The sequence below is a fragment of the Streptomyces sp. NBC_01433 genome, from assembly GCF_026340105.1.
Taxonomy (GTDB): Bacteria; Actinomycetota; Actinomycetes; order Streptomycetales; family Streptomycetaceae; genus Streptomyces.
The window spans coordinates 1,088,262-1,145,932 of record NZ_JAPEPM010000002.1; the positions used below are offsets into that span (position 1 = coordinate 1,088,262).

Sequence of the window (57,671 nt, forward strand, 5' to 3'; positions counted from 1 at the left end):
ACGCCCTCAGCCCCGGCCGCGACGACCCCGATGGCGCGCCCGTCGCAGCCATCGTCCGCTGACGTTGCCGTCACCGTTGCCGTCAAGAGACATTTGGGCCCCTCCGAATTCTCCCGGAGGGGCCCAAGTGCTGCGCTGGGGGAATATCTCAGGAGCTAACCCCCTGAGGTCGCTCCATCGTTACTACTGAGATTGAACTCGTGAAGTCATAGGGGCTGACGAGGGGTGTCTGCCTGCGGTATCACGAGAGGATGAGGTATCCACAGGGTGGCGGGTTGACCGCTGAACGGCAGGGCAAGCGCGAGGAGTTACGGCTCCAGGCAGCTGAGCGGTTCGCTCGGGGCGAGGGCAGTACGGCGATCGCCAGGGATCTGCGGGTCAGTGTCCGATCGGTGCAGCGGTGGCGTCACACGTGGGCCGAGGGCGGCCCGCGATCCTTGAGGTCGCAGGGGCCCGCGTCGCTGCCGCTACTGAGTGAGAAGCAGTTCGCGCAGCTGGAGTCCGAGCTGGCCAAAGGGCCGGCCGCGCACGGCTGGGAGGACCAACGCTGGACTCTGAACCGTGTGAAGACGGTGATCGGACGGCGCTTCCACCTCACGTACACGATTCAGGGTGTCCGCAAGCTGTTGGTGCGCAACGGCTGGTCCTGCCAGGTCCCGGCCCGTCGTGCCATGGAACGGGACGACGACGCGGTGGCCGGGTGGGTCAAGGAGGTGTGGCCCCGCGCGGAAGGCCAGCGGCGGCCCGTGGGGCCTGGCTGGTCTTCGAGGACGAAGCCGGCTTCTCCATGACGTCGTCGCAAGCCAGGACCTGGTCCCAGCGCGGGCGGACCCCGGTGGTGCGGGTCCGCGGCCGCTCGCGCAGACGGATATCGATCGCCGCGCTGACTTGCTACAAACCCGGCCGCCGATCCCGGCTGATCTACCGGCCGCGACGGGACGACGGCAACCGTGACGGGCGCAAGAGCTTCTCCTGGCGCGACTACCGGGACCTGCTGACCGCAGCCCACCAGCAGCTCGGCGGCCCGATCGTCCTCATCCGGGACAACCTCAACGTCCACAAAGCCGCAGGTCTACGGGAGTTCGCCGACTCCCGTGACTGGCTGACCATCCTCTACCTGCCGCCCTACGCACCCGACCTCAACCCCGTCGAAGGCATCTGGTCCCTGCTACGTCGCGGCTGGCTCTCCAACGTCGCCTTCTCCACGCCAGACCATCTCATCCGCACGGTCCGGAGCGGTCTACGGCACATCCAGTACCGCAGCAACCTAATCGACGGCTGCCTAGCCGAGACCGGCCTGACCATCAGATCTACGTAACGACACCACGAGTTAAACCTCAGTAACCCCCTGAGGTCGCTCCATCGTTACTAGTTCGCCAGTCCCATGACGGATCTCGATGGAATCTCTCTAGGACCGCGTCATAGCTCAGAAGCTCGCCGTGATTCGTATCGAGAACTCCGCGAACCCCAGGAATTACCTCGATCAAAAGATCGCGGATGCACGCCATTCCGGGGTACTCGACGAGGACTGCGTTGAACTCACCGATTTCCTCACGAATCTCGGCAATCTCCTCCTCGTCAAACTCGTCGATAACGTCCCCGGAAACGTCCACCCCGAAGCGACACTCCCTCCAATCCAAATGATCGAAGATCGCACCTTCGTGATAAGAGCCGACTCCGCGCAGGCGAGCCACTAGCTCCTGGAGATCACTGGTCGGGCTGAGAAGCACGATGGTAGGACGCACTGCGGCTCCTTCCTGTCAGCAACGCTGAACCACGTAGAGACCGTCGGGAGCTAGGGAGCCAGGACATCAAGTAGCAGGTTCTTGTCCCGTGTCACCATGATGCCAGCCTGCTCCAGACTCTTAATCACACTTCCACGCCCCTGTGGAAGATAGACGATGACCGGATAGTCCGTCAGGCTTTGCGTATTTAGCGCCTGCTTGAGAGCACCCTTTCCTGAGCCACTCTTCACCTGCACCACCGCATTTCGGGTCACGATGTCGAAGTCCGTGAGCGTGCTGCCGTCCGGCCCATTTATTGTGACGCCTTCAGCTCGCACATGCCCGGGGTAGCGAGCATTGATGTCGTTGATGAGTTCCGGAACTAGCGGGTCATCGCCCTTGCCTGTGACATGAGTAGGGGCGCCTCCGCAATTGTGGACGAGTACCGATGTGGCCCCCGCCAGCACATAGTACGTGTGGAGGTCGGCGACGGTGAGGTTGTGGACCGTGGTGGTTGTGGTGTGGTGGGTGACTGCGGTGATCTGTACCCAGGTGCCGCTGCTTGTCTGGAGCCATTGGCCGGCGCGGAGTTGGTCGGCTTCGATCCAGCGGTTCAGGGCGGGGACCCAGAAGGGGTGGCCGTCCGTGGCGGTCAGGGTGTGGGATGCGCCTGTGTCGAGGGTGATGTCGACCAGTTGCTTGTCCCCTGTGCCCTTGATCAGGGCGGTGACGGGACGGGGGCCGCTTTCGCCTGTTTCGGGGTCGGTGGCCTGGACCTCGTCGCCGATCCGGATGTCCTTGATCGGTCTGCGGGTGCCGTCGGCCAGGAGGACCGGGGTGTCCGAGGTGAAGCTGTTGCCGAACCTGAAGCACTTGCCGAGGGACGCCCACTTGGCCGCGCCCACCGCACCGAGCATGCCGGTCGCGCAGCCCATGGCCGCGGAGGTGCCGACCTGGCCCCAGTTGACTTTGCGGCCTGACAGGCGTTGGCCGAGCCAGTCGAGGCCGGCTTCGGAGAGGCCGCCGATGACGCAGCCCGCGAGCATGGGGTTGTTGCCGGAGGGGTCGGTGTAGGTGGTGGGTGAACTGAGGGCGTACTGGTAGAGGTTGGTGCCGCCCGCGTGGCCGATCGGGTCCTGGGAGATGAAGCGGCCGGACTCCGGGTCGTAGTAGCGGTTGCGGTAGTGGAGGAGTCCTGTTCCGTCGGACTCGCGTCCGGTGAAGGTGTAGGGGTTGGAGGATGCGGCGCCCGAGGTGGTGGGCTGGCCGTTGGGGTCGTAGGTGTAGCGGGTGGCGACTGTGCCGTCGGTGTTGGCCAGGCCGACGACGGTGCCCAGCGCGTCGGTGAGGTAGACCTGCGTCGCACCGTTTTCGGTGCGGGTCAGGTACTCGTCCAGGCCGGCTGTCGCGACCGTGGCTGTCGTGGCTCCTGCGGCGTTCTGTTCCACGAGTGGGTTGGAGCCGTCGGTGAGGTACTTCTTCGTGGTGGTGCCGAGGGTCTTCGCGGTGCGGGTGCCCAGTGCGTCGTAGGTGAACAGGCTGGACGCTCCGCCGGTCGGGGTGAGTCCGGACAGCTGGCCGCGGGCGTTCCAGGTGTAGGTGCGTTTTCCGTCGTTCTTGAGTCGGCCGTCGGCGTCGTAGGTGAAGGAGCGGCCGTTGAAGGTGGTGACCCGGTTGTCCTTCCCGAACACCGATCCTGTCTCCGCCGCCGGCAGCGCGACCGAGGCGAGGCTGCCGGACAGGCCGGTCTGGAGTCCGCGTTCGTCCCTGGTGTAGGTGAGGTCGCCGATGCCTGCCGCGCCCTTGGAGTAGGCGATGTTCTTGACGGTGCCTGTCCTGTCCAGGGCGGTGGTACGGGTGATGCCGCCCGGCAGTGCGGCGGTTTTCTCGCGGCCCACCGCGTCGAGGCCGAAGGTGACCGCTTGGTCGCCGGAGGTGACGGAGGTGAGGATGCTGGAGGTGTCGTAGCCGTAGAGTGTGGTCTTCCCGGCCGCGGTCATCTCCGTGCGCCGGTCCGCCGCGTCGTAGACGTAGGCGACCGTTCCGGTCGGCCCGGTGACGGTCTTCGGCCGGTCGTACGCGTCGTATCCGAAGGTCTGCGTCCCCGCCTGGGTGTCCGTGATCGTCTTCGGCAGGTCGACCGCGTCGTAGACGTAGGTGGCGGTGGACTCGGCCGTGCCGGCCACGTTCACGCCGTATTTGCGGTTCTTCGCCCGTCCCAGCAGGTCGTACTCGGCTGTGGCGATCTGGCCCGAGCGGTTGGTGACCTGCGCCAGGTTGCCCGCGGGGTCGTAGGCGAACAGCGCCTGTGCTCCCAGCGGGTCCTTCGCCGACTTGGCCCGGTCCGCGTTGTCGTACACCCAAGAGGTGGGGTTGTTGCGGGCGTCGGTGAGGGTGGTCAGGTTGCCGTTCTCGTCATAGTCCAGGCTCGTGCTCTGGCCGAGCGGATCGGTGACCTTGCGGGTCTGGTTGAGAGCGTCGTAGGTGAGAGTCGTGAGGGATCCTGCCGCGTCGGTCAGAGCGGACGGCCGCCCTGCCGCGTCCAGGAACTGGCTGCTGGTGCGGCCCTCCGCGTCCTTGACCGACACCACCTCACCGTTCAGGTAGGTGTATTCGGTCAGAGCTTGGGAGGCGTCGGTCACCGTCTTCACCTGCCCGTCGGGGGTGTAGGTGAGAGCGGTCTTCCGGTTTGCGGGGTCGGTGACGGTCCGCAGGTCTCCGTCGGCGTCGTAGCCGAGGACGGTGGTGTTGTCCAATGGGTCGGTGAGGGTGGTGGGCTGGTCGTACGGACCGTCGTAGACCGCGGTGCCGGACTGGCGGGCCTGTGGCGTTCCCGCGAGCTCGGTAGTGCGGGTGATGTATCCGTTGGTGTCGTAGGTGAGTTCGGTACGGCGGCCGTACGGGTCGGTGACCGCGTCCACGCGGTGGCGCGGCCCCCGGTGGTATTGGGTGATGCGGGCGAGCGTGCTGCCGTGGGCCTGGGTGTCCTTGACCCCGTAGCCGTCCGCGTCGAACTCCACCTTTCTCACGGACCCGCCGGGCTGAGTGACCGTTGTGGAGGTGACCTTGCCCGCACCGGTCAGCGTGTACGCGAAGGAGTATTTCGCTCCCTCGGTGAGAACCTGCTCCTTGACCTTCCCGTCCGGGTAGAACGTGTTGGTCATGTAGATAATGCTGCGGGCATCCGCTGCCGTCTTGATGCGGTTGGAGGTGCCGTCGTAGGTGTAGCGGCTGATCTTGCCTGCGGGGTCCTTGACGGTTTCCAGGCGTCCGGTGGTGTCGTAGGTGTACCAGGTGGTGCGGCCCGCGTTGTCCCGGACTGACGAGACGCGCTTCTTGGTGTCGTAGGCGAGTGAGATCCAGCGGCCACCAGGGGTGGAGATCTGCGTGATCTCGCCCTTGTTGCCGGCGCGCGTCAGCTGTACGGCGTTGCCGTGGCGGTCCCGGATTTCCTTGAGTGGCGCGTACTGGGGGAAGATCCAGGTGGTGCCGTCACGGAACTTCAGGTGCCACGTTCCGTCGTGGCCCCACACGATCTTCGATCCGTGGTATCCGGACGGGGTTCCGGAGGGTTCGAAGACCGCGTCGGAGTAGCCCGTGCCGGCTGAGGTGCGTACGAAGGGGACCGACTGGCCGCCGGGCAGGTACAGGTCGACCTGTTCGTACTGTTTCTTCGAGTGCAGGAAGACGTTGTAGGAGAGATCGCGTCCAATACCGAAGGCCCGGGTTCGCGTGTCGCCCTGCCAGTAGGTCCGGGTGACTTCGGCCGGGCCGCGGGAGTCGGACACCGCGAGGTCGGTACGCGAGTCGGTCAGCATTCCGGTGGACAGGTCGACAGGGTCGCCGGACAGCCAGTCGACGACGTCCTTCACCCACGGGAGGTCCCAGGGCAGCCAGTCGGGGATGTTGAACATCGCGCCGTGAAAGGCCCAGACTCGTGTCTTGGCATCGGGCACGACCTGGCGGCCGTCGGCAGACACCTTCCCGTGGCCGTAGACGTACCAGCCCTTCTTCTTCGGGTCGTAGTCCATGAACTCCACACGGGTGCCGGGGGCTTCGCGTGTGTAGTTCGGATAGATGACCTGCGCACCCTCGGGGAAGACGTATGTACCGCCCGGCTGCACGGTGAAGTACACCGGCACGACACTGTTCTCGGGCAGTGGGAACGGCGGCCGGTCGATGGGTATGGCGGTGATCCCCAGCTCCGTGACCGGCTTGCCCTTCTCGTCCCGTACCACCGAGCCCTTGGGGATACGGACTTCGAGCCCGGGAATCTTCGGGGTCTTCAGAACGACGTCGGTCTTCGCCGGGGCGGCGAAACTCACCGTGTTCCTGGTGTCGAGGGGCGTCATCCAGACCGGAAACCCGAGGTCGACGCTCTGACCGCGCTTCGGGCTGATGTGGATGTCGAAGCGGCCGTACTGCCGCTTCCTGGTGTCGGCCGTCGAGCCGTCGACCACCAGGGTCTTCGCGTCAGAGCTGATGCCGGCCAGCAGGAAGCGGCCGCGGGAGTCGGTTCTGGCCGTCTTGTCGCCGACGGAGACGGTGACCCTCGCCAGGGGTTTCCCGTCCAGCTTCAGCACGTGACCGGTCAACGCCGTTCTGCCCGGAGGCGAACGAAGCTTCTGGGGAGCTTTCGGCCCGTCGCCGCGGCCTGTCACCCAGTCCCGGCCGGCCTTCTGCTGCTTGCCCGGCTGCCAGGCGTCCGCCCCCTTGGGAACGATCCGTGCCGCACCGCTCGTGTCGTCACCGCTGCTCGCCCCGGTGACGGTTCGGGCCTTGAGGCCGAGAGTGACCTGACCGGTCGACGGACCTATCGGCGCGACCACCAAGGTGTACGTGCCCGGGGTGAGGGAAGCGAAGGGCGCCGAGACGGTCGTCTTGGATATGTACGTGGAGCCTCGGACCTCCCCTGCTGAACCGATCAGCGTCGCGAACCAGTCGAACGGCGACGGAGCCTCGATCTCGAGATCGGGTTTGGCCCCGTTCTGCGCCTCGACCGTGAAGGTGAAATAGGAGTGCACGTACGGCTGGGAGATCACCGCCGTCCGCTTGGCACCGCCCAGCGTCAGCATTCCGGCATTCACCCCGGGCACCCTCGATGCGGTCACCGTGCCCGCGGTCATACGCGTGGGCTGGACCAGAAGCAGATGTGTTCCCTCGGCCAGGGGCGTGGGAAGAGCCACTCCGCCATCCCCCAATGCCGCACCGATGTATCCGGCGCCGTTCACGACCTGGCCGGCGGGGGTGACTCGTGCGACGGTGCCGCCCCGCATCACGTTCGGTCCGGACAGGACGACCGAGATCCCGCTGCTGTCCGCGGCATGGACGGGAACGATGAGCTGCTGACCCGGCCGTGTCAGTTCCGCTTGTGTGCTGGGGCTGCTGGCGGTGAGGGGCGCGGCTGTTACGGGAGTCGAGAGCCAGAACTTCATCGACCCGGCGGCGGCCGAAGCCGGCTGGAGCACCACTGCGTAGTTGCTTCCAGCAATCAGGTCGTTCAAGTGCAGACTGCCGTCGCTGTTCGCGATGACGGCTCCGTATCCTCCGACGTGTTTTCCGTCGGCGTCCCATGCGTTGAGGGAGGAATTCGTCGGGATGGTCACGTCGGTGACGCCGATTCCCACGATTCTGCCGGGCGGGGCGGTGAACTCCGCTTGCACCCGTTGCCCACGTCGCGCCACCACCGATACGGATGCCGCGTCCGGCGAAAGGGAGACCTTGATGTCCGCCGACAGCAGAAGTCCCAGTGTTCCTGTGTCCCCCGGGTCGGGATTGACGGTGACGACGTAGGTTCCCGTCTCTGGCAGGTTCCCCAACTCGATTGTCGCGGAAGCTCCGGGAGCGTGGGGCCCTCCTACGCCGACTGTCTGACCGGACGGCGCCTGCACTCTGACCGTGGCCGCGCCGGTGAAGGTGTTGTCGAGCGCACCGATCGAGAGGTCGTCGCCTTTCTGGGCCTCGAAGGTGGCTCGCGCCAGCTGCCCCGGCCTGTTGAGGCTGACCTGGGCAGGCGTCGCGTCGGTCGGTGCGAGCCGGTCGGCCTCCAGGGGCAGAGACGCGGTGACCGTGACTGTCCCCGGCCCCGTGCTTGAGTCGGCCGGCTCGATGACAAGGGAGTACGTTCCGGAGACCGGCAGGTCGGTGAGATCCCAGTCGAAGAGTTTGCCGGGACTCACCCGGACGTCATCGAGCTCGACATCCTGGGGAGAGACCATCCGCAACCGCAGGTCGCCCTGGAACGTCGAGCCGGAGAGGTGGAAGCTCAGCAAGTCGCCCGCGTCGGCGTCGATCAGCACTCGGGCTCTCTTGTCGGAGGCCGAGATCGAGACCGAGGGCGGAGTCTCATCGGTCGGCGACGTACCGACAGTTGTCTCGAACTCGTTTCCCTCCAGAGGAACGTCGAAGTAGTCGGGAGCCACCTCCTGACCGTCAGGGGTCTCGACCGTGATCCGCCCTGCCTTGGCGCCTGCGGGGACCTTCACCGTCAGAGCCGTGTCAGTGCGTTCGACGACCTCTGCGATCCTGCCGCCGTTGAAACGCACGACGTTGTCCGTCTTCGCAGACGCGAAACCAGACCCGGAGAGCACCACTACTGTCCCTGGCGGCCCGCTGGTCGGCGCATACGAGATGACGCTGGGCTTTCCGAGGGCGGGGGTGAAGGTCTCTACCGACGCTGCGTTGGCACCGCCAACTGCTACTGACACTGGGCCCTTGACCGCGCCTGAGGGAACGGTCACCACCAGTCGGGTGGCCGAAGCCGACGTAACCGTGGCCGTCTTCGTTCCGAACGAGACCGTGTTGGAGGCCGCTGTTGTCGAGAACCCCGTGCCGGAAAGAGTAACGCTCGCACCGGCCGCAGCTCGGACAGGAACCAGGGAGACAACCGACAGGACACTCGACGCGAAACGGTCCACACCGAGACGGTTGCCCGCCGCGTCGTAGCGGTAGCGAGCGGTCTGGCCTCCCGGATCCGTAACACCTACGAGGCGGGATGCCGCATCGTAGGCATACACCGCGTTATTCGTGGTCGGCTCGGCGGCTGCGGGTGCAGTCGGCCCCGCCGGGCTGCCCACCGGCGTCGACTTGCCGAGGGCGCTGCCCTCCGTCCGCGAGGACACTCCTGACGAGGGGGCGGATGGGGCCGCCTCGGCGGACACCAGCCCTACCGACAAAGCCAGCCCCAGCACCCCGACCGTAAGTGCCCGCCAGCGTGCGGACACACCTGTTCCGAACCGTTCGCCGCGCATGCGCACGCCACCCCTCCCCAGAACCCCCTCATGAGCCACGAATGGCCCACGACACCCACACTCCCCAGGCGAGCGGTCACAAGGTACACACAAACTGTCGCCATCGAGCCGAAGAAAACAAGATCACGCCAACGCGACACACTCACAGCAGTGTTGACCATCAGGTCAGGATGGAGATCAACCAGCCAGAAACCTCAGCTCAGAGTGCTCGATCAGACGTCGCCGATTCACCACGCCCCATAGACAGCCTCCGCACACCTACGCCATCTCCAGGTCAGATTCGTCCGAATTGGGGCAGGCGCGAAGTGTGTAAAAGGCCTCTGCGTCCATCCGTGGGGTTCGTCGTCGTGTCGATAAGCGTGCCCGATACGCGGTGGCAATTGGCGGCCACGACAATCTGGCTGAAGACCAGTGCGGGCCAGCACGTCGTTGGCGGCATGTTCGGGGCCAATGGGTACGTCATCTCGGGGTTCCCCGCTCCTACCCGCCCATCACGATCACCGTCGTCGTCCCGCTCACCGTGACTTCCAAGACGCTGCGGCACTCCACTCCGTCGACCACCGCCCGCCTCTGCAGCCACCTCACCCAACAGGCCGCACACCAGACCGTCGACGCGGTCGCCCACACCCTCACCACGACGGCAGGAGTTACTGGCCGCCCACCCAGGCCAGCGTGGCTGCAAACACATGACCACATCCACCGCCTCCGCGAAGCCCTCCACGAGCTCCGCTCCCCCGCACCGCACACCGCCAGTGTTGCGGCAGACCGGCCCAGGGTCGGGCCCGCGACCACACTGCGACCACCACGCCCCCGGACGCACGAAAGGCCGCCCTCCCATGGATGAGAGAACGGCCTCCGACCTGCGTGTCCGCACAGTCGGGACGACAGGATTTGAACCTGCGACCCCTTGACCCCCAGAGTGAGGGTCAAGGACATTTTCTGGATATAGCAGACTTAATCCGGGCACAAGTTGTGCATGGAAGCAGGCATCGTGCACCACCGCGCGTACCGTGTGGTCCCCAACTGGTCCCCAGGATCACCGTCCTGGCGGTGAGGATCGCTCTGGCATCTCTGGTCACTGCAGGGTGGAGAGGGCAGATTGACCGGCGGACTGTCAGTGCCCGCGCATAGCCTGCCGACATGTCCTCGACTCGCGATGAGCTTCGCCATGTCATGCTCGGTTCCCTCTTTACACCTGAGGTTCCCCTGGGGTCGACCCGGGACATCCTCATCACCTGCCACGTCTCGGCGACAGGCAAGGGCAAGCTCCACGGAAGCCCCGAGTGCCGCACCCTGCGGTCAGCCGCCTCCGTGAACCAGATCGACGTCCCCTTCGGCGAAGCCGTGGCGCGGCTCTGCCTGAGCTGTCGGTGGCCTCTGCCCACAGACAGCCTCATCCTGCCGCTCGGCGCCGCTGTGAGCGAGGTGGATTCACTCGCCATCTGGCTCGACCGGGAGTCCAAGGACGAGGAGGACCTCGAGGCCGAGCGTGACGCCGCCATCGCCCTCGCCGCCGGCGAGTACCCGCCCCGCGCCACCGAATCCGGCGACGAGGAGGAGAAAGACGACGACGAGGCCGGGCGCGACGAGGAATGGGAGCGATACGACCGCGCCCGCAACTTCCGCTCCCGACGTCACGAGCACTGGCGTCGGCTGCACTCCTACCTGACACGGAGCAACGAGGCCGTGTCCGAGTACCCCTTCCTCGCCCCCTGGGCCGATGGTCTGCAGAGTCGCCTCGCCACGGTCCTCGTCGAGGAGCGTCGGGCCTTCGCGGCCCTCGTGCAGCCGATCCGCCTGCTGGAGGCGGCTGCCGTGCGTATCCTGCCCGAGCCGAAGTTCTCCGCAGACCCCGGCTTCGCCGGGTTGGGAGCGGAGGCGGAGAAGACCTTCCAGCGAGCGTGGTACGAGTGGAGTCGGCGAGCCATCTGGTCCTGGCGCCGCCTGGAAGATCAGGACTTCTCGGTCTACACCGTCGTCAGCGACGCCTTCGGACGTCGCCGTAAGGGAAAGCCCGAGGCCCACGCCGCCTTCCGCCGACTCACTGCCGACTGGATCCGCCAGGCACGCGAAGAAGCCGGCCGCCCCGTCAGTACGCCATGGCAGCTGGTGGCGGTGAAGGCGCCCGCCCTCGTCCGGACCCACCACAGCGAGCCGGAACGCGACCCCCTCACCTTGTGGGAAACAGCGGTCATCGCCACCTACCAGGTGGCCTTCAGCCGGAAGGCCGGCACCACAGCGCTGCTCGTTCCCCACCTCGTCGCCGAGCAACTGCTCGCATGCACCTCCGACGACATGCCGGTCCAGCGCCTGGCTCCCGACGGCAGCGCGCTACCCGCAGAGGTGCTGCTCGATCAGTGGGACCACGCGGGGCTCAACCTCTCATGACCGCCTCTCACGTACTCAGGGGAGCCGAGCAGACGGCCAACCGTGCGGGCCGGACCGCACGGCTGCGACCACCACGCCCCGGGACGCGCGAAAGGCCGCCCTCCCACGTATGAGAGAACGGCCTCCGACCTGCGAAAAGCATGGTCGAGATGGCAGGATTTAACCTGCGCCCCCTTGACCTCCAGCGGGCCCTCTCGGCCCTGAGGCGGTCGCGCATCACGTCTGCCCGCCCCGATCGTGGGTCGGCGGCTGCTCCACCGCGCACAGAAGATCGGGGCTCACGACGTTCCCTCCGATAGCACGCCGGTTGTCAGCGGTGTGGGAGAGAATCCTAGCGTGGCCACTTTCCCTGAGACCGAACGCTATATCCAGTTTCTGCTTGAGCAGTTGGCGGGCCGCAACGAGCACCATGTGTTCGAGCAGATCGTATTTCAGATTGCGCTGCGCCGGCTGAGCAGCAACATCGTGCCCGCTACCGGTCCGGTAAGTGCTGGCGGGGACCAGGGACGTGATGCCGAGTCGTACTACACAAACCTGCCACACGAGCTGCCTGGGGCGGGCGGGTTCGTCGGGCGTGCCACCACGGAACCATGGGTCCTGGCGGCATCCGTGCAGAAGCCGCCGTTGGACGGGAAAATCCGCGACGACCTGAAGTCGATCTGCAGCCGAGGCGAACCCGTGCGCAGGGTGGCCTTCTTCGCGGTGCACGAAATCCCGGTGGCGGCACGGCACCGGTTGCAGCAACATGCGCGGGATACCTACGACGTCGCCCTGGACGTGTTCGACGGGCAGGCTGTGGCCGGCATGCTCGCCCAGGGCGACCTGGTCTGGATCGCCCAGCGGTTTCTGGATCTGCCCTCGGCGATGATCCCGGACGAGCCGGCCGAGGCACATCCGGACTGGTACCGCTCCACCTTGACCGCTTTGCGGGAGCGGCCGGGCAAGCGTCTGACGCCGGGAGCCCTGTCCGAGGTCCGGGACGGTTTGCGGCATTCGACCTTCGACGACGAGGCGCGGGTGGACCTGGCCGAGTGGCTCGGCTACGTCGGGGAATTCATCGACGCTGGGGACGGAGAGCTCGCTCTGCGGGCGCGCTACGAACGAGTGTTGGCCGTGCTGCGCGGGAAGAACAGCTTGGACGGTGCCGAAGCGGACATCCGGGCAGTTATCGACGCCGCCCTGTCCTCGGAGCGTGTCGCGCTCCTGGATGACGCGGGCCAACTGCTGCTGTACTGGGGCGGCGCCTGGCTGCGTCACCTGGGTACGGCGAACGCCGAGGAACTACGCAATCTGGACCTGCGCCTGCGGCAGCGTGTAGCCGTCTTGATCGAGGCCACCGACGCCGCTGTCTACCCCGTACGCAAGGCGTCGCTCCTCGACGTGGCCGCCCGCCTGTGTCTGCACCCGCGCTGGCAGCAGGTCACACGCCCGGCCGAAGGGGCGCTACCCACCCCGCAGGAGACGACACGGCTGCGGCGGGCGGGTGAGATCGTGCCCACTGTCAGCCCGGCCAACCCCCTGGTGGACGTCACCGAGGCGATGGACTGTCTGGAACAACTGGTCGACCTGCTGCCGCAGGCCCCTGTCTTCCCGGTCGGCGGTGTGAGCGAGACGTTCCAGATCTTCGCACCCGCCCTTACCGAAGACCCTCGCTACGAGAAGATCCGCGACGCGCTGGACGCCGCGCAGGCGGACCTCGCAGGTGACAGCAGTGTCGCTGCACGCTGCCGGGACCGTGCGATGGCATTCCTGCGCGCGGGCAGACCGCTGGACGCGCTGCAAGAACTGCACGAGGTCAAAATCAACTGGTGGCACGGCGACACCCTGCGCGGCGCGCTGCTCACTATGCGCATGATCGGGAAGATCTACGGCGACCTGGACCTGCAGCAAGCCGCCCGGCAGTACGCAATGACCGCCGCCGCCGTCGCCGCCTCAGCCGCAGGCCAAGAACATCAAGACCTGCTACCCGCCACATTGACCCAAGCCATGGCCCATACCCACGCGGCTGGCCACTGGGGCGACGCCCTCGCTCTCGGCGGACTCGCCTTCATGGCCCACCACCTGTTCGCCGAGACCCCCGAGGACTACCCCTCTCACGGCTACATCCAGCAACTCGACTTCCACTCCAGCATGGTCATGCTCAGCGCAGAGCGGTTCCGCCCCGCGCTCATGCCGGCCCTGCGTGAGCTCACCGATGCGGACTACCTGGCCGACCTGAACGAACACCTCCCGCTGATCCGGCCCAGCTTCACACAGACCGAGCAGCAGTTCATCCAGAACGCAGACGACCAGCTCACCGGAAGACCGTTCTCGGACGTGGGAGCGCACCGGGACATGAACTTCGCAGCCCTAGGCACAACATGGCGTATCCGGTGCGACAACACCCGCGCCACCGTCCTGGCAGCCGAGCGTTTCACCGCCGCGGTGCAGATCTCGCTTGCCGAACTCGCCCCGCACGAACCTCTGTTCTTCCCTCAGGACATCCTGGTCCGGGTGATCACGGGCACACCACTGGGCGGAGGGGACAGAGTCACCTTCCGGCCCAACAATCACGCCATCGACTGCACCGTCATCCTCAGCCCCTACAGCGCCTCGACCGACCACACAGCCTTCGAACGTGAACTGTCCACCACGGTGGTACACCTACTGGCCCACCTCAGCGCCAGGCCCACCGAGGCGTTCATGTCCCTGGTGAAGACGACATTCGCCCGCGGACTCCTGCACAAACTGATCAGCGGTCGCCCCTACGACGAAGCCGCCGGTCTGCTGACCGAGGCCCACTACAACACCCTGCGGCAAGCCGCTATGCCACCGTGGTCGGACACGGCATTCCAGCCCCCCACCGCCCCGCAACTCGCCCAGCCCACGACACCGGGACCCGGCTACGACCGCACCAGAGCACTCGACATGATCCGCGACAACTACACCGACCTGCCCCAGGTACTCAGCGAGACACTGCCCAGGGTCCTGGCCGACCCCGACACTCGCTCAGTACTGCAGGAACTGCGCGAGGAAGGATGGCTCGACTGGCAGATCCTGCTGACCCTGGCCAACATCGCCGCTAACCTACGGCTGCAGCAGGCCAGCCCGGGCAGCATCACCCGCTTCTTCCAGACACCGGAAAGCCACTACGCAACCGCACTGCCCCTGAACGCCTTCACCGCTGACAGCCTGCGCGCACAGATGGACGTAACTCTGCTGGCCGTCGCCCAACGCCGCTGGAAATTGGGCTCCGCCATGACAACCCCCAACCTGCAGGCGTTCAAAGAGCTGTTGGCCTCTCGCTACGGCTATGCGACAGATGACGTTCCGCACCGCGACCTACTCAATGGCGCCCCGGACGAGCGCGGGGCCCTGATTCCTCCGGGCACCTGAGGAACAACTCAAATGTTCGTACTCCTCCGACGCGATGTAGCCGAGGGCGGAGTGAAGTCGTTCAGCGATGTGCCGGGCGACGCACTGGAAGACGGCCCGTTCGCCCAGGCCGAAACCCCGTCACGACCCGATCCAGCCGGCCTCCGTGTCGCTGTGAAAGTTGATCCACCCCGCGCAGGCCGAGGACCCTGAGTTTCAGGCCCCGCTTCTTCCGAAAAGTCCAGCTTTCCGCCCGCGTGCAGGGACCGTTCCTCAACAGCACAATGCGATATGAACGTAGACTTTCCGATGCTCGACCAGGGAGGTCACATGGGCAACAGCGGGGGCGCGGCCACTCACTCGGGCGTCGACTTTCAGCAGCGAATCGCCGCTTTGGCCATAGCCCACATGCTCTGCGGACTCGAATTCGGTTCCTTGGGACCCACCATAGCGACCAAGATCACGGAGTTGCGCTTCGAAACGGCCGACGAGATCGACGACCTGGTCGTCATCGGCCCGAATACACGGCTCTTCGTACAGGCCAAGAACACACTGAGCGTGTCCCCGGACCCAGCGTCGGAGTTCGGTTCCGTCCTGGCGCAGTTCGTCGCGCAATACGTGTCGGATTCCCGGCGCGGCGACGCCTATGTCCTCGCTACGTCGCTAGTGTCCTGAGTCGTTAGTTTGTTTGCGGTTGTAGGGTGGGGCGGTGCCAGGTCCGAAGCCGTTGCCGCTGGAGTTGTCCGATCACGAACGCAGGGTGCTGCGGGGCTGGTTGCGCAAGCAGACCGCCTCTCAGGCACTGGTGTTGCGGTCGCGGATCGTGCTGGCGTGCGCGGAGGGCCTGCCGAACGCGCAGGTCGCGGATGACCTGGGCGTCTCGCGGGAGACGGTGCGCAAGTGGCGGTCCCGGTTCGTCGCGGACCGCCTGGAGGGCCTGGTGGACCGCCCTCGTTCGGGAGCCCCGCGCAGGATCACGGACGAGCAGGTCGAGGCCCTGGTCGCCAGGACACTCGGCCAGACGCCGCCGAAGGGTGACTCGCACTGGTCGACGCGTTCGATGGCCGGGGCGGCGGGGATGTCGCAGTCGGCGGTCTCGCGGATCTGGCGGGCGTTCGGCCTCAAACCGCACATCGTGGAGACCTGGAAGCTGTCGACCGACCCGCAGTTCGTGACCAAGGTTCGTGACGTGGTGGGTATCTACCTGTCGCCGCCGGAGAACGCCCTGGTCCTGGCGGTGGACGAGAAGTCGCAGATACAAGCCCTGGACCGGACCCAGCCGGTGCTGCCGATGGCGCCGACCACGCCGGCGAAGATGACGCACGACTACGTCCGGCACGGCACGACCAGCCTGTTCGCCGCCCTGGACATCGCCTCCGGCTCGGTCATCGCCCAGCACTACCGCCGCCACCGCCACCAGGAGTTCCTCCGCTTCCTGAAGGTCATCGACGCAGCCGTCCCCAAGCACCTCGAACTCCACCTCGTCCTGGACAACTACGCCACCCACAAGACCGAGCCGGTCAAGAAATGGCTGCTGCGTCACCCCCGTTTCCACCTGCACTTCACCCCCACCTCCGCGTCCTGGCTCAACCTCGTCGAGCGATGGTTCGCCGAGCTGACCTGCCGCAAACTCCGCCGCTCGGCCCACCGCAGCGTCGTCGAACTCGAACGGGACATCCGCGGCTGGATCAATGAGTGGAACAAGAACCCCAAGCCGTTCGTCTGGACGAAACCCGCCGACGACATCCTCGACACCCTCGCCGCATACTGCACACGAACTAGCGACTCAGGACACTAGGGGCATCCGAGCGGATCCGCAAGCAACTGCGGAAGGTCACCAACGCCGCCCGACTTAACACGGCTGGGGGCCAGGATCTGCCGCTTTCCGAGCAGGAGCGGGATGTCCTGACGAAGACCGAGGACATCATCAGCTTCCACTACCGCGACCGTACGCAGAAAGACATCTCCGCGTTCGATCTACAGCGGATCATGGCGATGATTCACATCAGCGCGCTCGACCTGGGCGAGGGCGGGTCACAGGAGTCCGCAATCCTCCTCGTGCTCAGCGGCATGGTCTCGGCCCCCGCCAACCATCTCTGGTCCATGATGATCACCCTGGCCATCACACATGCCCGCGAGCGGCATTCCCTCGACAGAGGCGCTGTGCAGGACCGCTTCGGCACGTACCTGAACCCCCTGTCTCCGGCTCTGCCAACAGCCTCCCCCGGCCCAATCACCGCCGAGCTCGTGGCCGACCTGTCCTTCGGATGGGACGTAATCCTGGCCAAGTCTCCCTATGACGAGTGCGACTTCATCATCACCGATGTCAAGCGGTTCGACGAGACGGGCGCGAAGCGTCACACGTTCTCGTCGGGGCAGGTGAAGATAGGGGGAATCGAGCAGTGGGACATGGTCGGGCGCTGGGCCACCTGGGCTGGCTGTGGACGCCACATGGAAGCCCACACCGACGACTTCAAAGACAAGAAGATGGTGGTACTCGCCGCCAACCTCCCTTACGATCCCAACCAGTCGAGCACGACCCTGACCCACGCGGCCCACTGCGCCGGCCTCGCAGCGGTGCACGAGGACCAATATGCCTGCCGGCACTGCGGCGAGCCGGTCTCCGAGGACGGAGCACCGCTTGTCGAGATCGACGAGGAGGGGAAGGCAGAAGACCTGGGTCTGGTCCACCGAGCGTGCTGTACGCCGACCGACCGCGTACTCGGCGTGATCGACGCGGCGTTCTTCCGGGACCATCATCGCCTGCAGAACTTCGACTACGCCGGGTGGCTGTCAGCCCTTCAGGGAGGGCAGTGGCTGTTCGGCGGTCTCACGGAGTCCCAGCTCAAGCGCGGTCTCATCACCTGGCGTTCCGAATACGACGACTTCTCCCGCGCCAGCTGGTGCGTCCGGATGACCTTGGAGAATGGCGAGAACACCTACCTCTCTGCACGGGGCCAGGTGAAGCGCATGTCCGCCGACAGGGCCGCGCAAACCGCCCAGGAGATGAACCACATGCTGGTGAAGAAGCAAACGGAGGGGGATCCGTTCTGTTACACCGCGAGCAGGGCAGAGTGGGGTCCGTACTCAATCCTGCTGGAACAAGGACATGACCCGATCGCTTGCATGAGCCGAGCCCGCGCCATTCACCCGGGCCATCGGAGAGGCGTTCTCCGAGTGCCAGCACTACTACGCCCCTCTGGCGTACCTCGTGGACGTCAAGACCGGAGACCCGGTGGTCGTCGAGGGCGTGATCTCTCTGCTCACCGACCCGTTGATTCTCGACTCCTTCCTCAAGAATTGGGAGCGGGCCGGCCTTGAGCCCCCGGAGTTCACCGTGTCGGCGCTCCTGACGGACTCACAGTTCGACCGCTTCGTGCGGCTGGCCATGACCCGGGGCCAGGGTGTAGTAGTCGACCCCAAGTGGGCGCTCAACGGTTCGCTGGTCAGCGGCTTCCAGGTGACCAGCTTCGAGCAGATGGTGTACGCGGCGGAGCAGGAGCGAGCGGCGGCCGAGGGCGCTCCTCCACAGGAGGCGTGATCGTCCGCAGCAGTGCAGCTACCGCCCTTAGCGTGGCTATCAGAGCGAGCTCAACTGTCGGGCCCTGACACGCGGCCAACCAGTCGACCGGTGGGCACGGATGCGTAGCTCGCAAGGCATGTCGATGCCGGATGACAGGGCCTGAGTCCGAGTCACTTGAGTGTGGAGGTTGGGGCGGCACGAAACCCTCGCCGGGCTCTGCAGTCCAGCTCAGTGGACTCCATTCCGGCGCCGACAGCGACGTGCGTCGCTCCACTCACGTCGCCGGGGGCTGCGCGAGCGTGCCTCACACCGTCTAGTACTCCAGTCTGACTTCGTGATCTTGTTGCGGACCCGGCTGGGGACGCGTATGGCCACCGCGTGATCATCGGTTGGTGTGTGGACAAACGAAGATCGTGTGGTGGCCGCGGGCCATGGCGTAGATCCGGCCCGCTGGCGGATGATGTTCGACCAGGCCATGGCCCGGATTGCGGGCCGCTTCGGCCGGGTGGAGCCGCGGGCGACCGCCCGCGGCTATCTGCTGGGCCTGCTGTCGGGCGTCGAACGTAAGAACTGCTGGCAGTTGGCCGAACAGGTCGGCCATGTCCGGCCCGGACCGATGCAGCGCCTGCTGCGTTACGCCCGCTGGGACGCCGATGCCGTCCGTGACGACCTACGCGCCTATGTCGTCGACCACCTCGGCACCGACGGCGCGGTGCTGATCGTGGATGAGACCGGCTTCGTGAAGAAGGGCCACGCCTCGGCGGGCGTGCAACGGCAGTACACCGGCACCGCGGGACGCATCGAGAACTCACAGGTCGGCGTGTTCCTCGCCTACGCCACCGAGCGGGGACGGGCGTTGATCGACCGTCGGCTCTACCTGCCCGAACACTCCTGGTCCAACGACCCCGAGCGCCGCCGCGAGGCCGACATGCCCGAGGACGTGCAGTTCGCGACCAAGCCCCGCCTGGCCTGGGAGATGATTGAGACGGCGCTGGACGCCAGGATCACCGCATCCTGGGTGACCGGCGACGAAGCTTACGGACAGGACCCTCATCTACGGCTTGCCCTGGAGACACGCGAAGTCGGCTACGTTTTGGCCGTCGCCTGCTCGACGAGAATGCGGGTCAACCAGGGTCGCGCCCCTGCTCGCGCGGACACCGTCGCCGGCAGTCTGCCTGCCACGGCCTGGCAACGGCACAGTGCTGGCAACGGTGCGAAGGGCCCGCGCTACTATGACTGGGCCTGGGTCCACATCGGCACTGCAGCCACCGCCATCTGCTGATCCGCCGCAACCGGACCACCGGCGAACTCGCCTTCTACCGGTGCTGGTCACCCACCGAAGTGACCCTGGCCGAAAACTGGTCCGCGTCGCCGGTGCCCGCTGGAGCATCGAGGAGTGCTTCCAGGCAGCCAAGAGCCACGTCGGGCTCGACCACTACCAGGTCAGGCACTGGACCTCATGGCACCGAAACATCACCCTCGCCATGCTCGCCCTAGCCTTCCTCACCGCCGTCGCCGTCGCCGGCGCGGCACCCCACCGGCCAACAGAACCGCATCACCCCACCCGAAAACGTGAGCCGATACATCTGACCGTCCCGGAGATCCGCCGCCCTGCTCACTGCAGTCCTCACTCCGCCGGCCATCACCACGGCCACACCGCTGCACTGGTCCAGTTGGCGCCGACACCATCAGTCAGCGGCTCGACGCAGTCACTACCGGCGACGATCTCTCAAGGAACCCACCAGATGGACCAGGAAGCCGCACTGAGGTAAGGCCGCTTCCCGGACAGCCGGTTCTACGCTTACCTGCGAGGCATGTTTGCGGCCGACTCAGCGGATCGTTGGAGCTGGTGGCGCAACCACTTCGCACAGCTCGGCGGCGGCCTGAGCCATGAGCTGAGCGAGGGTGGTGTCCGGCTCGGCCAGCCAGCGGGGCATGGCGCGCCGGTGGATCGCCAGTACCACGTCGATGATGAAGCGTGCTTTTCCGGGCTCGACGCCGCGGCGCTCAAGCGCCGGTACCAGCGCGTCGGCGATGGCGGCGAGCTTGATCAGATCGCGCTCGGCCAGTGCCGGGTTGGCGGCGATCACTCTTCCCCGGCGCCGCAGGAACTCGCGTGGGCGGAAGATCTCCTCCGCGGTTCCCAGCGCGGCCAGCAGCGCCTCGATCGGGGTGAGGCCCGGGTCGGCTGCCTCGGCCTGGGCGACGAGGTGCGCCTCGAGTTCGTTGCCGGCGAAGAGGACTTCCCGCTTGTCGGGGAAGTAGCGATAGAAGGAGCGCTCCTTCAGCCCGGCGGCGCCTGCGATCTGTGCGACCGAGGTGCGCTCGAACCCCTGCGTCTCGAACAGCTCGAGCGCCGCTCGTTCGAGCCGGCCCTGTGCATCGGATTCCCATCGCGGCATACCCACCAGAGTACGACAACAGGAGCTGTTATCAACTGGTACGGTCGATGACAACAGATGCTGTCATCAGCGAGGAGATCGCCATGAAGGCTCTTCAGTTCGACCGGTTCGGTTCCCCGGACGTGATCGTGCTCCGCGACGTCCCACAGCCGGAGCCGGGACCCGGTCAGATCCGGATCGCCGTGCGGGCGTGCGGCCTGACACCGGCCGACTGGCACGTCGTCGACGGTCTCCTCGCCGACCATCTGCCGCCGCTGCCGCGCGGGCTCGGCCTCGAGGTCGCCGGCACCGTCGACGCGCTCGGCGAAGGCGTCACCGGCGTCCGGATCGGCGACCGGGTGTTCGGCCCTGCCGCCTTCGACGGCCCGACGGCCGGCGCCGCCGAGTACGCGCTGATGCCGGCCTGGGCACGCATTCCCGAAGGCGTAACCGCCGAGCAGGCCGCCGCGCTGCCGATGGCGGCCGAGACGGCGTGGCGCGCGCTCGACGACCTCGGCGTTCAGCCGGGCGAGCTGCTGCTCGTCCACGGCGCAGGCACCACCGTGGGTGAGGCGGCGGTGCGCTTCGCGCTGCACCGGGGTATTCGGGTGATCGCCACAGCCGGGCCGACTCGGGCCGCCGCCCTGGAAGAGATCGGCGCCCAGGTGACCGCCTACGGCGAGGGCATGACCGAACGCGTCAGCGCACTGACCCCAGGCCCCGTGGACCGCGCCCTGGACACCACGCCGACCGGGGGCCGGATCGACCGCGCCGACCAGCCCAGTCCGGCCGGCGGCTCGCTACCGACCTTGATCGAGCTGACCGGGGATCCCGACCGCGTCCTCACCGTCTCGGACTTCGCCGCCGCAGCCGAACTGGGCGTCCGGATCACTACCGAGATCCGCTACGACCAGATGAATGAGTTCGCCAGGCTCGCCGGCGAAGGCATCCTGGTCGTACCAGTCGCCCGCACCTACACCCTCGACCAGATCCAGGAAGCGGCCAAGCTCAGCCAATCCCGCCGCCCCGGCGGCAAGCTCATGCTCGTCCTGTGATCACCCTGCTGGCGTGGTCAGGCGAAAGGAGTCCACACACCCCGATGGTCACGCGGTGACCGCACCCGTTCCCGACCAGGGTCTCTACGAGATCGCGAAGTCACACTGGAGTACTAAGGGCCACACTCCGCAGGCTCTGCCGAGCGGCTACGGCTCCGCGAAGATCGCGTCGATGGCAGCGGCACCCCGTGCGCCCGCGCGGGGCAGGAAGTGGGAGTACTTCCGCAGCGTGAACCCCGGGAGTGACGCAGGACTTCCGGGCCGAGGGCGTTGAGCGGTTGGGCTCCGAGGTGGGGAATGATGTGCCGCCGTACCCTCTGTTCGATCCGCTCGATCGTAGAGGGGTCGCCGCTCTGCGTAGGCCACCAACGGGTAGCTACGTAGTCCTTGAGGGAGATGGCCCCATCGCGGGGATCGACGAACTCGCCTCGGCGTGCGTCGGTCTGGGCCTGGGCGAGCCAGGTCTTGGCGTCCTGGAGGGCGTCGAAGGAACGGTCCTTGACGCCGGGGATGCCCTTGACGCGGTAGCGGGTGCACTTGCCGTACATGGCGGTGCGGTCGCGTTTGGCGGTTTTCGGGTTGGGGCGCTTCTTCAGCCATCGGTCTTCTATGTAGCCGGCCAGTTTGAACTCCTTTGTAGTGGGGCGACGGCGGCGTTCTGCGGCTCAGGAGGCCGTGTCAGGCACCGGTAAAGCGGGCGGGACGCTCTTGAGGTTGGATGCTGAGCGGATTGAGGGCGGGATTAGAGCGGGAGTCGGCCTGCTCCTGTTCACGGACCCAGGCGTTCAGGGCTTCCACCCGGTACATGACGCGACCGCGGGGGCCCGTGCGGAAGCTCGGCGGTCCCTGACGGCGATGGCGCCAGACGTAGAGGGTGTGGGGTGAGAGGCCGAGGTAATCGGCGGCGTCCTTCACCGTCAGGAAGGCTGTGCGTACCGCCGTGGCGGAAGCAGTGGGGGCAGGCAAGGGTCGTGCAGGCATCTGGGGTTCTCTGTGAGGGACGGGAGAGGCGAGCCCGGCTGGGCGGAAACCGTTGTTCCGCCCAGCCGTTGCCTGTCGTGAGGCAGGGAAGAATCGCGGACAAGCCGCGACCCGGTGTGCCGCTACGGACGCCGTGCGGTCGAAGTCCGCTGACTCGGCAGGTCAGGAAGGGCCAAGGCGGCTTCGAGTCGGTCCCAAGGGATTTCGTCCCGTGTCGGCTTGCGAAGGCAGTTCGCGAAGCGATCGGCGAGGCGAGGAGCGCTCATTCCAGCGCATTCGGCCACTGCAAGAATGTGGCCCGCCGTCTGGTCACCGTTCTTCAGCCACGCCGCGATGCGCGCGTCACGGAGAGCCGATACGTGCCTACCGAGCGGCGAGTCGAGTTCATGCGCCGACAGAACCGCTGCCCGCGCCTGCTGCCAAACCTTCCGGTAGACCTCGGCGGTCAGCGGCCGTCCGTTGTCGAGGACAAATATCGTGCCGTCAGGGCGGAGATCGCGCCGAAGGGTCTCCTCCTTCAGGATCGCCGCCAACTCGCGGCAGACAGGAACACGCCGTACGGTGCCCGCGTGGTCCGAACCCTTCTCGCTGCGCTCTTGCGTCAGAGAGTGGACCACGAGCCAACCGGTGCCATCGTGCGCGAGTTCCACGTCTCGCACGCGCAGCAACCGGGCCTCCTCCGGGTGCAGTGAGCCTTTGCCAACCTCACGCTGAGGCGTGGTGGAGGAGGAGGGCTGCCTGGACCATGGTCGTGATGCGATGCCACCAGGAGTGAGCGCGACCCGGGCTGTTGCCGGACATCTCGCGCCCCTTGGCCGGGCAAGGCCACCACAGTCGCCCGGGGCTCGTGGTCACGCAGTCAGGCGCATGGTGCAGCCCGCAACACGCCTTGCAAGAATGCTTCCTGCACGCATGTTTCTACGGGGGTGGGTTCGTTGGTCTGGTTCGCGAAGAGGTTCCTCTGGGACGGGGAGCGTCCTGAATGGACATGGGATCCATTGAAGTCCGTGGGGCCCATGCGGTTCGGTCAGAGCAGGGAGGAAGTCTCAGCCGCTCTGGGCGAGCCGATTGATGCATGGGATGTCGAGAAGTACGCGCGTTGGTACCCCTTCTACGGGGTTGGCATCGATACCTACTACGACCCGGAGACTGGGATGCTGGCTGCAGTAGCTGCCGACGCCTGCCGGGGGCCGCAGGTAAGCATCGACGGCACTCCTCTGGTTGGTCGACTGCCCTCGGAGCTCGAACCCTGGCTTGAGGAGACCGCGTCGACACTTGAGGATCCGAACCTGCCCGAGTACGTGGACGGCCTGCGCTTCGGGCCCCGCGGGGAGCCGTATCTCCTCAGTTTGGGATTGGTCCTGCGTTGCCAGCAGAACGGTGACCACGCCCGCTGTCGCCCAGTGTTCCTTGCTCCTCAGTGGGCTATGCGAGGCCAGGAATGGATCGAGGACTTGATCCCCGACACGGAGTGGCTGACGTATTGAGCGATGTCCAACCTCATGTTGACGCGTGGTGGAGGACGAGTACGGCCTTCACGATATCGGTGATTCGGTTGGTGCTGCAGCGGAGCTTGCGTAGGAGGCGCCAGTTCTTGAGGGTGGCCATGGCTTGCTCGCCGAGACAGCGGATCTTGACGTGGGTGGTGTTGTGGCGATGCTTCCACCGCTTGAGGTGCCGCCCCCTAAACGGTACGCGGACGGGTCCGTCGGCGCCTTGATACGCCTTGTCCGCCCAGCACCGGAGTCCTGCTTCAGTAAGGGCTGCGAGGATCCCGTGGTGTCGCGCGGCGGTCAGGTCGTGGGTCGAGCCGGGCAGAGCCGGCGAGGCCCAGAGCAGCCGTCCGAACGGATCGGTGAGGACCTGGACGTTCATGCCGTGGCGTTTGTGTTTCCCGGAGTACCGGAGTAGTAGGTGGTGTCGGAGGCGATCCGGTCGATCGGCAGCACGGTGCCGTCCAGGATGACGAACGCCTTCTGCCGGATAGTCCGCATCGCCTCGGCCAGGGAAGGGGCGATGCCGGCCAGGGCCTGGACGGCTTCACGTATGTAGCGGTAGACAGTCGCGATCCCGATGCCGAACCCGGCGGCCAGTTGGGCATAGGTGTCACCGCACCGCAGGTGGGCCAGGGCGAGTAGTGCTTGTCGCGAGGCGGGAAGGCGTCGCCACCGCGTCCCGATGTCCTGCCGTCTGGCCGCCAGTCGTCCGGTCAGGAACCGCCAGGTGCGGCCGGACAGATCAATCGAGGATGGGTAAACAAGCACACGCAACTCCTGGCAGACAAGGGTGGTCATGATCGAGAACCCGTCTACCAGCAGATTCGTCGTTGTGCAGGACCGTCCAACGCGCGGACACCACCATCAGGTTGGAAAAGGCTCAGTGCCTCCGGGCCCGGTGATACCAACCCCCGGATCATGGTTAACAAGGGGGGAAGTCATGCCGGGCCCGGAGGCCGGTAGCCCCATTGCGGGGCCACCAAAAAGGAAATGGGGGGCCACCATTTCGAAATTTGATAACGTCGCGTGTCGTGTCCCATGTGATTACGAGACACGACACGAGCCGCTTTCAGCCGACTGCGTCCCGATCTGAGTAGAGCAGTCGGGCCTGGGGGCAGGGGGTCAGACGACGCTGCCGGTCCAGTTCCTGACCGGGGCCTTGACACCGGTTCCGGTGCTCGTGAACGAGAACAGAGAGTCGATGCGGCGACCGTCGACGGAGGTCCCGGACCGGTAGAGGACGCCGACGTCGGCCTTGCCGTCGTTGTTGAAGTCACCGGACACGGGCTGGCTCGCGGCCCAGGAGAAGGATCCGGTGCTGGCCCACACCTCGCGGGGTGCGGCGAAGTCCGTGCCGGTGCTCGCGAAGGTGAAGAGCGCGGACTGGTGCACGCCCGCCTCCGTGGCGCCGCGGTTGTAGAGGACGGCGATGTCGTCCCGGCCGTCGCCGCTGTAGTCGCCGGAAGTCAGCTTGGAGGCGTTCCAGTTGAAGGAGCCGCTGCTGGTCCAGGTCTTGCGCGGGTTGTCGAAGGCCGTTCCGTTGCTGCTGAAGGTGTAGAGCGACGAGGCGAACTTCCCGTCGTCCGACTTGCCGCCGTTGTAGAGGACGGCGATGTCGTCCTTGCCGTCCTTGTCGTAGTCGCCGGAGGTCACCTGGCCGGCCGACCAAGTGAAGCCGCCAGGGGTGGTCCAGGTCTTGCGCGGGTTGGCGAAGCCGGTCCCGGTGCTGTTGAACGTGTAGAGGGAGGAAACCTGGCCCGTGTCGGAGGAGCCGGAGTCGTAAAAGACGGCGACGTCGTCCTTGCCGTCCCCGTTGTAGTCGCCCGAGGTGACCTTGCTCTTGCTCCAGGTGAAGCCACCAGGGGTGGTCCAGGTCTGTTTGGGTGAGCTGAAGCTGGCGCCGGTGCTGGTGAAGGTGTATAGCGAGGTAACGGCGCCGGTGTCCGAGGAGCCGGAGTCGTAGAGGACCGCGAGGTCGTCCTTGCCGTCGCCGGTGAAGTCGCCGGCGGTCAGCTGGCTCTTGCTCCAGGTGAAGCCGCCCGGGGTGCTCCAGACCCTCTTGGGCTCGGCGAAGCCGGTGCCGTTGCTGTAGAAGGCGAAGAGCGAGGACCTGTTACTGCCCGCCGTGGAGGGGCCGTTGTCGTAGAACGCGGCGATGTCCTCTTTGCCGTCGCCGTTGAAGTCGCCGGAGGCGACCTGCGACTCGCCGGGCAGCCCGCGGACCTGGGTGACCCAATCGACGAGGTCGTCGGTACGGGTCTCCACCGCACCGTTGCGGGTTTCCCTGGAACCGAAGCAGCCGGCCTGCCAGGAGGCGCTGTGGACGGCGGCGAGCATGACCTTGCCGTCCTGCTCACGCAGGGCGGGACCGCCCGCGTCGCCCTTGCAGATCGCGCCGCCGTCACGGGTGACGGCCACCGTCGTCGCACCAGTCGCGCTCACGGCGAACGTGCCGGCGTGCAGCCGGTTCGGTACCCAGGACGTCGCGGTACGGCCGTAGCCAAGCGCCCGCAGGCTCTCGCCTGCCACCGGGGCGGAGTCCGCGAGCAGTAGCGGGGCGATGTCCGTGACCGGCTGAGCCAGCTTGGCCATCACCAGATCGCGGTCGGTGCGGGAGACCAGCTCGGTCACCTCGACGACCTTCCCGCCGGTCCCGGTCAGGTCCGTGCGCCCGATCGTCGCCGTGGTCTTCAGCGCCGGAGCCCCGGCGGGCAGCGGGAACGAGGGCTGCCCTGCGGCCGCGAAGCAACTGCTCGCGGTCAGGATCCACTGGGCGTCGACCAGCGAACCGGTGCAGGCACGCTTGGCGTCGCCCTCACCGATGTCGAGCTTCGCGGTGAAGGCATACGTGCCGTCCGCGACCGCATCACCGACCACGGCTTGGGCGGGAGATGAGAGGGCGAGGGCGCCCGCCGCTGTGGCGACGAGAGCAACTATGCCCCGCACACGGCGGGGAGGTTGGGTATTCACATGTTTCCTTGACAGGTTGATCGAAGAGACTGCGAAGAGCTTGTCGCGCAAGGCCGACGAGGTTGGCGTTGCGTTAAGGCAGTGCCGCTGTGCACGGCAAAGGTCCGGGACGCGCGGGGTGACCGGCCGGCCTGGGACCACTGCGCGCGTTGCTGGATCACAGGGTGCGAAAGCGCCCTGATGGTGCGCTTGGATTCCAGGCAAGTTCAGGTTGCGAAGCCGACTGCGCCCGACGAAGTCGACCGGCCGGGCGTGGCCTCTCCGGCCAGACGGGTGCACGTTCGGCGTCCGGAGGGCCCGTGAGCCGCCGCAAGGGCCCGCCGCCGGAGTGGACGGAGCTCGCAGGCCGCATCACCGCGCACCTTCCTGCGCTGTCTGCTGACGACGCGGCCCATCCGGACCCGGTCGCGGAACGCTTGCCTCTCCGCGGTCAGACCCCCACCCTGCGGGTACCTCATACCTCCGGCATACCGCGACGATCACTAACCGTCAGCCCCTACGACAAGACGACTTCAAGGTCAGTAACGGCCAGGCACGGTGGAGCGCGGTCCGGAGCCCCGGTAAGCGCTCCGGACGTGATGGTCGCCGTCAGCACGCTGCTCTCCAGAGCTACGGGGGCGAGCGTAGACACGTAGAACCCCCAGGGGTTCCGAGATGGGGTACGCGCAGCGGTCCCGGGTTGCCGTCGCTGAGCGGGGTCAAGATCGGATGAGGCGCCGGCGGTGGCGGTCGGTCAGCCGGTGACGCGGAGTTCGACGAGGACCGAGCGCAGTCCGGAGTCACCGGACTCGCCGACGGGCTGGTAGTGGTTGGCCGGCACGTTGACGACGGCCTCGTCACCCCCAGCGTTGAGAGTGGCCTTAACAGGATGTTCTTCGGTCCACACGCCGTAGGCGTCGGGCAGTTCGAGGGCGAGGTAGCCGCTCTTGGCGCTGGCCTGGAAGCAGTACCCGCTATTGTCCAGCCGAGACTCGATCTTGATGTTCCACGCCGCCGTGCAGGAGACGAGCATGATGTGGCCGTCGCCGCGCTTGAGGGTGATCTTGCGTTCCTGGAAGATCTGGTCAGCTCCCGGGTGGATGAAGTCCTCAACCGCAGACGGCATCTCGGTCGTCGTAGCCGGAGCCGAAGGAGCCTGCGGGGCGCCCTGAGCCATGGTGGGCACTGCGGTACCGAGCAGCGCAGCCGCTGCCGCTGCCGCTGCCGCACCGATCAGAAGTGGCCGTCGAGGGCGCATGATCGCCAATGTTCCTCCTCAAGTGACGGGGAACGGAGCGAAGCTCCTCCTCCCGAATGCGGAAAGTAAATCATATGTAAGAATCCTGTGACCATCACTCAACTAGGCATACACACGCTCGCCTGATGCTCTGTGATGCCTCGGCTGCATGCAAGCCAGAGGCAAGTTCTCCTGCACGGACCCCCACAGAAGACGTTGTCAATGCCGCGATTCATCGAGCTGACCACCTACTAACCTCTACCTGCCCTTCTCCTGAGACGCGCAAAGCCGCACCCGCCCACGTGGCGTCGAGCTGCCGCATGAGAACCCGGCACGAAGGAAACCAAGTGAAGATACGGGAACGCTCACTCGCAAGAATGTGGGGACGCCCCTCTCGACAACGCCGCCAAGCGCGTGGAGGCGGCTCCCGTGGCGCAATCGCCACTCTGCTCTCCGCCGCTCTGCTCACGGGACTGATAGGGACAGCACCGGCCTTCGCGGCCGACCCGGATCCGACTGTGGACCGGGCGCTCGTGCTGGCGTACTGGAAGACCGGCGGGGCCGGGATCAAGGAAGCCGCCGAACAGGCTCTCCTGGGCACCGATGCGGATATTCAAACCTTTCTTACCGGTAAAGACGAAATTGAGGTTGCCGACGACCGTGTCGATGTCAGCCGAGTCCTCAACGCCGGCGGTGCCGGTGTGCGCGACGCGGCCAAGACGGCGCTGCAAGGTACCCCGGAGGACGTGCGTGCGTTCCTGACTGGTGGCTGGGTCGACCCCGACCTGCAGGACCAGCGCGTGCAGGTTTCGCGCCTGATCAACCTCGGCGGGACAGGCGTCAAAGAGGCCGGAGGGACAGCCCTCCAGGGCACTCCGGAGGATGTGGAGAAGTTCCTGGCCTCGGGCCAGTACACCGCACGTGAGTCCGACGACCGAGTCCAGGTCTCCAAGATCATCGGCGCTGGCGGCGCGAACGTGAAAGCCGCGGGCAAGTTGGCACTGGGGGGGACCTACGACGACATCATCGAGTTCCTCTATGTAGGCCAGTTCGTGGCGCGCAACCGCGACCAGGAACACGCCACCATCGCCCAGCTGACCGAGCAGGCCAAGCAGGCGGGCAAGCAGGCCGAGGACGCCACGAAGTCCGCGAAGGAAGCCTCAGAGAAGGCCGACGCGGCGGCCGCCCTGGCCAAGCAGGCCGCCGAGAAGGCAGCCAGAGAAGCCGAGGCTGCCAAGAACGACTCCAAACGTGCCGCGGTCAAGGCCAAGCAAGCCGCCGACGCCGCGCGCGCCGCCGCCGACGCCGCACAGACAGCCATCAAGGCGGCGAATTCCGCCAACCAGTCGGCGCGGATCGCAGCGATGGCCGCCGCGCAGACCGCCAACGCGGCTGCCGCCGCGGCCGACGCCGCGAACCGTGCCTACAACGCCGCGATCGCAGCCGGCAAAGACAAGAACCAGGCAGCGAACGCGGCAACCCAGGCCAAGGCTGCCCGTGATGCCGCCAACCTGGCCCGCGAGTCCGGCGTGGCCGCCCAGCGGGCGGGAGAGGCTTCCCTGGCCGCGGCCAACGCGGCCGCCGCCTCCCGCAGCGCGGGCGCCAACGCCAACCTCGCCGCGGACGCAGCCGACGAAGCCGCCGGCCACGCCGCCGCTGCGGGCGCATCATCCGCCGAGGCCAAGGCCGCAGCCGCGGAGACTCGCCGGCACGCCAACGCGGCCAATCAGGCCGCCACCAAGGCCGAGTCCCTGGCCCGCAGGTCGGCCACCGCTGCGCTGGGTGCGCGGGATGCGGCCAACTCCGCCGCCAAGCACGCCGACAACGCCGCTGCCGCAGCCGAGGAGGCGGCAGCACACGCCGGCGAGGCCGCCGACGCTGCGGCCGACGCCACCAAGTACGCCAACGCCGCCAAGGTGGCATCCGAAGCAGCCGACAAGGCAGTTGCCACCGCCAAGGAAACTTTCGCCATCGCGCGGGAGACCGAGGAAGAGGAGCTCGACACCCGCACCGCCGCTGGCATCGAGCGGGCACGGACCTACGAGAGCGTCACCAGAGAGCTGGGGACCGCGCTTGCCGGCACCGTCGTCGAAGGCCGCACCATCGACGCGGACCTCAAGGCCCTCATGGTCGAGGCCAACAAGCCTGATGCCGATCTCACGACCGTGGCGGACAAGGGGCGTGCCGTTGCTCTCCGGGTCATGAAGCACTTCGGTGCATGGCACCAGGACGCTGCGGCTGCAGCCCTTTCCGGTACCGACGCCGACGTGCTGGAGTATCTGCGCACCGGCGCATTGGAGGCCGAACGCGACGAGATCCACCAGCAGGTGCAAAACCTGGCAACGACCAGTCCTTACCCGGACGTTCGCACTGCGGCGGCCGAGGCCCTCAAAGGCACTGACGCACAAATCCGGGCCTTCCACACCACCGGCCGCTACGACGCAGGACTCGCCGACTACCGGGTGACGGTCTCCCAGATCCACGCCACCGGCGGACCCGGTGTCAAGGAAGCCGCCGAAACCGCACTGAAGGACGGCAGCGCCAATGCTCTGCTCACCTTCATCAACAGCGGCCAGCACAAGGCCCGCAACGCCGACGAACGCGTCACCGCCAGTCAACTGATCAACGACGGCGGCCCCGAAGTGAAGGCCGCAGCCAAGATCGCCCTGGCGGGCAGTGCACCGGACCTTGTGCACGGCTTCGTCGAGGTCGGCCGATACATGGCCGACCGCAAGGACAAACTCGCCGACACTCACATCGCCCAGGTCCAGCGCCTCGTCGCCGAAGGCTCACTCATCGCGGCCAAGGCCCGGAAGAACCGGTGGATCGCTGCAAAAGCCGCAGCAGAAGCCAACCAGTCGTCCGCCGAAGCCGACCTGGCCGCCGCCGAAGCGGACAAGAGCGCCAGCCTCGCGACCAAATATGCCCAAGACGCCGACGCTTCCGCCGACAGGGCAGCAGTCAGCGCCGACCAGGCAGCCAAGTCCGCCACCACCGCCCGCAACGCCGCTGAGCGCGCTGAAGACGACGCTGACGCAGCCGAAGAATCCGCAGCTCAAGCGGAATTCTCGGCCAACTACGCACGGGACTCGGCATACTCAGCCAGGGACTCCGCTGACCAGGCACGAGCCGATGCCATCGAAGCCGGGAAAAGCACTGCAGAGGCAGAGGCAGCCGCTGACGAAGCCTGGGACCGCGTAGCAGTACTCCGCGCCCAGGAAGAGGCTGAAAAGCGGCGTATAGCCGAACAGTTGCGGAAACAGCAGACACTCGAGCCTGGCGACTCCCGTCGGTGTCTCGCCTACGCCGACGCCATCAGCCCAGGCAGCCCTAGGCTTCCGGGTACGCCCGACCCTCTCGGCACTCGGATCTGCACCATCTTCGGGGATCCTGGCGAAGGCTATCTGGCTGCTTACCATATGCGGCAAGGCGATCGTGCCAGAATGGAGCTTCTTGCTGAGATCTCCGGAGTAGTCGACGTCAAGAACTGCTGGAATGACTCCGGCGTGAATTCAGATTGCGCCTGGGCGCTCGCAGCCTTCACACCCTTCGGCAAGATTAAAGGCCTCTCCAAGGGGGCCATCACGGTCAAGGGTGCAATCACTGGATCCAGGGCATACCGTCCGATCGTCAAATGGAAGCGCGCTGACGGTAGCGACGGCTGGGGCCACGTGCAGAGTGCCCACCGAACCGGCGGAAAAGAGTGGCTTGAGGACCCGAACGGCAAGGGAGTATTCGAAGGTAAATTCGTCAAAGGCGAGCGCCTCAAGAAAAGAATTCAAGAAGCGGTAGGGCAGGGTAACGTTTCCGCCAATACGCAGGGGCGCACTGGAATTGTATACACACACAATTTCGGTCCGTCGAATCCCATAGGCAAGGTCGCCCCGAACCGGGGTGGCCATATATCAACAACGATCAAGGTAATACTCGACGCCAATGACGGGTCCGTCATTACTGCGCATCCGGTATAGTATTGTCGATCCATAGGGTGCCGCCCGAAGGAGATTCCAACTCCGGGCGGCACCTCCTTTCCATCCGAAAAACGTCTCTTTGCGACGAGGTTACTACATGCTGAGCATCGAATTCACCCCTGAACTCGGTAGGGATACACCCCCCGAACTTGAGAGCGCTGCGCTGCGGGGCGAAATTAACTGGGCCGAACTCTCCACGCTGCTCCTTCGCTACACCTACTTCATCTACCCTGTTACGCTCACGGTCGACGATACGGAAATTATCTCGCAGAATCGCCTCCCTCTCATTGATTTCATGTTTTGTCTCGCATATTCGGTCGAGGAACTTCGCGAAACGGGTAAGGGCGGGATAAGCTTCACTGAGGATTCATCGGAGATCCACATTTCCCTGAAGAGTGACCGCCTTGTTTTTTCCCCAACCTGGGCTGAGCCTGTAAACGCATCCTGCGGCGTGGAAGAATACACTCGGGTGGTGTCTCGTTTCATTCGTTCCGGCGTCCAAGTGGTTGTCGATCGCTATCCAGAAATGGGGAATAACCTAGCAATTCGCGAACTTCGAAATGCTGCCCTTTAATTTCTTGGGAAAGATGTCGACGACTGTCGGTCGGCGTCCCTCGTCCTACTTCAGGTAGAGGTTTTTCCGCAAGGGCGGAGCTATCCCGTAAGAGCTCGTAACACGATCATGGTCGTGCCTTCGGTCGCAGATCAAGTGGTGCTTCCTGCCGGTCTTGCGCCGGTCGATCTGCGACGGGCCGGTGTCGGCGCCCCCCTTTTTTCGCGCGTATGTGGGAGCCGTCCACGCAGGCCCGTGACCAGTCGAGTTCGCCGGCCGCGTTCAACTCCGAGAGCAGGACCTGGTGCTGCCGGTCGAAGACCCCTGCCTACTGCCACCGGCCCAGACGCTGCCAGCACGTCTGACCCGAGTCGAACCCCAGTTCCAGCGGCAGGAGTTGCCACGCCATGTCGTTGCAGAGGACGAACAGGTGCCCTCTGCGTAGACGCCTGAAGGGCTCATTCGGGAAGCTCTGCCGCACTGAATAAATATTGTGCGAGGCCCTGCTAATTCTGAAAACGCTGCGAATTCAAGTTCAAAGCGAACACCCGTGAAGAGCGACCAAGGAATCCTTGTGAAACTTAGACCTTACCGAAGAGTGCAGACCGTCGGCGTGTGTTCGTAGCAGCAGTTGCTGGCGCTCTCGCGTTTAGCGGTCCGGCGCAGAGTGTTGTCGGCGCCGCAGTTCCCGGTGGGACCTACACCTTCACCTCGAAGATCACCATTGGTGACAGGGGGACCGGGCAAGAATGCACCGGATCGCTGGTGGACGCCCAGTGGGTCCTCACGGCCGCCAGTTGCTTCACGGGTGGGACCAGCCAACTCACGGTGGGCAAGCCTGCCGTGAAGACGACCGTCATCGTCGGCCGCACAGACCTATCTGCCGCAGGCGGGCACACCAGTGAGATAGTCAAGCTCGTTCCGCTGCCCGGCCGAGACATGGCCCTGGCCCGTCTGGCCACACCTGCCGTCGGGGTCGTGCCCGTCGCGATCGCCACCACTGCTGCCGCTCCCGGCGACACACTCATCGCCGCCGGCTACGGCCGGACCAAGACCGAGTGGGTGCCCAACAAGCTTCACACCGCTGATCTCGCAGTCGATGCCGTCACCGCTACAGAGGTGAACGTCGTTGGCAAGACCGCCGACGACGCCATCTGCAAGGGTGACGCCGGCGCTCCGATTTTGCGTGACAACAACGGCGAGCCTGAACTCGTCGCTATAGCCAGCCGGTCGTTGCAGGGCGGCTGCTTCGGCGAGACCGAGACTCGGACGAACGCCGTTGCCGTGCGCGCCGACAGCATTAAGATCGGCTCGCGTCTGAGCCCCGGTCAGCAGCTCCTCTCTGGAGACAGCCTCGTCTCCGCCTCTGGCGTACTGACCATGCAGAGCGACGGCGACCTCGTCATCGTGTCCAATGCGGGCAAGTCCCTTTGGTCGACGCGTACTGGGGGTAATGCGGGTGCCACCGCGAGGTTCGATGCTGGTGGCAACCTCATCGTTCGCAACGCCGCCGACACCGCCACCTTGTGGGAGTCCAAGACCGCCGCTGCCAACGGCTCTGCCGTACTGACCGACCGCGGTAACCTCGTGATCTACAACGCGCAGCAGGAGTCGCTGTGGTCCAGCGGTACGGCGGTCCGGCATGACTACAACGGTGACGGACGCAGTGACGTAGGTGCCTGGTACGCGTTCCCGAACGCGGTGTCCGATGCGACGTACACGTTCTTGGCGAAGCCGAAGGATGCCACCACGGAGGAAGGTGTCCTGGGTGCTCCGCTGAAGTCCTACACGTCGTCGACGGACAAGTGGAACGAGTCGGCGATGAAGTCCGTCACCGGCGACTTCAACGGGGACGGCCGGGGTGATATCGCCACTCTGCACGGCAACAGCGACGCGAGTGTGACGGCGTACGTAGCCTTGGGCCAGGCCAATGGTGGTTTCTCCGAGCCGACGCATGCGTGGGCGGCTCTGCCGGGCGGTGAGTTCCATATCTCGTACATGACGCCGCAGGCCGGTGATTTCAACGGCGACGGCCGGGACGACATGGCCGTGTGGTCCGCCAACGCCAAGACCGGTGCCACCAAGCTGTTCACGTTCACGTCCAAGCCGAACGGCACCTTCAACACCCCCTTCGAGTCCTGGACGGCGCCCGCGGGTTCCTGGGCGCGTTCCAGCACAAAGTTCGTCACCGGCGACTTCAACGGCGACGGCCGCGAGGAACTGGGCGTGTTCTACAAGCAGGGCACGCAGGGGGTCAAGGCTTATGTGTTCGGTACCCTGCCCAACGGGGGGTTCGCCGCTCCGGGTCTTCCCTGGTGGGAGAGCACGGCGTGGCGCTGGGAGAATGCCACCCCGCAGGCGGGTGACTTCGATGGTGACGGCCACGATGACATGCTGGTCTGGTACAGCTACGACGACGGTGCCGACCGTACCTCGACGATGTTGTTCGAGAAGGTCGACGGCAAGAACAAGTTCGGCTCGGCCAAGGTGACGCTCGACGGGGCCAAGACCTACGACGTGGCACGCATGCAGATGGTGACCGGTGACTACAACGGTGACGGCCGCGACGACTTGGCCGTCATGAACCACCGGGCGGACAACTCCGTACAAATGATCACCTGGACCGCGAAGGCTGACGCCATGTTCAACGGCGGCCTCATCGGTTGGACCTCGAACCCCGGGGCCTGGTCATTCGCTACGACCAAGCTCCTGCGCTCCTACAACTGACCTCCCACAGGCGGGGATGCCGCACAGTGAGGCATCCCCGCCTCTGCTGTACAGACCTTGCGTTCGTGCACCGTGGTGCGGACGACCACGCACCAACGACGGAGCCCAGTACGGCCCCAGCGCCGAGCAGTAGCCTCACAAAGCGATGCCCCGGCGGACATTGCTGCCACGCGACGTCGCGTGCCAGGATATTTTGTATGGATTGGCAGTCCGAGAGCCCGGAACTATGGGCGTTCCTGAAGACCCTGCAACGCGGCGACATCCTGGCCGGTACCGTGGCGGCGATCGAACGGTTCGGGGTCTTCGTGGCCCTGGACGACGGGCCTGGCCATCCCACCCTGCCCGGCGTCGGGTTCATCGGTATACCCGAACTCTCCTGGCGGCACTTCAACGATCCCGCCGATGTTGTTCAGGTAGGGCAGCGCGTCTCGTGCGAGTTCCTGGGGGCTGACACCCATAACGCTGAGGCCAGACTGTCTTTGAAGGTACTGCTGCCCGACCCGCTCCAGGCTTTCGCCGACCGCGTGGTGGTGGGCCAGGAGTTCCGCGGGACAGTTGAGAAGGTGGTTCCCATCGGCGTCTTCGTCGATCTCGGAGATGGGATCGTCGGGCTGATTTCCTTCAGAGAGATCGACGGCCGCCCCGCGGCGAGTCCGGCACAAGACTTCGCAATCGGCGAAAAGATCGCCGTCGTCGTGCGGGAAGTCGATCTGCCAATCCGCCGGATCTTCCTGTCCAGGCCGGAGAACGGTCAGTAAACAAAGCACCAGCTACCAACCGGACGGAACCATTCCGCCGACCTGACGTACTCAACCGACGCCGGCTGCGCGACGCGCACCTGCACCGGACGTCTGCGCCACCCCTTCTGGCACCGGCTGCGCCCTGCCACTTCGGTGGGGGCGGAGTTGGGCTTCGGTGCCGTCGAGGCTGTCGAGCCCGAAAAGCGCCTGTTTGATGCGGCGACCACTTTCGGCCCCGTGGTCGGCCCCGAGACGTGATTGACGCAACGTTTACCGAGGGTCGCCCTCCGTGCCGCATCGCCCGACCCGGCTCTCGGTCAGAGCTGCTTTCGGTCAACTCCTCCGTTCATCTCCGAACGTTAGTCCCAGCTACCTACAGTGCCCGTGCACCTAGCCGATCAAGAAGGCTGTGTGGTTCGTTCCGGCCGCGGGAAGGTCGTGCTCGGTGCCGTACACCCGGGGCGCCTGCGTCATGGAGCCCAGTCTGGTCCGCCACCGTGCACCCGGCAGCCAGTTCGGGGGAAGTTGCCCGTGACGGGGACCAGGACCGGCGAGGCGCCAGACCGACCTGGCGGCCGGGCTCGGCCTACACGGACCGGCCGCAAGCGGGCCGGCCTTCTCCGGCCTGGAGGAGGCCGACGGGCGAACCTGCCTCGCTGCGCTGTTCGTCCCATTCCTGGATCGCCGCGCGGACTTCGGTCGCCGTTACTGGGTCGACGCCTTTGCGGGTGGCGATGCTCCGCAGGTACGCCTCGGCTCCCTGGAGGAGCCCGGAGCGCGGTGACATGACGACTCTGGCTCTGTGGGTGCCCGGGGCGGAGACGTGGTTCCAGGCGTCGGTGCAGTCGGGGTTGCTGTAGAGGCGAGGGGGCGGAATGTGGCCGTCGACGTACGCCCCGTCATGGCCGGTGCAAATCCAGTACGTGCGCAGGGCGCAGTCGTGGCAGGCGAGGGTTCCCATCATGTCGGGGAAGCGGCGCTGCCATTCCGCGTCCAGCTCGTAGACGTCCTGGGCCAACGGGATGTTCTTGTTGCACCGGCAGCACCGAATGCGGAACGAGACGGACACCGGACCTCCTGAACGTGTTGTGGTCGGCGTATGAACTCAGCCTGACAGCCGACCCCCGCTTTGCCCGTGTCCCGCGCCCCGACGTCAACCTGTGTCCTGCCCGGCCGTCCCTCCCGGTGACCTCCGCCCCGTTTCGCGTCCCTGACGGCGTGGGTGGTGGCCCGCCTGACCTGCCACCCCGACGAGTACGTCTATGCCTTGACCCCCGATACCTACGCGGACGCTCTCGCCTACCTGGACGCCGAAGGGAAGTGGGCAGGCCATACCTCCAGGGACGCCGACGCACAAGTCTCGACCGCCCGCGTCCTGGCCCTCGGCCCGGCCCTGGACCCCGCCGGAACGCGGCGAGCAGACGCCGCTCGACCAGGCGGTCCTCAGCCCGGTCGGTGAAGAACACCGGTGGCAGCTGAGAGTGGACGTCACCAACCAGGTCTTCTTCGACCACGCCCATGACCATGTGCCGGGCTTCGTCCTGCTCGAAGCGGCCGCTCAGGTCGTCCAAGCCGAGTCGAGCGCGGCCGAGACCCTGCCCACCAGCTTCGACGCCCACTTCCTGCGGTACGTGGAACTGGACGCCCCGTGCTGGATCGATTCCCTCCCCGTACGCCGGAGGGAGCTGGGCCTCATCACCACCCTGGTCACCGGTCGACAGAACGGGCAGGAGGTCTTCTCCATCCGCGTCACCGCCTCCGAACGCACCTGACCGCAGGGGCTCCGCGCCGCCCCGAGCCGGGGCGAGACGTCTCTCGCCCCGGCTCCGCACAGGAAGAGTGCTTACCGGCGGGCCTCTGACTATGTTGGGGCGCCGTACGCGTTCATGCACGCTGGATCTGCGGGCCGTCCTGGCCCCGGTGAAGCTGGTCTGGGCTCGCCTGAAGCGTCCGGCCGCCCGGCCCCTGGTGGAGGCCGCAGCACGTACCGAGCTGGCCTGGGTGGTCGGGTTCGCCGGTCCCGCCGACGCGCCGCAGATCCTCGCTGACCGGCTCGCCCGGCGCCTGGAAACCCAGATGCGGCTGGGCGGGCCGATCACGGACCAGTGGGCTGGCTGATCGGCCGGGGCATGGCGCAGATCCGGCTGTGTGCGGAGCTCCGGTGCGATGAGGGCGCGCTGCTCGACTCCGGCCGGGACTGCCCGCGCTGCGCGGACCGGCAGGCCGACAGCCGTGCCACCCGAAACGCGGTCGCGGCCGCCGTCGACGCCGCGATGCTCGGAGCCTCCGAGACCGAGCGGCGGGCGGCCACCGACCAGCAGCTGCACGAGACCGTGACAGGCAGGGCCTGGGCGAAGGCGTCCGAGTGGAAGCAGTACCGCGCCCGGAAGGCCGAAGCGAAGGCGGCCCGCGCCAAGGCAGCTGCCGCGCAGCCGGACGACGACATACCGGCCGCACCGGTGGCACCGGTCGTGCTGCCCGCGCCTCGCCCGGCTGCCGCTCCGGTCCTGGAGCCGGAGACCGCCGACGACGACCAGGACCTCGTCCTCGAGGACCTGCCCCCCGACCAGGTGCGCGACTGGCAGGTGCGGGCGATGAAGGGCCACAGCGTCGTCTTCGACCGAAGATCCGCGCGGATAAGGCGTACTACTCCGCAGAGCACCTCCGCTGGCTCCGCAGCCGGAACCTCGTCGCACGGATCGCCCGCCCCGGTATCGAGTCGGGTGAGCGGCTCGGACGGCACCGCTGGAAGATCGAGCGGTCGATCTCCTGCTCTTCGGCTACCGCCGCCTCACCGTCCGGTACGAACGAAAGGCAGCCACTTCCTCGCCTTCCTTGGCCTCACCGCCACCCTGACCTGCTACAAGAAACTCGCCAAACTCCCCTTGTGAGACCCATTCCCAGGACTGGTCTTCAGTGTCCTTCAAGCTCAGCAGTCTTCCGCGGGTCGTCCGCCAGAATGCGGGCCGCGAGCTGCCGTACTTGCTCCTCCACGGGCTGCTCGTGGGTGGTGAACAACTCGTACCAGTAAGAACGTGCACGCGCCCCCGATGCCTGAACCTCGTGAAAGCTGATATCGACCCCCTCGGGGCTGGTGAGCTCCTCGGGCATGTCGGGCTCCTCGCGTCGTGGCGAGACATTCGTGAGGACGCAGCCCCACCACTCGAACCAGCCGCTGTCCGCGAGGGTCTGATGAAGCAGCCGGGCGATGGTGTCCACCGGCTCTTCCCAGCTGCGGTCGGCTGCGGCCCGTGCGAGTTCGGATGCGTACTGGGCGGCATCGAACCAGAAGTCCGCGGGCACAGCGGTGACGTTGCTGGTGTTTTCCCAGGCGTCCCAGATCACCCGGTCTCCCTCGCGGCGCATGGTGACGTACAGAGCGCCGCAGCAGCCGGCGGTGCAGGGCGGCTCGGCGATGTTGACCCTTCGCGGGTCCTGAGTGACCGCCAGCGGCCAGCTCTCGGCAGGACCTGTCCAGTGCCTGCGACTGAGTGCCATCCCTTCCGGGTGGACTGCCTTCAGAACGTCTACGCCATCGATCAGGGGGCGCACCTCGGCCCATGGGTCCGCCGCCCAGTCGTCCGGGATCCTGTGCTGCAAAGTCAAGGTACTGATCGCCAGCTGGTCGGTCATACTCACATGATCGGCTAAGGCCATGCAGCGGCATAATCATTTCTTGGGCGTAATCGGCCTCGGATAGTCGCGCCAGGGCAGCCACCGCTCAGGGGCGAAGGCTGTCGAACCCACCACGCTCTGGCCGAGAGATCCGAAAGAATTGCCCTAACCGCCTACTGGGCGCTGTCCGGGTACGGCCTGCGCGCCTCCCGGGCCCTGGCCTGGCTCGGCGCCGCCATGCTCCTCACCATCGTCCTGCTGATGGCCTTCGGCCTCGCCCAGGACACCCCGAAGCAGACCGCGACCGGCACCGTCCCGGCCGGCGGGGTGGCTTTGTTCACGAAGTCTCGTGCTCTCATGAACAGAGCCAGCGGGGGCAAGGTCACCTTCGAGATCGACAAGGACAACCCCCAGAACCCCGCCGGTGACCGCTTCACCGGCGAGCGCTTCGAGAAGGCCCTGAACATCACCCTCAACTCAGTGGTCTTCCGCTCCTCCGGCCAGGACCTGACCACCGCCGGCACCTACATCGAGATGACCTCACGCCTGACCGAACCCGTCCTGCTGGGCCTGGCCGTCCTCGCCGTCCGCAACCGCGTCAAACGCTGACCGATCCGCCAGCTTGGCCGAGCGAAGCCCTGCGAACGGGCCGGCTGTTGCTCAACCAGTGGAGGGTGGTCGGGTGTGTGGGTAATGGCGGCGGGTTCTCCGGTGATGACGCGGAGGCTCGGCTCGTGGAGTGGCTGCCAGCCCCTGATCCGGCCCCAGGCGCACCCGCAGCGAGAGACAGCCGCAACGCCTGCGTGACACTCGGCCGGCGCGTGCGCTCGATGCGAAGCGTGCACCCTGATGCCGTGTTTCCGGTTCTGGGTCTCAAGCCCGGCTGACTGCGGAGTCGAGCGCGGCGACAAGCCTGTTGATGTCTTGTTCGGTGGTGTGAAGGTGGGGACTGATGCGTAGTGCTGCGCCGCGTGCTCCGACGTGGATATCGGCGTCGGCCAGTGTGGCCAGGAGCTGCTGCCGCGTGCCACTGGGGACATTGATGCCGACGATGTGCGGGCCGCTGGGGTCGGGAACGATCAGTCCCCGTTCTTGTGCCGCGGCGGCGATGCGCCCGGTGGTGGTGCTCAGGGTGGCGGCGATGCTGGGGACGGTCCAGGTGGTGATCTGTTCGAGAGCGGCGATGGCCATGGGGGTGAGCTCGAAGGCGGTGCGCTGTCCCATGTCGAAGCGTCTTGCGCCGGGCTGGTAGTCCTGGCGGTAGTCCACCAGGCGGGCGAAGTCCTGCGCGCCCTGGCGGACGATCCAGTTTTCCTCCAGCGGGGGGCCGTTGTGGTGGGCGGGGGCGATGTAGAGGTAGCCGAGGCCGAAGGGACCGAGGAGCCACTTGTATCCGACGGTGACCAGGAAGTCGGGCCGCAGCGTGTTCATGTCGAGCGGCATCGCCCCGGCGGATTGACTGGCGTCGATGACCAGCGCCGCTCCCGCAGCTCTAGCGGCTTGTGCGATCGCGTCGAGGTCCAGCAGCGAGCCGTCGGTCCAGTGGACCTGGGGCACGGAGACCACGGCCACGGTCTCGTCCAGGACGTCGAGGACTGCCTCGGTCCATGATTGTCCGGGGCGGCGTTGCACGGTGAGCATGCTGGCCCCGGTGCGTTCGGTGAAGCGCCACCAGGTGTAGATGCCGGAGGGGTACTCGTCGGCAAGGACCAGGACGCGCTGTCCGGGGCTCGCGGTCAGGTTCTGGGCTGCCGTCGCGATGCCGTAGCTGGTCGCGGAGATCAAGGCGATGTCGTCGGCTCGGGCGCCGATGACATCGGCGAACAGTTCCCGGCGGCGTTCAGCGGCGGTGAACCAGTCCTCACTGGTGATCTTCCACGGCTGAGCTCGGTTCCGCAGGGACGCCTCCCCTGCGGACAGTCCGGTGCGCAGGGTCGGGGCGAGGCTGGCGGTGTTGAAGTAGGCGACAGCGTCGGGGATGTCGAAGAGGTGACGGGCACAGGGGAGATGCCGGCCGCCGGAGAAGGTAGTCATGATGTCGCCTTTCGCGAGGGTAAGGAAGTAGGCGCGTCTTGGTGGAGAGCGACCCCCAGGACGACGGTGGCGACGGCCGCGATCTCCTCTCCGGGGGCGCGACGTCGGCATGAGCGGGGCTACCGGCGGGTGTCCTTGACGATAGCGTTGGTGCAGCACCCGGCCTGGAAGCCAGGTGTCAGTTGTACCGGGGGTCGGCGTACTTGATCGCGCCCTGGACGGTGGAACAAGGCCACGGGCCGCCGTCACATCCCTGGCAGGTCGGGGACGTCCGTGGTGCGGAATCATCCGATCAAGGTGCCTGCGGCGGGCAATGTTCCGGCGGCAGCGGGACGGTGGATGGGGCCGGTGCGCAGCGACAGCGGCAGACCGCTCGCCCCGTTGGCGTGGGCGATGATCTCGGCGGCGGTGGACACGGCGGTCTCCTCGGGCGTACGGGCTCTCAGGTCGAGGCCGATGGGGGAACGCAGTGCGGCCAGCTGCTGTCCCTCGACACCTGCGTCCCGCAGGAGACGCAGGTGTTCCTCGTGGGTGCGGCGGGAACCCATCGCGCCGACGTAGCCGACGGGCATGCGATCCAGGAAGGCCGCGCTGCCGTTCGATCAAGGCGACCGTCAGCGCCAAGGTCTCGGCGGCGGCGCCCCGTCCTGCATCGAGCAGAACCGAAAGAGCACCGTCAGCCGTGGGAGTCCTCTGGGACTTTCCTGGGACTTCCAACCCCATCAACCGGCATGAGCGTGAAACAACCGAAAGACTATCTGCGCAGGTCAGCGGTCGAGGACGCCTCATCGTGGCAGGTCACAGCGCTGGCTGGTCTCTTCCGGGGCATCTGACCAGCAGGACTCAGTAGTTTGCGTTCGGCGCCGCCTGCCCTCGGCGCCCCGTCGACGCTCGCCGCCTTGACAGGGTCTGACCTGCCCGAAAGAGCGCCTGACGCCCCATCAGAACGAGCGTCACAATATCGCCCGCAACGCCTACACCGCGCATGATGCGCACACGCAAGACCGCAGGTCAGATGCCCTTCGCAGCCGGTTCACGGATCGCGACCCACTCCGCGTGGTGGGTCATCGAGAAACATTGATCGGCACAGTACGTGACACTCACCGCGTCGCAAATGAGGGCAACATAGCCGCACATCGCCGGTTAGCCAAACCGGCACTTCCGCAGACGATTGTTGTCCACCGTTTGCCCAGAGCACCACTGCGGATCAGTTCCAACAGAAGGGGCTCACCGCTTCTGTTCATGCAGAACCCCACGGTTCTCCACCTGCGGGACGCGTCGCTTGTCGCCGACCGCCTTCTTCGGTATCCCTTTGGTGCTCCATACCCCCGGAGATCCACCACCCTTGCCCACCGAACCGATTGCAGACTACACAGACCGCCAGACGCACATGAAGAATGAGGGCGATGCCCCTTTCGTCCGAGATGGCAGCCGGTCGTCTCTCCTGGCCAATGCCTGGTATTCGACGAGCGACCTCGCCGCCTGCCTGCGTGTAAACACCTCGACTCTGCGCCGTTGGCGCACCGCTCGGCCACCACAGGGCCCGCCGTTCGTCTCCGTTTCGGAACGCGTCATCATGTACAGCGCGGTCGACGTTGAGGAATGGCTGCGTCGCCACCGGACCGTCCCGCGCCGAGACGCATGATGGCCGACAAGGCCATTGTGCCGGTCGGTGTCCGACTCACCACCGACATCGAGTACCGGCCTGATCGCCCCAACCCGTACCGCGCGCGAGTCCGCTGGTTCGACCCGGCTACGAAGCGGCGTCTGTCCCTGTCGGAGGGGAAGGCGGACGAGGATGAAGCGCAGGAGTGGCTCCAGTCCATCATCGAAGCGGCGGAGGCAGGGCTGTCCCCGTCGCTCGCCACCATGAAGCTCGCCGAATACGGCAACGCGAACATGGACCTCGCCCTGCGCGGCCTGGAGTTGAAAACACTCGATCCCTACCTGTCAGGCTGGCGGATGCGCGTCGTGCCCGCTCTGGGCCACCTCGCGGTCCGGATGATCACCAACGGCGCTGTCGACCGCACCGTGCAGAACTGGATCGCCGACGAGCTCAGCCGCTCAACGGTCAAGAACACCATCGCCGTCCTGGTCCGCGTCATGGAGCAGGCAGTCCGCGACGGCATCATCAAGGTGAACCCCGCCCGGGTGACCGGCTGGCAGAAGCTCTACAAGCAGGCCGAGGACGAACTCCTCGACCCACGCGCGCTCGCCCTGCCCGACTGGGAAACACTCGTCGCACTGGCCGACGCGCTCGTGGCCGCCTCCCACGACGAGTACCGCGGCTGGGGAGACGTGGTCATCTTCGCCGCGTGCATCGCCGCACGGATCGGCGAGATCTCAGGCTGCCGCGTCGGAGACATCGACACCACCCAGTGGATCTGGACCGTGCGGCGTCAGACCACCCCCGCGCCCGGCGGACTGACCGACAAGGGCACCAAGGGCAAGCGGGCCCGCAAGGTTCCCATCGTCGAGGAGATCCGCCCCCTCGTCGCCCAGCGCATCCTGTCCGCCGGCCCCAATCCGGACGCCCGCCTGTTCACAGGCCCGCGCGGCGGACGCATCTCCACCGCCGTCCTGCGCGACGCCACACACTGGGACGACGTGGTCACCAAGCTCGGCTACGAGCATCTGCGCCGCCACGACCTCCGGCACACCGGACTGACCTGGTTCGCCGACGCCGGGGTCCAAGTACACGTCCTCCGCAGAATCGCCGGCCACGGTTCACTGACCACCACCCAGCGCTACCTTCACCCCGATGTCCACAAGATCACGGCCGCCGGGGCGGCGCTCTCTGCCCACTTCAACGTGCTGCGCGCACCACGCTCACTGCCGAGCCCCATCGTCATGACCCGCTGACCCGCTGGCCCGCTGACCCGGTCAAGGACGCCGGACCCTCGCTGGTCCCCAACTGGTCCCCAAAAATGATCAAGGGCCGGTTTCGGATTGCTCCGAAACCGGCCCTGATCTGCGACTGTCTCCAGTCGGGACGACAGGATTTGAACCTGCGACCCCTTGACCCCCAGTCAAGTGCGCTACCAAGCTGCGCCACGTCCCGTTGCCCGCCTGACCTGGGCTTTTCCCCTGGCCGAACGCGCATGAGAACAATACCGCACTTGAGCGGGTGGTCACGAACCCCTTTCCGCACTTGACCTCAACCATGGTCGAGGTCGAACACTGGAGGACATGACGCACACGACTGCCGCACCGGTACGCGGATACCGCGACCTGACCCGTCTGATCAGCCTGATGACGGGCGACGAGAAGCACGGCCCCGCCGCCCATTCCACGCTCGATGCCTTGTGGGTGCTGTACGACCGGGTACTGCGGGTCACACCCGACACCGTCGACGCACCGGGACGGGACCGCTTCCTGCTCTCCAAGGGGCACGGGCCGATGGCGTACTACGCCGTTCTCGCGGCGCGCGGATTCTTCGGCGAGGAGCTGCTGCCCGGCTTCGGGTCGTACGACTCACCCCTGGGGCACCACCCGGACCGGCTGCTGGTGCCGGGCGCGGAGATCGGCAGCGGGTCGCTGGGCCACGGGCTCCCGCTGGCCGTGGGGAGCGTGCTGGGGCTGCGGGCCCAGGGGCTCACCGATCCACGGGTGTGGGTGCTGATCGGGGACGCGGAGCTGGACGAGGGCAGCAACCACGAGGCGATCGCCTACGCCGGTCCCGCCGGGCTGGAGCAGCTGCACACCCTGGTGATCGACAACGCCTCCGCGACCCACGCGCTGCCCGGTGGGATCACCTCCCGGTTCGAGGCCGCCGGATGGTCCGCGGTGACCGTGGACGGGCGGGATCACGAGGCGCTGTACGAGGCGTTCACCACGCCGCACCCGGGGCGGCCCCTGGCCGTGGTCGCCCGCGTGGAACCCAAGCCCTGACATCCCACGAGCGACGACTGCACGAGCCGTCGGTCCGGTTGCGCCCGGACCGGCGCGAAGACCAGCGACGACGGAGGAACATCCCATGGACACGATGCGTGACCGCTTCATCGCCACCACCTCACAGCTCCTGGACGAGGACCCACGGCTGGCCCTCGTGCTGGCCGAGATCAGCCGCGACGGCTTCGACGCCGCCCAGCGGGCCCATCCGCACCGGGTGATCAACGTGGGCATCCGGGAGCAGCTGCTGGTCGGGGCGGGCGCCGGAATGGCGCTGACCGGGATGCGGCCCCTCATCCACACCTTCGCGAGCTTCCTGGTGGAGAGGCCCTTCGAGCAGGTCAAGCTGGACCTCGGGCATCAGTGCGTGGGCGCGGTCCTGGTGAGCGCCGGAGCCTCCTACGACTGGCCGGCCGGAGGTTTCACCCATATGTCTCCGGGCGACGTGGCGCTCCTGGACACCCTCGACGGCTGGACCGTGCTGGTGCCGGGCCACCCCGACGAGGCCGAGGCGCTGCTCCGGCAGGCGGTCGTGGGGGACGACCGGGTGTACGTGCGGCTCTCGCTCCAGTCGAACCGGGAGGGGCGACCCGTGGGCGGCCAGGGTTTCACCGTGGCGCGGGAGGGACGCGGCGGCACGGTGGTCGCGGTCGGGCCGATGCTGGACAACGTCCTCACGGCGGTCGCGGACCTGGACGTGACCGTGCTGTACGCGACGACGGTGCGCCCCTTCGACGCGACCGGGCTGAGGCGAGCCGTCGGCGCGGGCCCCGGCGCCGACGTGGTGATCGTGGAGCCGTATCTGGCGGGCACCTCGACGGCGGCGGCCAACGACGCGCTCGCGGAGCTGCCCCACCGGGTGCTCGGCCTGGGGGTGGGCCGGGCGGAGCTGCGCCGGTACGGGCAGCTGGACGAGCACCTGACGGCGCACGGGCTGGACCCTCGGGGTCTGCGCGAGCGGATCACGGGATTCCTGCGGGCCTGAGCCCCGGCCCGCAGGACCCGGCAGGCCGGCTCCTCGGCCGCCCGGCGCGGGCCCGGCCGCGAAACCCCGCCCGCCCACGGGTGGTTCAGCCGGGGCTCCCCAGCTCCGGGTGCGCGGCGAGCAGTCCGCGAGAGGCCGCCTGCCGCCAGGAGTCGGCGAGGATGGCGGTCAGCTCGGCCGTGCCGTCCAGCGCGGCGATGCGCACGCGGAGCCAGCCGTACCGGTCGTCGTGCCCCTCGCGGACGAAGAACTTGTGCGGTTCGGAACTGATCAGCTCGACGCGCTCCTCGATGGGGCACTTCACCCCCATCGTCGTGTCGTCGTCACCGAGCGCGGCGAAGATCTTGCCGGCGACCCGGAAGGTCGGCTGCCCCCACGCCTGCTTCTCGGTCGCCTCGGGCAGGGACAGCGCGATCGAGCGGACATCGTCGGCGGTGAGGGTCATCTCGGTCTCCGATCCGGGGCCCGTCGGCCGCGGTCGGATTCGACGGTAGCGCCCGGCACCGACAACCGCCCGGCGCGATCCACGGCCCGGCTCGCACCGCCGGGCGGCGCCCGCCCGTCACCGCGCGGTCACAGCGAGCCCTGCAGACCCATTGACCCCGCGGAAGAGGTGAACCTACGCTGAACGGCGTACTTCAGAAAGCGCTTTCTACATCCCCGCAGTCGGCATCTACCGCACAGGGAGCGCCCATGAGTCATCGTCCGTTACGCCCTGCCCCGTCGGGCAGAGAGCCTTCGCGCGATCGCGGTCCACGAGCTCTTCGCTCGCCGCTCATCGCCCTCACCTCGCTCCTGGCGCTGGTCGTCGCTCTGCTGGTGGCCTCACCACCCGGAGCGCAGGCAGCGCCTTTTCGTGTCCTCGTCTACTCCGAGGTCACCAACTTCACCCATGACTCGATCCCCGCCGGAATCGCGGCGGTCAAGAAGCTCGGCGCCGAGAATGGCTTCGAGGTGGAGGCGACGGACGATTCCGCCGTCTTCAACGACACCGATCTGTCCCGCTTCCAGGCTGTCGTCTTCAACAACACCAACTCCACACCGGAGAAGGGCGATCTGCTGACGGCCGCGGAACGGGCCGCCCTGCAGAAGTACATCCGCGCGGGCGGTGGCTGGGTGGGGCTGCATGCCGCGTCCGCCAGCGAGCGGGACTGGGACTGGTACGAGGGGCTGGTCGGCGCGATATTCGACCAGCACCCGGCCGTGCAGACCGGCAGGGTGAAGGTGCTGGACCACGCGCACCCCTCCACCAAGGATCTGCCCGAACTCTGGGAGCGTACGGAGGAGTGGTACAACTGGCGCTCCAATCCGACCTCCAAGGTGCACACCCTCGCGCAGATCAAGGTGCGCGACGGCATCACCGGCCTGGACGAGGGCGTGGACCATCCGTGGTCCTGGTGCCAGAACTACGACGGCGGCCGTTCCTGGTTCACCGCGGGCGGGCATGCCGCGTCCGCGTTCCAGGAGGAGGGCTTCGTCAAGCATCTGCTGGGCGGCATCCAGTGGGCGGCGGGCGCCGAACAGGGTGACTGCACCGCCACCCGGACCGGTTCGTTCCAGCGCACCGCGCTGGCCACCGACGATCTCGCCGACCCGTTCGAACTGGCCGTCGCGCCCGACCGGCGGGTGTTCTTCGCCCAGCGCACCGGGAAGCTGAAGGTCATCGACCAGCAGACCATGAAGGTGTCCACGGCGCTGGACCTCGCGTACACCCCGGAGATGACCAGCCAGTCCGACGGGCTGCTCGGTCTGGCGCTGGATCCGGGCTTCGCGCGGAACAACTGGCTCTATCTGCTGCACTCCGACAAGAGTGAGAAACGGCTGAACCTGTCCCGGTTCACGGTCATCGGCAACACCGTCGACACCGCGTCCGAGAAGCGGCTGCTGACCATCCCGACCTTGCGGGGTGAGGGCCGGGCCAATTCCCACATGGCCGGTTCGCTCGCCTTCGACAAGAACGGCAACCTGTACGCGGCCACGGGCGACAACACCGACCCCTTCGCCTCGGACGGCTTCACCCCGATCGACGAGGGCGAGGGCCGGCGCGCCTGGGACGCGCAGGGCACCGCGGGCAACACGAACGACCTGCGCGGCAAGGTCCTGCGGATCACCCCGCAGGACGACGGCACGTACACCGTGCCCGAGGACAATCTCTTCGCGCCCGGTACGCAGAAGACGCGGCCCGAGATCTACGCGATGGGGATGCGCAATCCGTTCCGGATCACCACGGACCCGGTGAACGGTGCGCTGATGGTCGCGGACTACGGGCCGGACGCCCGGTCGGCGGTGGCGGACCGGGGGCCCGAGGGAACCGTCGAGTACACCCGTATCACCGAGGCGGGCAACTTCGGCTGGCCGTACTGCGTCGGCGACAACACCCCCTTCAACGACTACGACTTCACGACGAAGAAGTCCGGTGCGAAGTTCGACTGCGCGGCGCTCGTCAACGACTCGCCGAACAACACGGGGCTGCGGGAACTCCCGCCCGCACAGCCCGCCACGGTCTGGTACGCCTACTCCGCGTCCCCCGAGTTCCCGGAGCTGGGCACCGGAGGCGGCGGCCCGATGAGCGGTCCGGTCTACGACTACGACCCGGCGAACACCTACCGCACCAAGTTCCCCGAGTACTTCGAGGGGAAGTGGCTGAACTACGAACTGACACGGCGCTGGTTCAAGACGTTCTCGTTCCAGCAGAAGGACCAGACGTTCACCGATCCGCGGTTCGCGCCTGCCAGGGCCGGTGATCTCCAGTCGGTCAACGGCATCTTCGAGGACATGGCGTGGAACCAGCCCTTCGACGCGGACTTCGGTCCCGACGGGGCGCTGTACGTCATCGACTTCGGGCTCGGCAGCGGCACCGGACGCGGCGGCAGCAACGAGGGGGCGGGCATCTACCGGATCGACTACGTCGGCGACGGCCGGCTGCCCGACGCCAAGGTCTCCACCGACCGGGACAGCGGCCCGGCACCGCTCACCGTCGCCTTCTCCAGCGCGGGCTCCGGCCTTCCGGACGGTCAACCGGTCTCCTACGCCTGGGACTTCGACGGCAACGGCACCACCGACTCGACGGAGGCCAACCCCTCGTACACCTACCGGACCAAGGGGCTGTTCACGGCGCGCCTGACGGTCACCGGCCCCGGCGAGCTGACGGCGCTGGCGGTACGGGACATCACCGTCGGGAACACGCGGCCCGAGGTGACGATCCAACGCCCCCCGAACGGCGGGATGTTCAGCTTCGGCGACACCATCCCGTTCACCGTGAAGGTGAAGGACAGGGAGGACGGGCGCAGCGGCCCGATCGACTGCTCGCGCGTGGTGGTGCAGTCCCAGCTCGGCCATGACACCCATCTGCATCCGCTCGACAACTACACCGGCTGCGCGGGCGAGATCGTCACGGATGCCGGGGACAGCCACGGTCCGGGCCAGAACCTCTACTACGGGATCACCGCCCAGTACGAGGACGAGGGTGCCCCGGGTGCCCCCGCGCTCACCGGCTCCACCTCGCTGACGCTGCGCACCACGTTCCGGGAGGCCGAGCACTTCACGGCGACCGGCGGCACCCACGACGGTGTCGTGGTCGGCGGCCGGGCGGACGCCTCCGGCGGAAAGCGGCTGACCGAGATCGAGGACGGGGACTGGATCGCCTTCGATCCGGTGAACCTCAAGGGCATCGGATCGGTGACGGTCGGCGCGGCCTCCGGCGGCATCGGCGGCAGCGTCGAATTCCGGGCGGGCTCCCCGACCGGGCCGCTGCTCGGCACGGTGAACGTCCCGAACACCGGCGACTGGGGCAAGGTCGTCTCGCCCACGACGGCGCTGAAGAACCCGGGCGGCAGCACCAAGCTCTACGCGGTGTTCAGCAATCCGGAGTGGAGCGGCGAGAAGGCCGATCTGTTCGCGGTCGACTGGCTGCGCTTCAACGGTCCGGGCGTCGAGAAGAGGCCCGGCACGAAGGTCACGGTGAAGGCGGCGCCGGCGACGGGCACCGCACCCCTGACCGTGGCGCTGAGCGGTGCGGTCGTGCCGGTGGCCGGGCGCGAAATCGCCTCGTACCACTGGGACTTCGGCGACAACACCGCACCTTCGGGCACCGAGGGGGCGAGCGCGACGCACACCTATGGCCGCAAGGGCGCCTACACCGCGCATCTGACCGTCACCGACGACAAGGGCGACACCAGCACCGGTTCCGTGCGCGTCGACGTGAAGTGAGGGGAGAAGCCATGAACAGCACGCGGAGAGCGTTCCTCGGTACCACGCTGGGAGTCGCCGCGGCCACCGGTCTCGGCGCGGTCCCCGCGTCCGCCGTCGGAGCGGGACACCACCGGCGCATCCCTCCGTCGGGGATCGGCATGCACCTCTACACCATGCGTACGGCGCTGGCGACGGACTTCAGGGGCACGCTGGAGCGGCTCGCGGAGATCGGTTACGCGACGGTCGGGGTGAGCGGGCGGCACGGCAACAGCGCGTCCGCCATCCGCCGCATGCTCGACGGGGCCCGGCTCGGGGCCGTACTCGAACACGTCGGCTACGACATCGTGCGGGGGGCCGGGCTGCCGCAGGCGCTGGAGGACATCCGCACACTCGGCGGGAAGTGGATCGTCGTGCCCAGCCTGCCGGGCTCCCTGCACTCCCCGGCGGGGTACCGGGAGGTGGCGAAGGAGTTCAACAAGGCGGGGCTGGCCGCCCGTGAGTCCGGGCTGAAACTGCTGTACCACAACCACGGCAGCGACCACGAGGTGGTGGACGGGGTGAGCCTGTACGACATCCTGCTCACCGAGACCGATCCCGAACTGGTCGGCTTCGAGCTGGATCTGTACTGGGCGGCCAAGGGTGGTGCCTGTGCCCCGGGCGAACTCTTCGTACGTCATCCGCGGCGCTTTCCCGCGCTGCATGTGAAGGACATGGCGCCGAACGGGGACTTCGCCGACGTCGGGTCGGGAGTACTGGACTTCCCGGCCATGTTCGACACGGCGCGGCGGGGCGGGGTGAGGCAGTGGCTGGTGGAGCACGACTCACCGGCTGATCCGTTCGCCTCGGCGCTGGCCAGTTACCGGTATCTGGCACGGCTGCGGTACTGAGCGGGCGGCGTACGGTCCGGCCCCGGGTGTCTCGCGACGCCCGGGGCCGGACCACCGTGCCCCTCGCGACACCCGGGGCCGTCCGTGCACGCCGTCTCAGTCGTGGGCCTGGACCGCGCCCAGGAGGTCGCGGATGTGCCCGGCGGCCTCGCGGAACTCCGGGCGGCCCAGCGTCCGGCCGTAGTCCCGCTCCGCGGGCAGCCCGACCTCGATGATCTCCTGGATCGTGCCCGGACGCGGACTCATCACCACCACGCGGTCCGCCAGGTAGACGGCCTCCGAGATCGAGTGGGTGACCAGCAGCACCGTGGTGCCGGTGTCCCGCCAGATGCGGTTGAGCTCGGTGTTCATCCGCTCCCGGGTGAGGGCGTCCAGGGCCCCGAACGGCTCGTCCATCAGCAGGACCGGCGGCTCGTGCAGCAACGCGCGGCACAGGGCGACCCGTTGCTGCATCCCGCCGGACAGCTCGTGCGGATAGGCGTCCTCGAAGCCCGTCAGCCCCGTCATCCGGATCAGCTCGTCGGCCCGCCCGCGTGCCTGCGCCGCGGGCATTCTGCGGATCTCCGCCTGGAGCAGGATGTTGCGCAGCGCCGATCGCCATTCCAGCAGGGCGGCGCGCTGGAACACGTAACCGATGTCGTGCCGTGGCCCCTCGACCCGCTCCGCACCGAGCCGTACCTCCCCCGAGGACGCCCTGAGCAGTCCCGCGACCAGCTTGAGCAGGGTCGACTTGCCGCATCCCGAGGGCCCGACGATGGCGACGAACTCGCCGGGGCGCACATCGAGCGCGACCTCGCTCAGCGCCGTGACGTCACGTTTCCTGCTGCGGAACCGGACCGCCACGTCGGTCAGGGAGACCGCCGCGGCGGCGGTGGCGGAGGGCGACGGCGCCTCGGTCACGGCCGATGGTGTCGCGTTCCTGTTCGGCATCGTCATCCCTTCAGCGCCGTCTTCTCGTCCCAGTACTCCGACACCGCCCCGGGATCGGTGACCATGCCCGCCTCGGCGAACACGTCGATGGTCTGCTGCCAGTCCGCCTCTGCGTTGACCCCGGGGGCCCTGCCCTTCGTCGCCTCCGTGTGGAGCAGGGTCAGGGTGGTACGGAACTGGTCCGCCAGTACTGTCTTCGGCGGCAGTTGCTCCGAGGCCCCGTCCATCGCCGCGACCGCCGGGCCGGGTGCCTTCTCGGCCGCCGCCCACGACTCGCTGACGGCTCGCACCATGCGCACGGCCAGATCGGGCTTCTCTGCGAGGATGCGCTGTCCGGCGAGCAGACCGTTGGAGTAGAAGTTCAGTCCGTTCTCGGAGAAGCGCAGATACGAGACGGGCTTCTTGGCCTTGTCCTGCATGGTGGGTCCCTGATCGCTGGCGTAGCCGAGCAGCCCGTCGGTCCTGCCCGAGATCACGGCGGCGATCTTGCCCGCCGGGTCGGTGTTCTGGACCGTGACGTCCGACTCGCCGATGCCGTTCTTCTTCAGGAAGATCGGGAACGTCCTGGAGAGCGCGTCACCGGCCGTCCCGGCGATCGTCCTCCCCTTCAGATCGGCGGGCGACTCGATGCCCTTGGCGTCGAAGGACTGCACCGACGCGGGAGTGGTCTGGAGGAAGACGCCGAGGCTCTTCACCTTCACTCCCTGGTCCACACCCGCCAGCAGGGCAGGGGTGTCCGCCCAGCCGAAGTCGGTCTGGCCCGCGGCGGTCGCCTGCACGGTCTTCTGCGAGCCCTGGCCCGCCCGGATGTCCAGGTCGATGCCGTGCTTCTCGAAGATCTTCCGCTGCTCGCCGTAGTAGAACGGCGCGTGTTCGCCGTACGGATACCAGTTGAGCGTCAGCGTGACCCTGTCCAGTTTCCTGCCGGAGTCACTGGTGGTGGTCGACGCGTCGTTGCCACCGCAGGCCGTGGCCACCAGGACGAGGGGGACGACACCGATCAGGAGTCTGCGCGCATGCATGGGCTGGCCCTTCTCGCGACGAGGTCAGTACGAGGTGGTGGCTGAGCTGTCCCGGCGGCTGGCGTGCCAGGGCAGGAGGAGCTTCTCCGCGATCTCGACGACGACGAAGAGGACGACCCCGATCAGGGACATCACAAGCAGTCCGGCGAAGAGCATCGGGGTGTCGAGGTTGCCGTTGGCCTGGAGGATCACATAGCCGAGGCCCTCGTTCGCGCCGACGAACTCGCCGACGACGGCACCGGTCACGGCCAGCGTGACGGCGACCTTGAGGCCCGAGAAGAGATGCGGGAGGGAGGCCGGGAAGCGGATCTTGAGGAAGGTCTGCCAGGGCTTCGCGCCCATCGTCGCCGACAGTTGGAGCATCTCCGGGTCGACGGCCTTCAGGCCGGTGACCATCGAGATCACCACCGGGAAGAAGGCGATGAGGACGGCGATGAGGATCTTCGGTGTGATCCCGAAACCCAGCCAGACCACGAACAGCGGAGCGATGGCGATCTTGGGTACCACCTGGGCGAACAGCAGGATCGGATAGAGGGTGCGCTCGACGGCCGAGGAGTACACCATGACGACGGCCGCCAGCACTCCGACGGCGACCGCGATCACGAAGCCGAGCAGGGTCTCGTACGTGGTGACCCAGCTGTGCCGCCACAGATAGTCCGTCTTGCCGGTCAGCACATCGAAGGTCGCGGCGGGTGACGGGACGAGATACGGCTCGACCAGTTCGGCCGCCGAGATCACCCACCAGACGGCGAAACAGGCCAGCAGCAGGGCTACGGGGCGCCAGCTCTGCTCGGCCGCCCGGCCGAGCCGCTCCCCCGCCGACGGTCCTGACCTTCCGGCAACTCCCGCCACATCTGCGGGACTTTTGGCCAACGCGCTCTGGCTCACTATGAACTCCCTGCACTTCGGGGGCAGTCGTGGAGAGCTGTGCGATCCTGCGGTGCCGGAGAAGGCGCTTTCAGAAAGCGCTTTCTGGTAGGGTGTCGCCACGCTAATGACTGTCCGCACGCACGGTCAATAGGTCGTCCCGAAGTTTCGGGGCCCTGCCACCACCGCACCCCTGGGGGTCGAGTTGAGTGAACGGGAAGCACCGGCCCGCCCGGAGCAGCGACGCCGCGGAACGGCCCATGTGACGCTCGACGCCGTGGCCCGCGAGGCCCGGGTCTCGCTCGCCACCGCCTCACGCGTCCTCAACGGCACCGCCCGGGTCCGCGAGGATCTGAGCCAGCGGGTGCGCGCGGCGGCCGGCCTGCTCGGCTACATCCCGAACGCGCACGCCCAGGCCCTGGCCGGCGCCGACAGCAACCGCACGGTGGGGGTGATCTGCCATGACGTCAGCGACCCGTACTTCTCGGCCATCGCCAGCGGGGTGATGCGGGCTGCCGCGGAGCGGAATCTGCTGGTCATGCTGGCCTCCACGTTCCGTGAACCGGCCCGGGAGATCCGTTACGTCTCCCTGCTGCGGGCCCAGCGGGCGCGGGCCATCCTGCTGATCGGCTCCGGATTCCAGGACCGGGCCTGGGAGCGCGCGATGGACGCCGAACTGGAGCCGTACGTACGCGCGGGCGGGCGGGTGGCCGTGGTCAGCCGGCACCGAAGTCTGCGGGTGGACACCGTGCACCCGGAGAACCGGGCGGGCGCCGCGGCCCTCGCCCGGACGCTGGTGGGGCTGGGACACCGGGCCTTCGCGGTGCTCACCGGCCCGCCCGGGCTGACGACGGTCGCCGACCGGCTCGGCGGGTTCCGGGAAGGGCTCGCCGAGGCGGGCATCCCGCTCGGCCACGTGGTGGCGGGGGCCTTCACCCGGGAGGGCGGGCACGCCGCGGCACGGCAACTGCTGTCGGCCGGGCGGCCGTTGCCGACCTGTGTGTTCGCGGTGACCGATGTGATGGCCGTGGGGGCGCTGGCCGCCCTGCGGGAGGCGGGACTGCGGGTGCCCGAGGACGTGTCGCTCGCGGGGTTCGACGACATTCCCCTCGTACGGGAGCTGTCGCCGCCGCTCACCACGGTGGCGCTCCCGCTCACCGCGATGGGCGAGAGCGTGATCGCGCTCGCACTCCGGGAACCGACAGGGGCGGGCCGGTCACGGGTGCTGCGGATCGAGGGGGACGTGGTGCTGCGGGGCAGTACGGGGGCGCCGCCGAGCAGGTGACGGGTCAACCCCCGCCGAGGCGGCCCGGCGCCGGAGGGGCGGACGCTCCCGGCTGCGGGGCGGCGCACACGGGGACGTACGCGCAGGGGGCTTACGGGACCGGGCCGGGCCGGGCGCACACGCGGACGTGCGCGCCCGGCCCGGCCACAGGGCGGTGGTCAGGCTTCGCGGACCTGGCCCCGTTCGAAGTACGCCGCCAGCTCCGGGTCCAGCGCGGGGACCCGGGCCGGGGTGCCGCCGTCGCGCAGCGAGGCCGTGGCGTGCACCCCCGCGGCGACCGCCATCCGGGCCGCCACCGGTGAGGTGTCCGTGCGGCCGCCCTCCCGGACGAACCGCAGGAACTCGTCCACCAGCAGCGGGTCGGCGCCGCCGTGCCCGGCGTTGTCCTCGGCGGCCGGGATCTCGTGGATCTGGTCCGCGTCCGGGCGGTAGCCGGAGCGCCGGGTGTTCCAGACCTTCACGCAGCCGCCGGGGCCGTCACCGAAGTTCTCCAGGCGGCCCGCGTCACCGATGACGGTGTAGTTGCGCCAGTAGTCGGGGGTGAAATGGCACTGCTGATAGGAGGCCAGCACACCGTTGTCGAGGCGCATGTTGAGCAGCGACACGTCCTCGACGTCGATGACGGGGTTGAGCGCCCGCTGGGTGTGCGGGGGCCAGTGGCCGTCCTTGGTGTACCAGTCGTCGGCCTTGGGCTCCCCCGGCTCGCGGCGGTGCGGGTTGTCGCCGTAGACCATCAGGTCGCCGAGGGCCTGGACGTCCTTCGCGTAGCCGCCCGCCAGCCAGTGCAGGACGTCGATGTCGTGGGCGGCCTTCTGGAGCAGCAGCCCGGTCGTGTACCGGCGTTCGGCGTGCCAGTCCTTGAAGTACCAGTCGCCGCCGTAGCCGACGAAGTGCCGGATCCAGACCGTCTTGATCTCGCCGATGGCGCCGTCCCGGATCAGGTCGCGCATCAGTCGGACGACGGGCATGTGGCGCATGTTGTGGCCGATGTAGAGCCGGGTGCCGGTCTCGTACGCCGTGCGCAGGATCGTGTCGCAGCGCTCGACGCTGATGTCGAGGGGCTTTTCCACGAAGACCGGCTTGCCCGCCCGGAGCGCTTCGCAGGCCAGTTCGGCGTGGGTGTGGTCGGGGGTGAGGACCAGGACCGCGTCGATGTCCGGGTCCTCGATGACCGCGCGGTGGCCGGACGACATGGCCGCGCCGGGGAAGGCCGCGGCCGCCTCCGTACGGGCGCGTGGGTCCGGTTCCGCCAGCGCGGTGACGCGGGAGCCGGCGCCGGGCCGGTGGGCGGTGCGGGCGAGCGAGCCGCGCAGCCCGTAGCCGAGCACGCCGATACGGAGGTCGGTCATGGGGACTTCCTTCGTTGTTCCGTGGTGCGTGGTGGTCGGTGTCAGGGGGACGGTCCAGGGGTGAACGGTGTCAGAAGTGGTCGGTTCAGGGGTGGACCAGGACCTGGGAGAGGGCCACCCGTCCGGTGCCCCGGGCCGTGATCTTCACGGTGCGGGTGCCGCTGTCCAGGTCCAGGACGGTCGGGCGCAGGGACTTCCCGCTGACATGGATGGTCCGGTCGTCCGTGATGACGTCGAAGTCCGCCGTCGTGGAGGAGGCGTTGTTCCAGATCTCGATCTGCCGGAC

At 67.3% G+C, this 57,671-nt stretch carries 41 protein-coding genes, 1 tRNA gene and 6 pseudogenes (2 of these 48 cut by a window edge); 28 read left to right on the forward strand and 20 right to left on the reverse strand.

All coding sequences use genetic code 11. The features are described 5' to 3' along the window. The 3 genes from OG413_RS32400 to OG413_RS32410 all read left to right on the forward strand — a co-directional run. Positions 1–62: the 3' end of a site-specific integrase gene (locus OG413_RS32400; protein WP_266811819.1), read on the forward strand. Its footprint begins 1,222 nt before the window's first position; the window shows 62 of its 1,284 coding nt (coding positions 1,223–1,284); its start codon lies beyond the left edge, outside the window; its stop codon occupies positions 60–62. Between the two features lie 189 nt (positions 63–251). Continuing rightward, positions 252–791 carry a winged helix-turn-helix domain-containing protein gene (locus tag OG413_RS32405; protein WP_266804294.1) on the forward strand — a complete coding sequence of 180 codons (540 nt, stop codon included), beginning with the start codon at positions 252–254 and terminating at the stop codon, positions 789–791. Beyond that, on the forward strand, positions 788–1,318 hold the full coding sequence (locus OG413_RS32410; protein WP_266811820.1) for a transposase: 531 nt from the start codon (positions 788–790) through the stop codon (positions 1,316–1,318). The genes OG413_RS32405 and OG413_RS32410 overlap by 4 nt, the downstream gene beginning before the upstream one ends. A 19-nt stretch (positions 1,319–1,337) precedes the next feature. On the opposite strand, the gene OG413_RS32415 is transcribed toward OG413_RS32410, so the two are convergent. Together OG413_RS32415 and OG413_RS32420 are read right to left on the reverse strand one after the other, a co-directional pair. Beyond that, the gene (locus OG413_RS32415) at positions 1,338–1,745 is read right to left on the reverse strand and encodes a hypothetical protein (protein ID WP_266811822.1); all 408 of its coding nucleotides are present in this window, start codon (positions 1,743–1,745) and stop codon (positions 1,338–1,340) included. Between the two features lie 50 nt (positions 1,746–1,795). Further along, a complete protein-coding gene (locus OG413_RS32420) occupies positions 1,796–8,974 on the reverse strand; it encodes an RHS repeat-associated core domain-containing protein (RefSeq protein ID WP_266811823.1) in 7,179 nt (2,392 codons plus the stop codon). A 1,140-nt stretch (positions 8,975–10,114) separates the two neighbouring features. Here OG413_RS32420 and OG413_RS32425 point away from each other — a divergent pair. The 7 genes and pseudogenes from OG413_RS32425 (at position 10,115) to OG413_RS32455 (ending at position 20,006) form a co-directional block, all read left to right on the forward strand. After that, a complete protein-coding gene (locus OG413_RS32425; protein WP_266811825.1) occupies positions 10,115–11,362 on the forward strand; it encodes a hypothetical protein in 1,248 nt (415 codons plus the stop codon). A 336-nt stretch (positions 11,363–11,698) separates the two neighbouring features. Further along, positions 11,699–14,737: a hypothetical protein gene (locus tag OG413_RS32430; RefSeq protein WP_266811827.1), complete on the forward strand. Its 3,039-nt coding sequence runs from the start codon at positions 11,699–11,701 to the stop codon at positions 14,735–14,737. Between the two features lie 270 nt (positions 14,738–15,007). Beyond that, a complete protein-coding gene (locus OG413_RS32435; RefSeq protein WP_266811828.1) occupies positions 15,008–15,391 on the forward strand; it encodes a hypothetical protein in 384 nt (127 codons plus the stop codon). Positions 15,392–15,425: 34 nt separating this feature from the next. After that, positions 15,426–16,514 (forward strand): IS630 family transposase, encoded by a 1,089-nt coding sequence (locus OG413_RS32440; RefSeq protein ID WP_266803243.1) that lies wholly within the window; start codon positions 15,426–15,428, stop codon positions 16,512–16,514. A 191-nt stretch (positions 16,515–16,705) separates the two neighbouring features. Further along, positions 16,706–18,037 (forward strand): hypothetical protein, encoded by a 1,332-nt coding sequence (locus OG413_RS32445; protein WP_266811829.1) that lies wholly within the window; start codon positions 16,706–16,708, stop codon positions 18,035–18,037. Between the two features lie 16 nt (positions 18,038–18,053). After that, positions 18,054–18,257 carry a hypothetical protein gene (locus tag OG413_RS32450; RefSeq protein ID WP_266811831.1) on the forward strand — a complete coding sequence of 68 codons (204 nt, stop codon included), beginning with the start codon at positions 18,054–18,056 and terminating at the stop codon, positions 18,255–18,257. Between the two features lie 457 nt (positions 18,258–18,714). Continuing rightward, positions 18,715–20,006 (forward strand): annotated as a pseudogene (locus OG413_RS32455) (IS701 family transposase). A gap of 62 nt (positions 20,007–20,068) precedes the next feature. Here OG413_RS32455 and OG413_RS32460 read toward each other — a convergent pair. Then, a complete protein-coding gene (locus OG413_RS32460) occupies positions 20,069–20,641 on the reverse strand; it encodes a TetR/AcrR family transcriptional regulator (RefSeq protein ID WP_266811832.1) in 573 nt (190 codons plus the stop codon). An 83-nt stretch (positions 20,642–20,724) separates the two neighbouring features. Here OG413_RS32460 and OG413_RS32465 point away from each other — a divergent pair, with 83 nt between their 5' ends. Beyond that, positions 20,725–21,675 (forward strand): NADP-dependent oxidoreductase, encoded by a 951-nt coding sequence (locus OG413_RS32465; protein WP_266813213.1) that lies wholly within the window; start codon positions 20,725–20,727, stop codon positions 21,673–21,675. Between the two features lie 678 nt (positions 21,676–22,353). Here the strand turns inward: OG413_RS32465 and OG413_RS32475 are convergent. Both OG413_RS32475 and OG413_RS32480 read right to left on the reverse strand, forming a co-directional pair. Further along, the gene (locus OG413_RS32475; RefSeq protein WP_266811833.1) at positions 22,354–22,656 is read right to left on the reverse strand and encodes an AlpA family transcriptional regulator; all 303 of its coding nucleotides are present in this window, start codon (positions 22,654–22,656) and stop codon (positions 22,354–22,356) included. Positions 22,657–22,778: 122 nt separating this feature from the next. Then, positions 22,779–23,324, reverse strand: a complete 546-nt coding sequence (locus tag OG413_RS32480; protein ID WP_266811834.1) for a hypothetical protein — start codon at positions 23,322–23,324, stop codon at positions 22,779–22,781. A 267-nt stretch (positions 23,325–23,591) separates the two neighbouring features. Between OG413_RS32480 and OG413_RS32485 the strand changes: the two genes are divergently transcribed. Continuing rightward, positions 23,592–24,143 carry a hypothetical protein gene (locus OG413_RS32485; RefSeq protein ID WP_266811836.1) on the forward strand — a complete coding sequence of 184 codons (552 nt, stop codon included), beginning with the start codon at positions 23,592–23,594 and terminating at the stop codon, positions 24,141–24,143. A 13-nt stretch (positions 24,144–24,156) separates the two neighbouring features. On the opposite strand, the pseudogene OG413_RS32490 reads toward OG413_RS32485, so the two are convergent. The 3 genes and pseudogenes from OG413_RS32490 to OG413_RS32500 form a co-directional block, all read right to left on the reverse strand. Continuing rightward, positions 24,157–24,920: pseudogene (locus OG413_RS32490) on the reverse strand (transposase family protein). Positions 24,921–25,274: 354 nt separating this feature from the next. Further along, positions 25,275–27,122 (reverse strand): FG-GAP-like repeat-containing protein, encoded by a 1,848-nt coding sequence (locus OG413_RS32495; RefSeq protein WP_266811838.1) that lies wholly within the window; start codon positions 27,120–27,122, stop codon positions 25,275–25,277. A gap of 733 nt (positions 27,123–27,855) precedes the next feature. Continuing rightward, entirely contained in the window at positions 27,856–28,227 is a 372-nt protein-coding gene (locus tag OG413_RS32500; RefSeq protein WP_266811839.1) for a hypothetical protein, read from the reverse strand. 629 nt (positions 28,228–28,856) lie between these two features. Here OG413_RS32500 and OG413_RS32505 point away from each other — a divergent pair. Together OG413_RS32505 and OG413_RS32510 are read left to right on the forward strand one after the other, a co-directional pair. Further along, positions 28,857–32,309 carry an ALF repeat-containing protein gene (locus OG413_RS32505; protein WP_266811841.1) on the forward strand — a complete coding sequence of 1,151 codons (3,453 nt, stop codon included), beginning with the start codon at positions 28,857–28,859 and terminating at the stop codon, positions 32,307–32,309. 97 nt (positions 32,310–32,406) lie between these two features. Continuing rightward, positions 32,407–32,883, forward strand: coding sequence for a hypothetical protein (locus OG413_RS32510; protein ID WP_266811842.1), 477 nt, complete (start codon positions 32,407–32,409; stop codon positions 32,881–32,883). A gap of 123 nt (positions 32,884–33,006) precedes the next feature. On the opposite strand, the pseudogene OG413_RS32515 reads toward OG413_RS32510, so the two are convergent. After that, positions 33,007–33,232, reverse strand: a pseudogene (locus OG413_RS32515) (IS5/IS1182 family transposase); the annotation flags it as partial. 245 nt (positions 33,233–33,477) lie between these two features. Here OG413_RS32515 and OG413_RS32520 point away from each other — a divergent pair. After that, positions 33,478–35,589: an FG-GAP-like repeat-containing protein gene (locus OG413_RS32520; protein WP_266811844.1), complete on the forward strand. Its 2,112-nt coding sequence runs from the start codon at positions 33,478–33,480 to the stop codon at positions 35,587–35,589. Between the two features lie 197 nt (positions 35,590–35,786). Further along, positions 35,787–36,347, forward strand: a complete 561-nt coding sequence (locus OG413_RS32525; protein WP_266811846.1) for a S1 RNA-binding domain-containing protein — start codon at positions 35,787–35,789, stop codon at positions 36,345–36,347. A 568-nt stretch (positions 36,348–36,915) separates the two neighbouring features. Here the strand turns inward: OG413_RS32525 and OG413_RS32530 are convergent. Beyond that, the gene (locus OG413_RS32530; protein WP_266811848.1) at positions 36,916–37,398 is read right to left on the reverse strand and encodes a hypothetical protein; all 483 of its coding nucleotides are present in this window, start codon (positions 37,396–37,398) and stop codon (positions 36,916–36,918) included. Positions 37,399–37,554: 156 nt separating this feature from the next. Here OG413_RS32530 and OG413_RS32535 point away from each other — a divergent pair, with 156 nt between their 5' ends. The 4 genes and pseudogenes from OG413_RS32535 to OG413_RS32550 form a co-directional block, all read left to right on the forward strand. Continuing rightward, the gene (locus tag OG413_RS32535; RefSeq protein ID WP_266811849.1) at positions 37,555–37,788 is read left to right on the forward strand and encodes a hypothetical protein; all 234 of its coding nucleotides are present in this window, start codon (positions 37,555–37,557) and stop codon (positions 37,786–37,788) included. Positions 37,789–37,810: 22 nt separating this feature from the next. After that, positions 37,811–38,101 carry an AfsA-related hotdog domain-containing protein gene (locus tag OG413_RS32540; protein ID WP_266811851.1) on the forward strand — a complete coding sequence of 97 codons (291 nt, stop codon included), beginning with the start codon at positions 37,811–37,813 and terminating at the stop codon, positions 38,099–38,101. A 91-nt stretch (positions 38,102–38,192) separates the two neighbouring features. After that, entirely contained in the window at positions 38,193–38,447 is a 255-nt protein-coding gene (locus tag OG413_RS32545; RefSeq protein WP_266811853.1) for a hypothetical protein, read from the forward strand. Positions 38,448–39,003: 556 nt separating this feature from the next. After that, positions 39,004–39,146, forward strand: a pseudogene (locus OG413_RS32550) (IS5/IS1182 family transposase); the annotation flags it as partial. 96 nt (positions 39,147–39,242) lie between these two features. Here OG413_RS32550 and OG413_RS32555 read toward each other — a convergent pair. After that, a complete protein-coding gene (locus tag OG413_RS32555; RefSeq protein ID WP_266811854.1) occupies positions 39,243–39,962 on the reverse strand; it encodes a hypothetical protein in 720 nt (239 codons plus the stop codon). A 129-nt stretch (positions 39,963–40,091) separates the two neighbouring features. Between OG413_RS32555 and OG413_RS32560 the strand changes: the two are divergent. Next, a pseudogene (locus OG413_RS32560) lies at positions 40,092–40,553 on the forward strand (hypothetical protein); the annotation flags it as partial. 264 nt (positions 40,554–40,817) lie between these two features. On the opposite strand, the gene OG413_RS32565 reads toward OG413_RS32560, so the two are convergent. Both OG413_RS32565 and OG413_RS32570 read right to left on the reverse strand, forming a co-directional pair. Next, positions 40,818–41,978, reverse strand: a complete 1,161-nt coding sequence (locus tag OG413_RS32565; RefSeq protein WP_266811855.1) for an aminotransferase class V-fold PLP-dependent enzyme — start codon at positions 41,976–41,978, stop codon at positions 40,818–40,820. 284 nt (positions 41,979–42,262) lie between these two features. Then, positions 42,263–42,550 (reverse strand): annotated as a pseudogene (locus tag OG413_RS32570) (XdhC family protein); the annotation flags it as partial. A gap of 818 nt (positions 42,551–43,368) precedes the next feature. On the opposite strand from OG413_RS32570, the gene OG413_RS32575 reads away from it, so the two are divergent. Next, positions 43,369–43,623: a helix-turn-helix domain-containing protein gene (locus tag OG413_RS32575; RefSeq protein WP_266813215.1), complete on the forward strand. Its 255-nt coding sequence runs from the start codon at positions 43,369–43,371 to the stop codon at positions 43,621–43,623. Beyond that, positions 43,623–44,840 carry a site-specific integrase gene (locus OG413_RS32580; protein WP_323137979.1) on the forward strand — a complete coding sequence of 406 codons (1,218 nt, stop codon included), beginning with the start codon at positions 43,623–43,625 and terminating at the stop codon, positions 44,838–44,840. Before OG413_RS32575 ends, OG413_RS32580 begins: the two co-directional genes overlap by 1 nt. A 125-nt stretch (positions 44,841–44,965) precedes the next feature. Here OG413_RS32580 and OG413_RS32585 read toward each other — a convergent pair. After that, positions 44,966–45,039: transfer RNA gene (locus OG413_RS32585), tRNA-Pro, on the reverse strand. Between the two features lie 128 nt (positions 45,040–45,167). Here OG413_RS32585 and OG413_RS32590 point away from each other — a divergent pair. Together OG413_RS32590 and OG413_RS32595 are read left to right on the forward strand one after the other, a co-directional pair. Further along, positions 45,168–45,869, forward strand: coding sequence for a transketolase (locus OG413_RS32590; protein WP_266811858.1), 702 nt, complete (start codon positions 45,168–45,170; stop codon positions 45,867–45,869). 85 nt (positions 45,870–45,954) lie between these two features. Further along, complete coding sequence (locus OG413_RS32595) at positions 45,955–46,854, forward strand: transketolase family protein (RefSeq protein WP_266811860.1); 900 nt, start codon at positions 45,955–45,957, stop codon at positions 46,852–46,854. A gap of 85 nt (positions 46,855–46,939) precedes the next feature. Here OG413_RS32595 and OG413_RS32600 read toward each other — a convergent pair whose 3' ends face one another. Next, positions 46,940–47,299 (reverse strand): MmcQ/YjbR family DNA-binding protein, encoded by a 360-nt coding sequence (locus tag OG413_RS32600; protein ID WP_266811862.1) that lies wholly within the window; start codon positions 47,297–47,299, stop codon positions 46,940–46,942. Positions 47,300–47,547: 248 nt separating this feature from the next. On the opposite strand from OG413_RS32600, the gene OG413_RS32605 reads away from it, so the two are divergent. Next, positions 47,548–51,063: a ThuA domain-containing protein gene (locus OG413_RS32605; protein ID WP_266811863.1), complete on the forward strand. Its 3,516-nt coding sequence runs from the start codon at positions 47,548–47,550 to the stop codon at positions 51,061–51,063. A gap of 11 nt (positions 51,064–51,074) precedes the next feature. After that, the gene (locus tag OG413_RS32610; RefSeq protein WP_266811865.1) at positions 51,075–51,932 is read left to right on the forward strand and encodes a sugar phosphate isomerase/epimerase; all 858 of its coding nucleotides are present in this window, start codon (positions 51,075–51,077) and stop codon (positions 51,930–51,932) included. Between the two features lie 96 nt (positions 51,933–52,028). Here OG413_RS32610 and OG413_RS32615 read toward each other — a convergent pair whose 3' ends face one another. From OG413_RS32615 to OG413_RS32625, 3 genes are read right to left on the reverse strand one after another with little or no spacing between them, the layout of a single operon-like run. Next, on the reverse strand, positions 52,029–52,862 hold the full coding sequence (locus tag OG413_RS32615) for an ABC transporter ATP-binding protein (RefSeq protein ID WP_266811867.1): 834 nt from the start codon (positions 52,860–52,862) through the stop codon (positions 52,029–52,031). Positions 52,863–52,864: 2 nt separating this feature from the next. Continuing rightward, positions 52,865–53,884: an ABC transporter substrate-binding protein gene (locus OG413_RS32620; protein WP_266811869.1), complete on the reverse strand. Its 1,020-nt coding sequence runs from the start codon at positions 53,882–53,884 to the stop codon at positions 52,865–52,867. A 24-nt stretch (positions 53,885–53,908) separates the two neighbouring features. Beyond that, positions 53,909–54,772, reverse strand: coding sequence for an ABC transporter permease (locus OG413_RS32625; protein ID WP_266811870.1), 864 nt, complete (start codon positions 54,770–54,772; stop codon positions 53,909–53,911). Positions 54,773–55,013: 241 nt separating this feature from the next. Between OG413_RS32625 and OG413_RS32630 the strand changes: the two genes are divergently transcribed. Next, entirely contained in the window at positions 55,014–56,036 is a 1,023-nt protein-coding gene (locus OG413_RS32630) for a LacI family DNA-binding transcriptional regulator (protein WP_323137980.1), read from the forward strand. Positions 56,037–56,194: 158 nt separating this feature from the next. Here OG413_RS32630 and OG413_RS32635 read toward each other — a convergent pair whose 3' ends face one another. Continuing rightward, positions 56,195–57,385, reverse strand: a complete 1,191-nt coding sequence (locus tag OG413_RS32635) for a Gfo/Idh/MocA family protein (protein WP_266811874.1) — start codon at positions 57,383–57,385, stop codon at positions 56,195–56,197. Between the two features lie 85 nt (positions 57,386–57,470). Beyond that, a protein-coding gene (locus OG413_RS32640; RefSeq protein WP_266811875.1) for a right-handed parallel beta-helix repeat-containing protein crosses the window boundary here: on the reverse strand, positions 57,471–57,671 show its 3' portion. Its footprint extends 2,013 nt past the window's final position; the window shows 201 of its 2,214 coding nt (coding positions 2,014–2,214); the start codon falls outside the window, past its right edge; the stop codon is at positions 57,471–57,473.

What these genes read in the sequence shown, in the direction of transcription:
- OG413_RS32605 (WP_266811863.1), top strand. Translation starts at nt 47,548, where the DNA reads ATGAGTCATCGTCCGTTACGCCCTGCCCCGTCGGGCAGAGAGCCTTCG.
- OG413_RS32435 (WP_266811828.1), top strand. Translation starts at nt 15,008, where the DNA reads ATGAACGTAGACTTTCCGATGCTCGACCAGGGAGGTCACATGGGCAAC.
- OG413_RS32410 (WP_266811820.1), top strand. Translation starts at nt 788, where the DNA reads ATGACGTCGTCGCAAGCCAGGACCTGGTCCCAGCGCGGGCGGACCCCG.
- OG413_RS32555 (WP_266811854.1), bottom strand. Translation starts at nt 39,962, where the DNA reads ATGACCGACCAGCTGGCGATCAGTACCTTGACTTTGCAGCACAGGATC.
- OG413_RS32590 (WP_266811858.1), top strand. Translation starts at nt 45,168, where the DNA reads ATGACGCACACGACTGCCGCACCGGTACGCGGATACCGCGACCTGACC.
- OG413_RS32425 (WP_266811825.1), top strand. Translation starts at nt 10,115, where the DNA reads ATGTCCTCGACTCGCGATGAGCTTCGCCATGTCATGCTCGGTTCCCTC.
- OG413_RS32565 (WP_266811855.1), bottom strand. Translation starts at nt 41,978, where the DNA reads ATGACTACCTTCTCCGGCGGCCGGCATCTCCCCTGTGCCCGTCACCTC.
- OG413_RS32635 (WP_266811874.1), bottom strand. Translation starts at nt 57,385, where the DNA reads ATGACCGACCTCCGTATCGGCGTGCTCGGCTACGGGCTGCGCGGCTCG.
- OG413_RS32445 (WP_266811829.1), top strand. Translation starts at nt 16,706, where the DNA reads ATGGCGATGATTCACATCAGCGCGCTCGACCTGGGCGAGGGCGGGTCA.
- OG413_RS32580 (WP_323137979.1), top strand. Translation starts at nt 43,623, where the DNA reads ATGGCCGACAAGGCCATTGTGCCGGTCGGTGTCCGACTCACCACCGAC.
- OG413_RS32595 (WP_266811860.1), top strand. Translation starts at nt 45,955, where the DNA reads ATGGACACGATGCGTGACCGCTTCATCGCCACCACCTCACAGCTCCTG.
- OG413_RS32465 (WP_266813213.1), top strand. Translation starts at nt 20,725, where the DNA reads ATGAAGGCTCTTCAGTTCGACCGGTTCGGTTCCCCGGACGTGATCGTG.
- OG413_RS32610 (WP_266811865.1), top strand. Translation starts at nt 51,075, where the DNA reads ATGAACAGCACGCGGAGAGCGTTCCTCGGTACCACGCTGGGAGTCGCC.
- OG413_RS32510 (WP_266811842.1), top strand. Translation starts at nt 32,407, where the DNA reads ATGCTGAGCATCGAATTCACCCCTGAACTCGGTAGGGATACACCCCCC.
- OG413_RS32420 (WP_266811823.1), bottom strand. Translation starts at nt 8,974, where the DNA reads ATGCGCGGCGAACGGTTCGGAACAGGTGTGTCCGCACGCTGGCGGGCA.
- OG413_RS32405 (WP_266804294.1), top strand. Translation starts at nt 252, where the DNA reads ATGAGGTATCCACAGGGTGGCGGGTTGACCGCTGAACGGCAGGGCAAG.
- OG413_RS32500 (WP_266811839.1), bottom strand. Translation starts at nt 28,227, where the DNA reads ATGCCGTCTGCGGTTGAGGACTTCATCCACCCGGGAGCTGACCAGATC.
- OG413_RS32475 (WP_266811833.1), bottom strand. Translation starts at nt 22,656, where the DNA reads ATGCCTGCACGACCCTTGCCTGCCCCCACTGCTTCCGCCACGGCGGTA.
- OG413_RS32575 (WP_266813215.1), top strand. Translation starts at nt 43,369, where the DNA reads ATGAAGAATGAGGGCGATGCCCCTTTCGTCCGAGATGGCAGCCGGTCG.
- OG413_RS32615 (WP_266811867.1), bottom strand. Translation starts at nt 52,862, where the DNA reads ATGCCGAACAGGAACGCGACACCATCGGCCGTGACCGAGGCGCCGTCG.
- OG413_RS32460 (WP_266811832.1), bottom strand. Translation starts at nt 20,641, where the DNA reads ATGCCGCGATGGGAATCCGATGCACAGGGCCGGCTCGAACGAGCGGCG.
- OG413_RS32620 (WP_266811869.1), bottom strand. Translation starts at nt 53,884, where the DNA reads ATGCATGCGCGCAGACTCCTGATCGGTGTCGTCCCCCTCGTCCTGGTG.
- OG413_RS32545 (WP_266811853.1), top strand. Translation starts at nt 38,193, where the DNA reads ATGTTGGGGCGCCGTACGCGTTCATGCACGCTGGATCTGCGGGCCGTC.
- OG413_RS32600 (WP_266811862.1), bottom strand. Translation starts at nt 47,299, where the DNA reads ATGACCCTCACCGCCGACGATGTCCGCTCGATCGCGCTGTCCCTGCCC.
- OG413_RS32525 (WP_266811846.1), top strand. Translation starts at nt 35,787, where the DNA reads ATGGATTGGCAGTCCGAGAGCCCGGAACTATGGGCGTTCCTGAAGACC.